Origin of the sequence: Gluconacetobacter dulcium (assembly GCF_014174165.1) — a bacterium.
Taxonomy (GTDB): domain Bacteria; phylum Pseudomonadota; class Alphaproteobacteria; order Acetobacterales; family Acetobacteraceae; genus Gluconacetobacter; species Gluconacetobacter dulcium.
In genome coordinates, this window is record NZ_JABEQN010000011.1 from 56,244 (window position 1) to 113,914 (window position 57,671).

Below are 57,671 nucleotides of genomic sequence, written 5' to 3' on the forward strand. Positions count from 1 at the left end.
TATCTCGAGGAAAGCTTCGTCTTCCGCGTCCTGACCAGCGAGGCGACCGTGGCGATCAGGGCCGCGGACGCAAAGGCCGTTTCAACACCCTGAGCGGGAACGTCCCGCACCCGCGCCGCGTTCAATTCCCCTGACGGGCGGATTCGAAAAACCGCTTCGTCAGCGCGTCGCTTTTCAATCATGCGAGCAGGATCAAATATGTCTCACGATCGCGTTCCCCACGCCGCCAGCTCCCTGCGGGACCTCGGGCGCAAGGCGATGCACTCGCCGAAGCTTCTGACCAGGGAAGAGGTCATGCGCATCGCCGAACACGTCCTCAAAGGCGGCGAGCATGCGAGCGACCTGGAAAAGGAAATCGCCAGAAAGGCGACCCATAATCCCGAAGGAATGGAAGCGGACGAACTGGTCGTCCTCGGGAAAAAGACCCTCGAAGACAAATAAGGGCAACCCGCCTGAAAGGGCATCGGGCGGCCGGGCCTGATGGCCCGGCCGCCCCGTGCGTCAGGCGACGATCGCCTTGCGCAGGTTGGTGTCCAGCACCGCCAGGAAATCCTGGGTCGTCAGCCATTTCGCATCCGGCCCGATCAGCAGGGCCAGGTCCTTGGTCATCTGTCCCGCCTCGACCGTCTCGACGCAGACGCGCTCCAGCGTCTCGGCGAAATGGGTCACGTCGGGCGTGTCGTCGAACCGGCCGCGATAGGCCAGGCCGCGCGTCCACGCGAAGATCGAGGCGATCGGATTCGTGCTGGTCGGCCGGCCCTTCTGGTGCTCGCGATAATGGCGCGTCACCGTGCCATGCGCGGCCTCGGATTCCACCACGTCGCCGGTCGGGTTCAGCAGGACCGAGGTCATCAGCCCCAGGCTGCCGAAGCCCTGCGCCACGATGTCGCTCTCCACGTCGCCGTCATAGTTCTTGCACGCCCACACATAGCCGCCGCTCCATTTCAGGGCGGAGGCCACCATGTCGTCGATCAGGCGATGCTCGTAGGTCAGCCCCAGCTTCTCGAACTCGGCCTTGAACTCGGCGTCGTAGACTTCCTGAAACACATCCTTGAACATGCCGTCATAGGCTTTCAGGATCGTGTTCTTGGTCGAGAGATAGACCGGCAGCTTGCGGTCGCGGCCATAGGTCAGCGACGCGCGGGCAAAACCCTCGATCGACGCACGGGTATTGTGCATGCCCAGCGCCACGCCGGGGCCTTTGAAATCATGCACGTCGAGGGTCACGGGCGCGCTGCCGTCGGCGGGCGTGTAGGTCAGCGTCACCTTGCCGGCACCGGGGATCTTGGTCTCGGCGGCGCGATAGATGTCGCCATAGGCATGGCGGCCGATCACGATCGGCTGCGTCCAGTGCGGCACCAGGCGCGGCACGTTGGAGCAGATGATCGGCTCGCGGAAGATCGTGCCGTCGAGGATGTTGCGGATCGTGCCGTTGGGCGAACGCCACATCTTCTTCAGCCCGAACTCGGTCACGCGGGCTTCGTCGGGGGTGATGGTCGCGCATTTCACGCCGACCCGGTATTTCTTGATCGCCTCGGCGGCCTCGACGGTCACCTTGTCGTCGGTGGCGTCACGATGCTCAATTCCCAGATCGTAATATTTCAGGTCGATATCGAGGTACGGGAGAATCAGCTTCTCCTTGATGAAGCTCCAGATGATCCGCGTCATCTCATCGCCGTCGAGTTCGACAACCGGTTCTTTCACCTTGATCTTGGCCATACGGCATGTCCTCTTGGTTCTGCTTGCCTACGAGGGCGAAACATTTCATGGGAGCCGGAGAAACCTGACGGTCCCCGGCCTGCCCCCGCCCTGTCCTGGCCGCGCGATGCGCCAGCCGCGAAATCCGGGCTCAATCTCATACCGGCCTGCAAGCAGGCTGCCTAGCAGTCCTCGCAACTCTGTTATGACGATCGCGACATTCTACTTGCGAATGATTATCATTTGAATATAATAGGCCGCACACCTTGCCCGATGGAGTCCCGGATGCAGCGTCATCTCTCGACCGGTTCCACCCTGATCTCCTCCCTCCTGGCCTATGACCGGAACGGCCCCTCCTCCTCCCCCCGCCGCGACCGCGCGGGCAACCCGCCCGACCACCCCGCCCCCGCCCGCCTTCCCTCCCTCCCGCCCCGGCCGAACCCCTCGCGCACCCCCCTGGGATCACGATCGGGTCATCCCCTCGGCGCACTGATCCAGATCATAGCGCAGGGCCATGCCGACATGATGGAGTAGGCGCGCAATCCCGACCAACGCGCCGGAGGCCGCGACCATGCATGCGATGAGACTGGATGCCCCACACGCCGCACTCCAGTGGGTGGAACTGCCGGACCGCCAGCCCGGCCCCGGCGAAATCCGGGTCCGGGTCGGCGCCTGCGGCGTCTGCCGCACCGACCTGCATGTCGTGGACGGCGACCTGCCCTTCCCCGGCCATCCCGTCATCCCGGGCCACGAGATCGTGGGCCGGATCGACGCGCTGGGCGAGGGGGTGCAGGGCCTGCATCCGGGGCAGCGGGTCGGCATCCCCTGGCTGGGCCATACCTGCGGCACCTGCCGCTACTGCCACAGCGGCCACGAAAATCTCTGCGACCACCCGCTCTTCACCGGCTACACGCGCGACGGCGGCTATGCCACGGCCGCCATCGCCGATGCCCGATACGCCTTCCCGCTGGGCGAGGACGGCGACGATGTCGATCTGGCCCCCCTGCTCTGCGCGGGCCTGATCGGCTGGCGGTCGCTGGTCATGGCGGGCGAGGACGCCCGGACGCTGGGCCTCTACGGCTTCGGCGCCGCAGCCCACATCATCGCCCAGGTCGCGATCTGGCAGGGGCGCCGGGTGTACGGCTTCACCCGGCCGGGCGACAGCAAGACGCAGGATTTCGCACGCGGCCTCGGCGCGGTCTGGGCCGGCGGATCGGACGAACAGCCGCCCGAACCGCTGGACGCCGCCATCATCTTCGCGCCGGTGGGCGCGCTGGTCCCCGCCGCCCTGCGCGCGGTGCGCAAGGGCGGCCGCGTGGTCTGCGCCGGCATCCATATGAGCGAGATCCCGGCCTTCTCCTACGATCTGCTCTGGGAGGAACGGCAACTGGTCTCGGTCGCCAACCTGACGCGACAGGACGGCCTCGATTTCCTGTCCCTGGCCCCCAGGATCGGCATCCGCACCAGCACGACGCGCTATCCCCTGCGCGAGGCCAACCGCGCGCTCGCCGACCTGCGCGCCGGACGGTTCGAGGGCGCGGCGGTCCTGGTGCCCTGACTCCGGCGCCGGAAGCCCTGCCCTGCGCGGCGATCGTGCTTTCGTACTGGTATTTTCGGCGGCTATTCTTTATGGAGCGCGATCCCGCCACCGTGCCCTCGCCTGTCTCGCGCCACGTCGCGACGTGGCCCCTTCTGTCCGGATGATCCGCCTCATGCCTTTTCCCGAAACCCATCCCGCCCTTCGGCGCGCCCTCGACGCGCGCGGCTATGACGAGCCCACACCGGTCCAGCAGGCCGTGCTGGATGTCGCGGCGGACGGCAAGGATCTGCTGGTGTCGGCCCAGACCGGATCGGGCAAGACGGTCGCCTTCGGGCTGGCCATGGCCGACACGCTGCTGGGCGGGGCGGAACGGTTCGGACCGGCCGGCGCGCCCCTGGCCGTCATCGTCGCCCCCACGCGCGAGCTGGCCATGCAGGTGCAGCGCGAGCTGACGTGGCTGTACGCACCGGCGGGCGGTCGCATCGTCTCGTGCATCGGCGGCATGGACGCGCGGCGCGAGGCCCGGGCGCTGGAACTCGGCGCCCATATCGTCGTCGGCACGCCGGGCCGCCTGTGCGACCACCAGCGCCGCGGCCGTCTGGTCCTGTCCGACCTGCGCGTCGTGGTGCTCGACGAAGCCGACGAAATGCTCGATCTCGGCTTCCGCGAGGAACTGGAGCAGTTGCTGGACGCGATGCCCGCCACGCGCCGCACGCTGCTGTTCTCGGCCACCATCGCCAAGGAAATCGCCTCGCTGGCCCGGCGCTACCAGCGCGACGCGCTGCGCATCGACACGCTGTCGGGCGCCCGCCAGCACGCCGACATCAGCTATCGCGCCGTGCTGACCGACCCGCGCGAGATCATCCCGGCGGTGGTCAACATCCTGCGCTATACCGACAGCCCCACCTCCATGGTGTTCTGCGCCACCCGCGAGCTGGTGCGTCACATGCAGGGCGCGCTGCTGGAGCGCGGCTTCGCCTCGGTCGCCCTGTCGGGCGAACTGGGCCAGAACGAGCGCACCCGCGCCATCGACAGCCTGCGCACCGGCCAGGCCAGCGTCTGCGTCGCGACCGACGTGGCGGCGCGCGGCATCGACATCCCGGCACTCGCCCTGGTGGTGCATGCCAGCCTGCCGACCGACAGCGCCACCCTGCTGCACCGTTCGGGCCGCACCGGCCGCGCCGGCCGCAAGGGCGTCTGCGCCCTGGTCGTACCGGTTTCGATGCGCCGCCGCGCCGAACGCCTGCTGGCCATGGCCAAGGTCACGGCGGAATGGACCGCCGTCCCCACCGCCGACGCCATCCGCGCCCAGGATTTCGAACGCCTGCTGACCGACCAGAGCCTGACCGAAGCCGCCGCCCCCGGCGACGAGGAGCAGGTCGCCCGCCTGGCCGCCGACCGCACCCCCGAACAGTTGGCTACCGCCCTGCTGCAAATGTACCGCGCCCGCCTGCCGGACCCGGAGGACATCCGCCCCCTGCGCGTCGATGCCCCCCGCCCGGCGCGTGACGGCGAACCCGCCGCCCGCCGCGAGCGCCCCGCCCGCGACGAACAGGCCCCGCGCGGCGACGGCGTATGGTTCTCCATGAGTGTCGGCCGCCAGGACAAGGCCGACCCGAAATGGCTGGTGCCGCTGATCTGCCGCCTGGGCGGCGTGCGCAAGAACGAGATCGGCTCGATCCGCATCGCCGGCGACCATACGCTGTTCGAAATCGCCACGACATCGGCCGAGCGTTTCAGCGCCTGCGTCGCCGCCACGGATTCCGACGAAGTCCAGATCAGCGCGGCACAGGCTCCGGCCGGTGGTGGCGGTGGTGGTCGGGGCGGCGATCGCGGCCCCGGTGGCGCCCCGCGCGGACGCGGTCCGCGTAGCGCCCCCCCGTCAGGCGCTCCCCGCCGTCGCCCGGCGGCAGGGCCGTCATCGCGCAAGCGCGGCGCCTAAAGCCGCCCGGAACCGTCCACTGCCCGGATACCTCTTCCGGGCAGAACCACGGTCGGCGGCCCTACGCCACCGAGTCCACGGCCTCCGGCGCGAAGACCGCAACACGGGAGGCCGAGGCCGCCGCCGGCTTCGTCGTCGGCGGAACACGGTCGAAAATTTCGCGCAGAGTGAAACGGGAGACCGTCTCCTCCATGCGCTGCGTCTCACGCACTAGGCTCAACGAAGCGGCGGTGACTTCCTCGCCCATCGCGGCGTTCTGCTGGGTCGAAGCGTCGATCTCCCGCACGTTATCCGCGATATGCCGGACTTCGCTGGCCTGCGTCCGCATGGACGCGACGATCGCCCCGAGATGCCGGGTGATATCGTCCATGACAGCCGATACCCGCCCCAGCGACCCGTCGGCCTCGCCGACCAGGCCGACACCCTGATCGATAGACAGCACCGCTTCGCGGATCTTCTGACGAATGTCGCGGGCCTGCTCGGTCGATCGGGTCGCCAGATTGCGGATTTCCGTCGCCACCACGGCGAAACCCCGCCCGGACTCGCCCGCCCGCGCCGCCTCGACGCCCGCATTCAGCGACAACAGATTGGTTTGCAACGCGATATCGTCGATCACTCCGATGATCGTCTCGATCTCACGGGACGATGTTTTGATGACCGCCATCGTTTCCGTGGCCTTGACCATCGCCCGGAGCGTCGCATCCATCGACATCCCGACCGTCTCGACCAGTTTCCCGGCCTCGGAGGCCGACTGCGCGGCATCGCGGGTCCCGTCGGAGAACGTCGCGATGCCGGTCGACATGCTGCCGACATCCCGGGCCTGCCCCTCGGTACGCCCGGCAAGATCACCAACGGCTGACGAAATCTCCGCCGAGGCCGCGGCAACGGCCTGGATGCTCTGTTTCACCTCGTGGAATGCCGTCGCCAATTGCGCGATGGATGCGTTGAAGACCTGCGTCAGGCGCGCATAATCGGGCGCGACCTCCCTCTCGATCCGCGCCAGCAGATTGCCCCTGGCAACCTGCGACAGAGCCCTGTCGAGTTCGGCAATGAATGCCGCCATTTCGGCTTCCTGCCGGCGGATCTGCTCCATGCTGGCTTCCAGATCGGCGCTCAGCCTGATCTGCTCCGCATGGGCAGCTTCCGCCTGCTGCTCGCGCCGCTCCGCTTCAGCACGGCGATGGTCGGCATCCCGCGAAAGGGCCTCGGATCGCTGGAACGCCCCACGTAGCGAGGCCGCCAGCCAGACCAGCGCCACCGTCTCCACGATCAGGATCGCCGCATGCAGAACAAGGCGGAAACTGTCGCAGCCGCCAGGATAAAGCAGGTCGGGGCGATAGAAATTGAGGCCGATATGCTGCACCGCCACCATCAGGGCGGCAATCACGATGGCGGAGCAATCACAGGTCGCCGCAACGAACACCAGCGCGGCAAAGTAGCCCATATGCACATCGACCTGGAGCTTGTTGCCTGCCAGCAGCGCAATGATGGCCGAAATGTTCGAGACGATCCCAAGACTGGCCGCCGACGAGATCCAGGAAGACCCGGCACCGCCAAACATCATGGACAGTGCCAGGGCATTCAAGCCGATACTGGCCACAAACCAGGCATATCCGCCGAAACCATAAAAACACATTCCCCCCACGACCAGGGCAAGAACGGCATCAAGGACCAGAAGAAAACAGAGAGCCCTTCTGGTTATGGTTTCGAACGACATGTCATGACCACTCTCCGTCACTGGAAATGGCGCACTCCCACCACTCCGACGGCATGGACGACGGGATTAAAGGGGCCGGAACAGCCCCGATGGCCAACTTCATCACAACATGAAAATGCGCGCGGGCCAATTCCCGCGCGCATTTCCCGACAGGCTTTTACAGGCCGCCCGTCAGCACGCTGGCAGCATCGGCACGGGTCTTCTGGCTCAGCGCATTCAGGCTGTTCTGTTCGGCGGTGCCGGCGGCACGCACGCGGTCCATCTGGGTCTGCGGCATGTTACGCACCGCATTGACCGTATTGCGGCCGCTCTGCACGCGCTGCTGCACACCCTGGGTCACTCCATCGCGATAGGCCCGGCCACGGCCGGCAAGGCAGTCCTCGCGCTGGGCCAGGCGACCGGCGACATCCCACCCCGGCGCCTTGGACTGCTTGCCGGACTGGGCGCAGGCATCGTCCGCCGCGCGGGCAACCGGCATGGCGATGGAGAGCCCGGCCAGAACGGTTATCGGCATGGCGAAAGCAAGCAGGCAATTCCGGATCGTCATTGATCGATTCTCATGTTCTGTGACAACAGCGCACGGAACCATGCCGTGATGGCGGGAATAGGTCCATCGTATGGCAGAACCGGGTCTGCCGCATAGGTCGGTTCCACCCCCGGCATTCCGGCGTTTTTCAGGCCGTCGCGCCCCCCGATTTGATCCCGGACCTTTTCCCTATATGTTCATAAAACGAATAAATAATAACAATTATGGAAAAAACGACATAAATATCATCGCGGATTTCGGGTGATCGTGATGCAGCCGGTTGGCGCTCTGCCGCAATGCAAGGGACTGATGGAAATCGTGGCCGCCACCACTCCGCACCATCGCGGCATGGTCTCCACCTTCGCCTTCGTCTCGCGCATGCTACCCACCGCGATATCGGCCGTGCTGACAGGCCCGATGTTTCGCCTCTCCGGCGGCGGCCGCGCGACATGAATCCGATCCCCCTCGACGGCGCCGGGCATGCGGGCCACGATGCGCCCTCTGTCCGCGTCCGGGAGCCCAAGGAGCTGTCGTCCATGTCCACCTTTTCGTGTCCCGCCCAATGAGCCTGGAGTCCGTCCGCGCCTTCCTGGCCGAGTACGCGCCCGAGCTGGATATCATCGAACTGGACCAGCCGACCGCGACCGTGGCCGAGGCTGCCGCCGCACACGGCACCCATCCGGCCCAGATCGCCAAGACCATCTCGCTGCGACTGGGCGAGCAGGTAGTGCTGGTGGTCGCGGCCGGCACCGCCCGGCTCGACAATCGCAAGACCAAGGAAGTCTTCGGCCACAAGCCCCGGATGCTCGACCGCGCGGAGGTCGAGTCCCTGACCGGTCACCCGGTGGGCGGCGTCTGCCCGTTCGGCCTGGCCGATCCGCTGCCGGTCTATTGCGACGTATCGCTCCGCGCGTTCGAGACGGTGCTTCCCGCCGCCGGCGCGATCAACAGCGCCGTACGCCTGTCTCCCGACCGCCTGGCCGAACTGACCCATGCCGTCTGGGTCGATATCTGCCAGGCACGCACCTAAAGCATCATCCGACCGGATGGACTCATCTGGTCGGATAAAGATGCTCGATAAAACAATAATCTAGAGCCATATCGGTGAACCAGTGTGAACGGATATCGCTCAAGAACATTTCCACCGAAGGCCGGTTCGATGGAAATGCTCCGATCCGCTCTAGCGGATCGTCACCGACGGCGGCGGTGGCAGCGCCACCGTCGGTGCGGGCTGAAGCTGCACTGCCGGCGCTGGCGGCGCGGCCCCGACTGGCGGAGCCGTCTTGACCACCGCCACGGGAATGGCGGTATAGCGCGGCTTCGACGGCGGTTTGGGATGCCGCGACAGGGTCAGGAACAGCACGCCATAGGCCACAGCCAGCACGACCAGCACCCCAAGCTTGAGCTTTTTCGGGTTCGGCAGCCTGGGCAGAATGGATGAGGGAGCGGAGCGCAGGCGCATGGCGGGGATGATATTCCTGAACTGGCGGGTGCGTCGGCGCGCAACTGGTGAAGAGAGATCATACACCAGACAGACGTACTCTGCACGGGCAGCGGAAAGCCCGGAAGACGGTCTCCATGGCGCGAAACCGCCTGTCCAGAGTAACCCTGACGAGAACGCCGGACATCACGATGCGATTTGCAGCGATCGGGGGATCCTCCCCGCAGGCATTTTCCGGGTAAAAAATCGAATGAGGAAAGGATATTGTAAACCCTCACCCGAGATAAGCGTCTCTGACCTCACACGGCATGACCAGCATGCCGGGCGACAGAGAGGCCTGTCATCGATGCCCTACGGCGACGGTATCCGACAGACCCGAAGGCGCTCAACCGTCCGAATCATCCTATCGTCTCGCCATATTCCGGGAGCCACGCCGACGTGCCGCGCCGCCTTATCCATTTCATTCACGCATGCCCCGCCCTGCTGCTCCTGATCAGCCACCCAGGCTGGGCCGCCGAACAGCCGCAGACAGCCGACCTGTTGCTCGAAGCGCCCTATCGCCGGGCCTATGTCGTCATGCAGCGCCTTCCGGACTGGGTCAGTCGCGGGCAGGCGACCTCGACGCCCATAGCACGGCTCGTGACCAGCGGCCGCAGCTACCTGCTGGGGCATCTGTGCAAGCCCCACGATTGCGATAACAACCAGCTCGATATCGTTTTCGCCGCAGACGGCCACGCCGCCTGGGGATTGCTGCATACCCGGCCGAACGAACGGCAGCCTTTCCTGCAAAGCTGGCTCGGCAATCCCGATCAGGAAATGCAGGCCCTGCTGCTGCGGAACCATGCCGCCCTCAACCCGCCCACACCCTGAACGCATCGTTCGGCGCAGAGAGACGCTGCGCCGGGCACCCTTTCGTCCTCCGGCACTTCCTGCCATAGTCCCGCCGATTCCGCGCCGCCGCTGCCCGACCCGGCCCGGCGTTCCCCGGGGAAAGCACGGGATCGCCGTCGAGAAGCGCGCGTCGCGTCCCCGGGGCCTCGCACCAGTGGAATACCCAGTGTGACGATTACCCATCCTGGCCGGCTTGCAGTCCTGTTCCTGTCCGGCACCCTCGCCGTCTCCCCCGCCTTCGCGCAGACCGACGACGATGAGGCAGCCGCTCCTCCCCCCGCGGTGCAGTTGCAGAAGATCGTGGCAGTGCTGCAGAGTGATCCAAATTCCACGAGCCAGTCATGCGTCGATGCCCTGACCGAACTGCACAAGACGCAGGACACGCTGGAAGCCGAACAGAAGCGGACCAATGACCCCGATATGGCAGTCGCTCGGGACGTACTGGAAACCGATTTCGAAACCGCGGTCGAATCCTGCGCTGCCGACGCCACCGCCTTATGTGACAAGCACGGCAGCGATCCCAAGGTAGCCCGGGCCTGCACGACCCTAGTCCAGCCCGGCCCTGCCCCGAAATAAGCGGCAGGGGCAGAGAATACCGGCGCGCCCTGCCAAATCGTTCAGCCGCGCCGTTCACCGCCGCGTAGGGCGTCGAGCCGCTCCAGCCCGTCCGCGCTGCCCAGCACGGCAGCCTTTTCTGTCCGGCGCAGCCGCTTGACCGCACTGTCCGGATCGGGGCTTTCCGACAGTTTCAGTAACCCGACCAGCAGGTCGGGATTGATCGGGTCGCCCGGCCGGCGTGGCGGCGGCAGCATCGCGCGGTGCGCGGCCATCAGTCCGGGATCAGCCAGCAGAAGATGGATTGCCTCGCCACCCTCGGCCTCCGGCCGGGCGGCGTTGGCGGCAGCGGCACGGCGCAGGATATCCGGCGGCGACGTTTCCTCGGGAATCAGCAACAGTCCGGCCCGCAGCAGGGCCTGGCCGGCATCACGGCTGCTGGTTGCCGCTGCCAGCGGAATGGCGAAAACCAACCCCAGCAGCACCGGCGTCATCCACAGAAACAGCGGGATCGACACACTCCACGCACAGGCGCCCAGGACCAGGCCAAACAGCATGTAAATCCAGTAGGCCCGCACCGTATCCATGAACGGCACCCCGCCATCGTCGCGGCGCTGCGCGTTCCAGCCCGAATCACGTCCCAGCAGGATCGACAGCACGCCCGAGGTCTGGATCAGCATCGCTACCGGCGCGACTAGCCCGCCGATCAGCGTTTCAACCAGCACCGACAGCGCCGCCCGCACCGCTCCGCCGCAGCCCCGACGAGTGGCCGGATCGAACAGCAGCGCGACATAGGCCAGCAGCTTGGGTGCCAGCAGGATCCCCATGGTGCCGATGAACACATATTTCGCCTGTTCCGGATCAACGTGCGGCCAGTTCGGATAAAGGGATTTGGTATCGCCGAAATATTCCGGCTTCTCGAAGCGCGACTGCAACGAGATCAAAATGCCCGCGAGCAGGAACAACAGCCACAGCGGCGACGTAACATAGGAGCCGATGCCCATGAGCATGTGCAGCCGGCTGACCCAATTCAGGCCCCGTGTCCCCACCACCTTGGCATGTTGCAGATTGCCCTGGCACCAGCGGCGGTCGCGGATCGCGATGTCGGTCAGCGACGGCGGGCTTTCTTCGTACGATCCGGGCAGGCCCGGCACCATGTGAATGGCCCAGCCGCCCCGGCGCATCAGCGCGGCCTCGACGAAATCATGGCTGAGGATATGTCCACCGAACGGCTTGCGCCCCGGCAGATGGGGCAGGCCCGCCTGTTCGGCGAAGGCACGGGTGCGGATCACCGCGTTATGCCCCCAGTAATTGCCCTCCGAACCATGCCACCAGGCAATGCCGTGGGCGATCAGCGGACCATAGACCCGGCCCGCGAATTGCTGCATGCGCGCGAACAGCGTGGTGCCGTTGACGATTTCCGGCAGGGTCTGGATCAGGCCCACACCCGGATTGCGCTCCATGGCAGCCACGATGCGCACCACCGTCCCGCCCGCCATCAGGCTGTCGGCGTCCAGCGTGACCATCTGGGCATAGGCCCCGCCGAAACGACGTACCCATTCGGCAATGTTGCCCGCTTTGCGCTCGGTGTTCAGTGGCCGCCGGCGATAGAAGATGCGCCCGTCTCCACCCGTCGCTGCCCGCAGAGCCAGGAACGCAGCCTCTTCCTCGACCCACACATCCGGATTGGTGGTGTCGGAAAGAATAAAGAAATCAAACGAGTCCAGCCGGCCAGTCGCCGCCATGCTGTCATACATGGCGCGCAGGCCGGCCATCACCCGTCCCGGACTTTCGTTATATGTCGGCATCAGCAGGGCGGTGCGGGTCGAAAGCGCCGGCAATTCCCCGTCGCATGCAATCCCCAGCCCCAGACCACCATGACGCAATAGCGAGACGAAACCGCCCACGGCGGAAGTGAAGGCCAGCGCAATCCACTGGAACAGCAGCACGAACAGGACGAGCACGACCACGCCCAGCACCGAGTACCCCACCGAGTTCAGCACCCGGTTCATCGCGTAGGCGCCATAGATCGTCAGCAGGGTGGCCGAACCGATCACCGCCAGCCGCCGCAGTGCCATCAGCGCAGGCTCGGTAACCGGCACGCGCGGCCGGCCATGCGTCAGGGGAGGTTCGGACAGCGATTGCGTCGCCATCTCCAGCGGAGCTTCGTCCGGCAGGGCCCGAAACGCGCCACCATCGCCTGTCCCCGGCCGGGAGCCGTCTCCCATGCCCATCTCTGCGCGCAGCCCTAGGGTGTCCATCGGTAGGTCCATTGTTCGGAGACCGGCCCGGCATCATTGGCCAGGACGCAAGTCAGTTCGGCGATCCTGGCGTTGCCCGGCGCGAATTCGAATGTCGTGCGCCACCCCTGGATGGCCGGATCGGGTTCGACCACGACGTTGCGGATCGTCCCGGCCGAACTGCTGGGCACCAGATGGAATTTGGCATCCGGCGGCAAATTCTCGAATGGCGTGCCGCTGAAATCGATCGCAAAGAACCGCGCGGCCGGATCATCGGTCACCGCACCGACACGGGTGGCGGCAATCCGCGCCAGCTTGGTCGGCCAGGGCGTATCCCAACCCCAGTACATGCGATAGGTAAAGGCATATTCCTGCCCCGCCGCCAGCCCACCGCTGGGGCGCCAGAACGAAACGATGTTGTCGTTCACCTCGTTGGGCGTCGGGATTTCCACCAGATCGACCGCACCTGGCCCCCAGTCGCCAATCGGCTCGATCCACAGCGACGGACGCTTTTCGTAATTGAGCGCCAGATCCTCGAAATCGGCGAAAGCCCGCTTGCGCTGCATCAGCCCGAAGCCGCGCATCGAATTGTCCGAGAACGCCGAGAATTGCAGGTCACGCGGATTGCGCAGCGGCCGCCACAATTGCTGGCCGCTACCGGTCCAGATCGAAAGTGCTTCGCTGTCATGCGCGGCAGGGCGCCAGTCATCGACATGATTGCGGTCGTTGGCATCGAAATAGAACATGCCCGTCAGCGGCGCGATGCCCGGTTCGTCGATCTTCGTGCGCGGATACACATAGGACTGCACATCGAAAACAGTCATGTCGCCCGGGCGGATGGTAAAGCTGAAAGCCCCCGCGACCGACGGGCTGTCCAGCAGCGCATGCACCACCACGGAATCGACCCCTGGCTGTGGCTTTTCCAGCCAGAAGGCGCGGAACAGCGCGAATTCTTCACCTTTCGGATTGCCCGTGCCATCGGCGAAACCACGGGCCGAGAGGCCGTAATTCTGCCCCTTGGCCACCGCGCGGAAATAAGACGCACCCAGAAAGACGCAGAATTCCTCCATTACGCCCGGCGTGTTGATCGCATAGCGCAGACGCAGCCCGGCAAAACCCACATTGTCCGGCACCTTCAGCTTCGGGTCGCCATAGGTGAACAGATCGGGATTATAGGGCACCGGCGCCGATTTGCCGTCCACAACCTCATAGATCTCAATACGGGGACGGTAGAGAAAACCGCGTGGGAAGAATTCCACGTCGAAGGCCAGGTTCTGGCCGTGCCAGAGCGCCTGGTCCTCGCGATAGGCGATCGAGCGGTACTGATCGAAATTCATCGAATCAATCGCTGCAGGCAGGGTCTGCTCGGGCGCACGATAGGGCCGGCGCGACAATTGCTGGGCGATCCGGCGCACCGTGCCTGCCTCGAAGGCGCCGGTCGGTGAGGGCGCACCAGGTGCGTCGGCATGGGCGGCGCGGGCGCCTGCCCCCAGCATCGACAGCAGGGAGACACCCGCTCCGGTCTTCACGAGATCGCGTCTTAACATCCTTGCTCCCCGAACGCCGCGCATGGCAACGCCATCCGTCCATGATCTGCCACCGGCGCCAGAGCGCCAGCGGGTTGCGTTGCAGCGCCGCTGACGTCGGCGCCTCCAAAGCCATACAGGCAATCTCTTAATTATGACAAAGGCCTGTGGCCACATTGCGGCGCGTTGTGACAATTCCCAAACATGAAATGATCAACGCAACGGCACATGGCCCTCATCGCGGTGCGAGACGCGTAGCCAGTTCGCGCAACGCCGGCAGGGCCGCCTGTGCTGCCCGCTCCTCGATCTCGCGATACAGACGCAGGATCTCGATCCCGGCCGGCGACAACTCGGCACCACCGCCCCCACCCGGTCGGGTCGCCACCACCGGCTCCGCGAAGGCGGCATTCATCGCCTCGACCAGCAGCCACGCGCGTCGATAGGACATCCCCATCGCCCGCGCAGCGCCGGAAATCGAACCGCTGGCACCGATGGCTTCCAGCAAGCGGATCTTGCCATGACCCAGCAGCGGCGCGTCATGCGCGTCGATCCGCACCGTCAGACGCGCATCCTCCATCCCACACCGTCTCCCGCTCCCGATAGCGCCAGCACTGTCCGCCTGCGCGCCGCATGCTATGCTGGAGTTGTCGCCCGCCTGTCGAGAGCGTTTTTGCCGCCCATGCCGACTGCCACATCCATACCAGGCTCCCGCCAGCCAAGCTGGCGCACCATGCATCCGATCGATCTGCCCGCCGTGCTGGATATCGCGGCGCGCGTGCATCCCGCCTATCCCGAAGGCGAATCAGTCTTCGCCGAACGGCTCGCCCTATGCCCCGTCGGTTGCCTGGTCCTCGACCGAGGCGCGGGGCTCGAAGGCTATGTCATCAGCCATCCCTGGTGCGCCGCCGCCCCGCCGGCATTGGATTGCGCACTGGGCGCGCTGCCAGCACGGCCGGATTGCTGGTATCTGCACGATATCGCACTGTTGACCGACGCCAGGGGTCAGGGCGCCCCTGCCACCGCGCTGGCGATCCTGGCCGAACGCGCGGCATCGGCCGGCCTGTCGCGCATTGCACTCATCGCGACCGGCAGTGCCGGAGCTTACTGGCTGCGTGTCGGATTCACCCCGATCGACGAGCCGGAGGCCACCGCCATTCTCGCCAGCTACGACCCGAAAGCACGGCTGATGACCCGTGCCGTGCAACCGGGCTAACACGTCAGCAAGGCGGCGCCGTCAGGCTGGCAAACCACCGCATTCCGTCAGCGCGGCCCGCACGCCGATTGCGCGAATAGCCTCGCGGGCGGCGACGATGGCATCGGTCAACGCAACGCTCCGCACGTCGCGCCAACCATCGAAGGCTGGCAGGGCCAGCGCCGCGCGCAGGTCTTCGGCATCGGCCAGTTCCAGTTGTGCGGCATCCAGCGTCGGTTCCGCAGGCGTATATTGCTCGCCCGTTTCATCCATACCGCGCAACGCTTCCAGATAGGCCGCGATGCCGAAGGCGATACGCCGCAGATCGCCACCATCGGACAGCACGCGCCGCACCGTTTCGGTCCAGAAAACCTGAATCTTGGACGATCCATCGCCTCCGATCCGCAGCAACTGGTCCGCCATCGCCGGATTGGAAAAACGCCGCAATATGCTGCGCCGGTAATCCTGCGGGTCCAGGCCAGCCGGCGAATCAAGACGCGGAATCACATCCAGTTCCAGATAGGCATTGACGAACCGCGCCAGATCCCGGTCGCGCAATGCCTCATCCACCTGGCGATAGCCCAGCAAGATGCCAGGGAAGGCCAGCAGGATATGCGACGCATTCAGCATCCGTACTTTTACGTGCTCATAGCCGGTCACATCGGCCACGAACTGAACGCCCGCCTTCTCCAGCCCCGGCCGGCCGGCGCAGAACCGGTCTTCCACCACCCATTGGGTGAAATCCTCGGCCACCAGCGGCAGCGCATCGTCCAGACCGCTGGCGGCATTCAACGTGCGGGCAATCGCGTCGTCCACCGACGGCGTGATGCGATCGACCATGCCGTTGGGGAAGGTGACATGGGCCTCGATCCACGCCGCCAGATCCGGATCGCGCGCCTGGGCGAACCCCAGGAACGCCGTCCGCGCCACATCGCCATTATGGCGCAGGTTATCACAGGAAAGCACGGTGAACGGTCCGCTCCCGGCGGCGCGACGACGGGCCAGAGCTTCGACAACAAAGCCGAAAATGGTCGTCGGCAGGGCATCAGCGGCCAGATCAGCCCGCACCGCAGCGTTATGCAGGCGAAACGCCCCTGTCGTCTCGTCGATGTTGTAGCCGCCTTCGGTGATCGTCATGCTGACAATACGCACCGCTGGATCGGCCAACAGGTCCAGCACGGCTGTCGGATCGGCCGGGGCCAGCAGATAGGCATGCAGGGCACCGATGACCCGCACTGCCCGCGCACCGTCCGGAGCGGCCTCGGTCAGGGAGTAAAGGCAGTCCTGCTCCGTGAACTGGCTGGCCTTGCGTTCGGACCGCGCCCCCGCCGTCAGCCCGACACCGGCGATCCCCCAATCCTGCTGCCCCGCCAGCGCCAGGCAGCGATCGACATAGAAGGCTTCGTGAGCCCGGAAGAAATTGCCGACCCCAAAATGCACAATACCGGTCCGGATGGTGGCCGGATCATAGCCGGGGGCGGACACACCCGCCGGAAGAGTCTTCAGGATCGTCCGGTTCAGCATGGGATCTACCCTCCGCTTTTCTTCGTCTCTGCATATGGATGCGCCGCACCGTCAGACCAGACCGCCTCCACCGCGCGCTCCAGATCTTCATGCAGCATCCCCAGAGTGAACTGCATGGGCGCGCTCCAGGAGGGACCCGGCGGGTGCAGCACTGCCAATACGGTCGCCGCGTCCTCGCGCGAAATCCTTCGGCGGCCACGCGCCGCGCGCGCGCAACGGCGCGAAAGCTGCGACAGCACGCGCGCCAGCGCCCGCCGTTCGGCATCCAGGGCCGCATCCACGCTCGGCAACTCCCCCGCCTCGGTCGCCGCACGGGCGGCGAAGACCGCACTGCCGCGCAGGCGCCGCAGCAGGCCGGGCAGAACATCCAGCAGCGGATCGGCCTTGCGGCACAGGATGCGCAACCCCTCCACCCTGGCCTCGGCTACCGCGCCGTAGATTTCCTGCAAATGGGTGCGGCATGCCTCGTCGATCGTCTCGATCGTATCGTGATCCAGTTCGCCACGCAGCGCGCGGTCCAGCAGATCCGCGATATCGGCGATCAGCCGGCCGGACGCAGTCAGCACGTCTCCTCGCGCGGCATCGTGCAGCACGAACATCGTCACCACGAGCGAGGTCACGACACCGATCAGGATCGAGGCGATCCTGTCCAGCGGTCGCAGGAACGGGTCACCGCTGATCGGAAACAGCAACACGATCATCAGCGTCACGGCGGCGAAGCGCAGGTTCGGTCGCGCCGCCGCCAGCAGCGCCAGCGGCGTCAGCGCCAGCCAGAACGCAACCCAGTCCGGCAGTATCCCCGTCTGGACCATCAGGATAGCCAGCAGCCCCGCCCCGGCCCCGACCAGCGTGCCCACGATCTGGTCCCGCCCGGTGGTCAGGGTCTGGGTAATCCGGCTTTGCGTGACGATGACCGAGGTAATCACCGACCAGACGGGTTCATGCAGATGCACCACCCGCGCCAGAAGGTCCGACAGCAGAACCGACACCAGCAGGCGCGCCGCCTGGCGGATTTCCGCACCCCTGGGTTCCAGCACCCGGCGGATCGCCGTCCAGCGCGCAGGCGGCGGCGCAACCGGACCGTCCGCAACATTCAGAGCATCACGGTCCATGATGGGCTACGAACGTTATTTCGCGTCATCCGCCAACGGCAGGGGTACCCAGCGCAGGCCGTCGGCATTCTGAACCAGGAACAGAATCGACCGCCGATGCTTGGCCCGCGCCGCATCGACCGACCGCCGCAGATCGGCAGGGGTCGCGACTTCGGCCTGCTGAACCTGGGTGATCACGTCGCCGGCCCGCAGGCCGCGATCCGCCGCCGCTCCATCCGGCGCCACACTGGTCACGACCACGCCCTTCTGCCCTTCGGCCAGGTTGAATTTCTGCCGGGCCACGTCGTCGATCGCCCCCACGGTCAGGCCCAGGCCCTGAAGCTGGACGCTGCCCTGCGCCTTGGCATCGGGCTTGGGGGCCGGCACCTCCTTGGGGTCCTCGGGCAGCGCGCCGACCGTGACCGAGGCCGTCACTGCCTGGCCATGCCGCCAGACCCCCAGCTTCACCACCTGTCCGGGGGCCGTGTCGGCCATCAGGCGCGGCAGGGCGCGGCCGTCGATCTCCTTGCCGTTCAGGGTCTGGATCACATCACCGACCTGCAATTTCGCCGCGGCGGCCGGTCCCTTGGCTTCGACACCGGCGATCAGCGCGCCATGAGCGGCCTTCAGCCCCAGCCCGTCGGCGATGTCCTGCGTCACGTCCTGAATTCGCACGCCGATCCAACCGCGCGAGACCTTGCCGGTGCGGCGCAACTGATCGATGATTCCCCGCGCCTCGGCCGAGGGGATCGAAAATCCGATACCAATCGACCCGCCGGACGGCGAATAGATTGCGGTATTGATCCCGATCACCTGCCCCTGCATGTCAAACAGCGGACCGCCCGAATTCCCTTTGTTGATCGGCGCATCCGTCTGGATGAAATCGTCGTATGGCCCCTGCTCGATATTGCGGCCGCGCGAGGAGATGATGCCCGCCGTCACCGTACCGGACAAACCGAACGGGTTGCCGATCGCCAGCACCCAATCCCCAACCCGCGCATGGTCGCTGTCACCAAAGACCACGGCGGGTAGCGGGTGGGAGGTCTCCACCTTCAGCACCGCAAGATCGGTCCTGTCATCGTGCCCAATCAGCTTGGCCTTGAGAACGGTATTGTCCTGGAGCGTCACCGTGATCTGGTCCGCGTGGCGGATAACATGATTGTTGGTGACCACGATCCCAGACGCATCGATGATGAAGCCCGACCCCAGGGCCTGCATCTTGCGCGGCGCAGCCTCCGGACCGTTCTGGTGGCTCATGAAATCGTGGAAAAATTTCTCGAAGGGCGACCCTTCGGGGAAATTCGGGATCTGCGGCGCATCCTCGCCGTCACCATCCGCCTCCCCATCGTCATCCCCAGGCTTGACCGTCTCGGTGGTCGAGACGTTGACCACTGCCGGCAGCAACCGTGCCGCCAGATCGGCAAAACTGTCGGGGGTCCCCCGACCCGGCCCAGGCAGGCGGATCGATGGCGCGGCATCGGCCTGCGGCGGTGCCGGCGGGGGCGGCACCATGGCAGGCTCGGCCCAGGCGGCGCCCGCCGCGGTCAGGGACAGGGAAACCGCCAGCCCGACGGCGGCGAACGGGCGAGGGAAAACCGGAACAGGCAAAGACATCGGGTACAGCGCTTCCAGCAGTCAGGTCGTCGTGACCAGACTATCCTAGAGCATGATCGCGCCCGAATCGGAAGGGCTGACCCGCGCCCCGCGCGGGACGATCAATGGTTGGGGAGAAATGCACCCGCCGGAGCCCCCGTCAGTTCCACCAGCCAGCGCGCGACAGCCTCGCCCAGCAGCAGGTAGCCCCGGTCGCCCATATGCAGCCCGTCGGGTGACAATTCGTCACGGTCCATACCCAGCTCGGCACACCAGGATTTCATGCGGGCATAACGGCCGAAGACCGGAATCCCCAGGTCCGAGCCGATGCGATGCACCGCCGGGACAAAAGGCGGGAAGGCCGCGCATTCCTCAAGCATACGGCAATATTGCGGGTCGATCAGCGCCAGGTCGGACCCCGTCGCGCGGGTGGCCAGCAGATCCCGGCGTGTCAGATCCTCGTAGGTTTCCAGCTTCACGCCCTGCCAGGCATCGTTGCTGCCGGTCTGCCACATCACGAGGTCCGCGTCGTCGGCCAGCACGCCGGGCAGGCGATCGTGCATTTCCTGCGCGCCGTTGCCGCCGATCCCGCGATTGATCACCGTCAACCCGCCCGTCACGAAGGGCGCCAGGGTGCGTTCGAAGACGGCGGCGAAGCCATGTTCCGGACTGCTGGCACCGATCCCCTCGGTGGTCGAGGACCCGAACAGGGTCACGCGCACCGGCCGGCCGCGCCGCAGCCGGTCGGTCAGGCGCGGCAGGATGGGAGAGGGCGGACGTTCGATCGCATCATTCATCAACGGGCTCTTTCCATTACGCTCCCCGCAGGAGCCGGGTTACCGCGTCCCTCCGCTGCCGCAGGAGGCGCCGCCTGACGCTGTTTCTGCCTGATGCGCGCCCGATCGAGAACCGTCGCGAGTTCCCACAGGATCGTGAATCCAATCACATTCACCGCGATCTGCAACATCCAGCCCGAACCGAAGGAGGTAAAGATCAGCCGCGCATACAGGTCGATCACCGTCCCCGCCGAGAAGACTTCCAGCGAATGGCGCCCGAAGAGCGCCATCACCCGCCCTATCCGTCCCTCCGCAGCACCACGCACGCCATGCGAGGACTGAACCAGATAGAAGATTGCCAGCACGTCCAGCAGCCGCAGCGGGGCGAGTACGCTCTTGTCCGGCGCGGTGATGGCGAAGGGCCGCAGATCGGGCAGACCCCATTGCTGCCAGGGAAAGGCCTCGAGCGCGGAGACGGCCAGATAGAGGCCACAGACCCAGCGCAGCCAGCCCCGGCGCGGCAGGCTGCCGTCATGCCGCCCGGCCACCACGGCGGCGCAGGCCCCCAGCGTGAACAGGAACTGCCAGGCCAGCGGATCGAAATACCAGCCATCCGGGTCCAGCCAGTTGGGGAAATTGATCGAGGGGTCGAGGTTAATGAGCAGCCACAGGCTGGCACTCAGCGCCAGCGTCAGCCACAGACTGACCCGCATCATCAGATAGATCAGCGGGAAAACCCCGAGCAGAACCATATAAAGCGGCAGGATATTCAGATTGCTGGGCAGCGCGTCGAGAAACAGGACCCGCCAGAAGGAGCTCAGCCCGTGGGCCAGTTCGGGCTCCAGGAAATCGACCGGCACCGGCCAGAATGCGCGCCAGTATCGGATGGTGGCCGTGGTCACTACCACCATGACGGCCTGGAAGACGTACAACCGCACGCAGCGCCGCCACACCCGGCCCACACCGGCCCGTAACCCGACGCGCTCGAAATTCCGGCCATAGGCCAACCAGGAAGCATAGCCCGCCAGCAGCACGAAGATCTCTGCGGCGTCGGCAAAGCCGACATTGCGCAACGTAAAGCGATTCAGCACGTTCTGCGGAATATGATCGACGAACATCATCAACAGCGCGACCCCGCGTAGCGCGTCGATCCGGTGATCACGCCGGCTGCCCGGCGGCCTTGGCGGCACCGTGGCCCCTTGTCCTGATCCGGACGAGACCTGCGGACCAGGCGCAGATGCAGTCATATCAGCCGGCTCTCCTGCCCGCCGCGAACATGCGGCATCTTCGACAAATGGCGCAGAACCGCTCGCCACTCCAGTCCCGTTGCGATTTCTTACATATGCCCCGAAGACGCGGGCACGACCATTCCGATTTGCGCGCAGACGGTTTTCGCCTATGTCCGGGCAACGACGCGACCACGCTCCGCGCGGCCGCCACGGAAGGATAGACCATGACGGAACCCACGCCGGCGCGGATCGCCGACATCCTGCGCCAGGTCCGCGACGCGGACGGATCCACGATCCTGGACCATGCGGCCCTGGACACGACGATGCTGCGCGACGGCACATTGCATGTCGCCCTGGCCACCGACCGGGCGGCGGCCGGACGCATCCAGTCCCTGCTGCCGGCGGCCGAACAGGCATTGCTGGCACTGCCCGGCGTGGTCGCCGCCAGCGTCATCCTGACCGCCCATCGCCCGGCAGCCGCTCCCGCCCCGGCGCCGGCCGGTGGCCACCGGCCGCTGAATCTCGGCACCCCCGGCGGCCGGCCCGCGCAGGGGCCGATCCTGCCGGACGTGCGCACCGTGATCGCCGTCGCCTCGGGCAAGGGCGGGGTCGGCAAATCGACGACCGCCGTAAACCTGGCCGTCGGGCTGGGGATGGAGGGCCTGCGCGTCGGCCTGCTTGATGCCGACATCCATGGCCCTTCCCTGCCGCGCATGATGGGCCTGCACCAGCCGCCCCAGGTTCGCGACGGCCGCATGACGCCGCTGGAGGCGTGGGGCATCCGCGCCATGTCCATCGGCCTGCTGGTGGACGAACGCCAGGCCATGATCTGGCGTGGCCCGATGGTGATGGGTGCGCTGGGTCAGCTTCTGGGTGACGTGGAATGGGGCGCGCTGGACGTGCTGGTGGTGGACATGCCCCCCGGTACCGGCGACGCCCAATTGACCCTGGCCCAAAAGGTCTCACTGGCCGGCGCGGTGATCGTCTCCACCCCGCAGGACATCGCGCTGCTGGATGCACGGCGCGGGATCGCGATGTTCGAGAAGATGAATGTCCCCGTACTGGGGATGGTCGAGAACATGTCCTATTTCTGCTGCCCGAACTGCGGCCACCGCACCGACCTGTTCGGCCACGGAGGTGCCAGGGCCGAAGCCGAGGCGCTGGGCGTGCCCTTCCTGGGTGAAATCCCGCTGCTGGCCGATATCCGCGCCAGCGCGGACGCCGGTGCCCCCATCGTGATCTCGACGCCCGACAGCCCCGCCGGCCTGGCCTATCGTGCCCTGGCCCATACGGTGGCGGCTACCGTCAGGCGGGTGAAATAACGAGCGGGATCGCCAGCGGCACGAACCTCAAAGCTTCCTGTCGCGCTTGACGCGGTCCCAGGCGGCGTTGATCCGGGCGATCCGCCCGGCCGCCGCTTCAACCGCCGCCTCATCGGCACCACGGGCCGTCATGGCGTCGGGGTGATGTTCTCGCACCAGGACACGCCAAGCCGCGCGCACTTCGCCGTCCGTCGCATTGCGTGCCACGCCGAGCACGGCATAGGCGTCGATCTCGCTGACATCGGGCCGCGCGCCGCCGGACTCCGCGCGGTCCCATGCGCCAGCACTCAGGCCGAAGGCCTGATGCACGCGCCGCAGGAAGCGGATTTCTGCCGGATGCAGTGTCTCGCCATGGCCCAGATCGGCGCGTGCGATGACGAACAGAACGGCCAGCGCCTCTTCCAGCATTTCAGGCTTGTCATGGAAAGCGCGGCCCAATTCGGTGGCGAAGGCTTCGAAATCGTCGACCCGCTGCCGCGCCTGGTCGAACAGGCGGCCCACGTCGCTCGCATTCTCGGCGGGAATCTGGAACCGGCGCTTGAAGGCGTCGATTTCGGCCCGGTTCACCGGCCCGTCGCATTTGGCGACCTTGGCGCACAGCACCACCATCACCAGCCCGTAAAGCTGGTCACGCTTGCCCATGACCGAGGCCAGCTTGGCCGCGACGAAGGTTGCCGCCCCATTGGGGTCGGCATTCACCCGTGGAGCCCAGCGGTCGGTCCAGCCGCCGACGGGCGTTTCCAGAATCGACCCGTTATCGGCCGCGTGGCCAAGGGCCGCGCCCACCACGGCGCCCATGGGCCCGCCGACCGCGAACCCCGCCACACCACCGAATAATTTACCCCAGATCGCCATTTTTCCCGCCCAGATGTCCGGACCGATTCCGGTCTAGCACGCGGTCGGCTCCGCCCCCAAATCAGCGCGTACCTGCTGGGCGTGCAACGCTGCGACCCGCAGGGCGGACGCCAGTGGCCGCGCCGGGTCGCGTGCGGCATCGATCGCGGCAATCAGCGCGGGCAGACCCATGGCGCGCGCGCGCGCCATGCCCTCCAACGCTGCCCAGAATTCGGATTCCAGCGCCACGCTGGTCCGATGTCCGGACAGGATCAGACTGCGCTTGACCAGACCGCCGCTCATCGGGACAACCGCCCGACCGCCCAACGCGCGGTTTCGGCCACCACCACATTCGCGTCCTCACACAAATCCTGCGCCACCGGCATCAGGGCCGCCTGCCCCGAATTGCCGACAGCCACCAGCACATTGCGCACGAACCGGTCACGGCCGATCCGCTTGACGGGAGAGCCCGAGAACAGGGCGCGGAATCCCGCGTCGTCCAGCCGCGCCAGGTCCGCCAGGCGCGGCGTCGTCAGATCCTCGCGTGCGCGCAACTTCATATGACGCGACTCCGTGGCAAAACGATTCCACGGACAGACGGCCAGACAATCGTCGCAGCCATAGATCCGATTGCCCATTGCCTCACGGAATGGCTCCGGAATCGGTCCGGGGTTCTCGATCGTCAGATAGGAGATGCAGCGTCGCGCATCCAACTGGTACGGCGCGGGAAAGGCATCGGTCGGGCAGGCATCCAGGCAGCGGCGGCACGACCCGCACCGCCCGCCGGATTCGTCGGATGCCGGCAGGTCCAGGCTGGTGTAGATCTCGCCGAGGAACAGCCAGCTTCCATGTCGGCGCGAGACCAGATTGGTATGCTTGCCCTGCCAGCCGAGCCCCGCCTGCTCGGCCAGGGGTTTTTCCATCACCGGCGCCGTATCGACGAAGACCTTGACCTCGGGCGTGACGCCCGCGCGCGCGCCCTGGGCCACCACGAACTGGGCCAGATGCTTGAGCATGCCCTTGACCACATCGTGATAATCGCGATGGCGGGCATAGATCGAGATATTCCCCCGGTCCGCCAGACGTGTCGTTGCCAGCGCGTCGCCCGCGGGGGCGTAGGACAGGCCCAGCGCGATCACGCTCCTGGCCTCGGGCCACAGGGCACGCGGATCACCGCGCTGCTCCACCCGATCGGCCAGCCAGCCCATCGCGCCATGATGGCCGGCCGCCAGAAAATCGGCCAGATGTTGCCGGGCATCGTCCCCCAGCGCAGCCGCGCAGAAGCCCACCGCGTCGAAGCCCAGCGCCAGCGCCTTGTCGCGAATGGCATCGCGCAACGCGACGGCCCGGCCGGGCGGCAGGCCGCTTTCCATCACGGAACCGGCGGAATATCGGGCGGTGGCATCTCGTCCGGGGACCAATCCGCCATCGCCCATTGCGCGCGCAGCCATGCCGCGTGCGCCTCCAGCGTGCCCTCGATGATCGCTGCCCGGATGCCGCGCATAAGCCGCTGGTAATAGGACAGATTATGCCAGGTCAGCAGCATCGGCCCCAGGATCTCGTTCGCGCGGAACAGGTGATGCAGATAGGCACGGCTATGGCGCGTGCAGGCCAGGCAGTCGCAATGCGGCGAGATCGGGCGGGAATCCACCGCGTGCCGCGCGTTGCGCAGGTTCAGTGTGCCACGCTCGGTATAAGCCCGCGCCGTGCGCCCCGCGCGGGTTGGCATGACGCAGTCGAACATGTCCACGCCGCGCTCGACGCTGCCCAGCAGGTCGTCAGGCGTGCCCACGCCCATCAGGTAGCGCGGGCTGTCCCACGGGATCAGCGGCGTGGTGGCGTCCAGGGTCGAGAACATCAGTTCCTGCCCTTCGCCCACCGCCAGGCCGCCGATGGCGTACCCCTCGAAACCGATGCCAGTCAGGGCGCGCACGCTCTCCGCCCGCAACTCAGGTTCGGTGCCGCCCTGGATGATGCCGTATTGGGCGTAACCGGGGCGCTGCACGAAGGCCTCGCGGCAGCGCGCGGCCCAGCGCATCGACATCCGCATGGACTGCGCGATGATTTCGGGCGCGGCCGGCAGGGCCGGGCATTCGTCGAAACACATGGTGATGGTGGCATCCAGCGCGTGCTGGATGTCGGTCGAACGCTCCGGCGTCAGCCGGTGCTTGGAGCCATCAATGTGCGAGCTGAACGTTACCCCGTCCTGGTCCAGCTTGCGCAACGGGCCGAGCGACATGACCTGGAAGCCGCCGGAATCGGTCAGGATCGGCCCCGGCCAGTCCATGAAACGATGCAGGCCCCCCAGGGCGCGCACCCGTTCCGCCCCCGGCCGCAGCATCAGGTGATAGGTGTTGCCCAGCACGATGCCGGCGCCGGTCGAGCGCACCGCATCCATCGTCATCGCCTTGACGGTGCCGACGGTGCCCACGGGCATGAAGGTCGGGGTCGGTACCACGCCATGGGCGGTGTGCAGGTGCCCGGCCCGCGCGCGGCCGGAGCGGGCCTGCTCGACCCAGCGGAATGACGTGCTCATGCTCCTGTTTCTCCCGGTGTCGGCGCGCGATGCAGCAGGCATGCGTCGCCGTAGGAGTAGAAGCGGTACCCCGTGCCGATGGCATGGGCATAAGCGTCGCGCATCCTGTCATATCCGGCAAAGGCGCAGACCAGCATGAACAGGGTCGAGCGCGGCAGGTGGAAATTGGTCATCAGCAGGTCCACGGCCCGAAAACGGTAGCCGGGGCGGATGAAGATCGCGGTGTCGCCGTCGAAGGGCCGGATCGTGCCGTCGGGGTCGGCCGCACTTTCCAGCAGGCGCAGCGACGTGGTGCCGACCGCCACGATCCGGCCGCCCGCGCGGCGGGTGCGGTTGAGCCGCTCGGCCGTCTCCTCGGTGATCACGCCGCGTTCGGCATGCATGCGGTGGCCGGCGATGCTGTCGCCGCGCACCGGCAGGAAAGTGCCGGCCCCGACATGCAGGGTCAGCGTGCAGCGCTCCACCCCCGCCGCGTCCAGCGCCGCCAGAAGCTGGGGGGTGAAATGGAGGCCCGCGGTGGGTGCGGCTACGGCGCCGCGATGGGCGGCGAAGATGGTGGCGTAGTCCTGCCGGTCCTGTTCGGTGGGTCCCTGGGGGCGGTCGATGTAGGGGGGGAGTGCGAGTACGCCCGCCTTCTGAAGAAAGACGTCGAACGCCGCCCCCTCGGTATCGAAGCGCAGGATCACCCCGCCTTCGTCGTCACGCGACACGATGGCTGCCGTGTTGGACGTGCCGGGAAACGTCAGCACGTCGCCGGCGCGCAGGCGACGGGCGTTGCGGGCCAGCGCGTGCCAGGTGCCGTCGGGCAGGATCCGATCCAGCGTGATGCCGATTTTCGCCTCGCCGCGTCGGGCGTCGAGTTGGGCGGGGATGACGGCCGTGTCGTTGGCCACCAGCAGGTCGCCCGGCCGCAGCAGCGACGGCAGGGCGCGCACCACCCGGTCGTGAAACGGGCCGGTCGGCATGACGTCCAGCAGGCGTGCGGCGTCGCGCGGGCGCGCCGGGTGCTCGGCGACCAGCGTGTGGGGCAGGTCGAAATCGAAATCGGAGACTTGATCACTCATCGGATGCCCCGTTTACGGAATCCGGCGCCGCGTGGCCAGCATGATGCGACGGTTGGACAGCGGCGGCGGCGGCGGTCAGAATGGCGTCCTCGCAATGCAAACCGGAGCCTGACCCATGTCCTATGCCGCGCTTGACGCCGCCCGCGTCGCCCGTGCCTGCAAATCGGCGCTGACCGTTCTGGAAAGCAGCGATGAAACGTCCGAAGCCCATGTGCGCAAGACGCTGATGGTCCAGCGTATTGCCGCCCTGGCCGAAGCGGCCTCGGAATCCCCGGCCGGCGGTGCCGTCGTGACCCTGACGTCGGAAGAGTTCTGGCTGGTCAGCAAGAACTGGTAAGCGAAGGACAGACCCACATGACATTCACCCTGACCAGCCGGGCCTTCAAGGACGGTGAGCGCCTGCCGGATGCCCAGGTCTTTGACGGCATGGGCTATCGCGGCGGCAATATCTCGCCGCCGCTGGCCTGGAGCGGCGCGCCCGAGGGCACGCGCAGCTTCGCCATCACGATGTACGACCCCGATGCGCCCACCGGCTCGGGCTGGTGGCATTGGGTGGCCGTGAACATTCCGGCGACCGTCACCACCCTGGCCGCCGGTGCCGGATCGGGCGATGCGGACTTGCCCGAAGGCGCGTTCATGACCCGCACCGATTTCGGCGGCAACGTCTATGGCGGCGCGGCCCCCCCGCCCGGCCCGGCGCACCGCTACATCTTTACCGTCCACGCGCTGGATACCGAGACGCTGAGCGTGCCCAGCGATGCCTCGGGCGCCATGGTCGGCTTCTTCCTGCACAGCCATTCCCTCGGCTCGGCCAGCCTGACGGCCCTGTTCGGCAAGGACGCCTGACCGGAACCGACCCCGGAAAAGACTTTCCCCGTATGCCCCCAGAGGGTATACGGGCCGGTGAAGCCGCGTTTTCGCGTCGGAGCACAGGAGCCCTGGATGGTCAGGACACATGCCCGGATTTCGACAGGTCTTCTGGTCTGCCTGCTGATGCAGGTGTGGCTGCTGGTCGGCTTCGTTCCTGCCCATGCGGACGCGCCCCCGGTGATGCACCATCACGGGGCCACCATGGTGACGCACCATTGCACCGACATGAACCACAGTGACAAATGCTGCCATGTCCATGCCGCGTCGGCCGATCTGTCGCCTCCGGTGACGATTCTGCCGGCGGAGCTGCAACCGGAAATGCGCAGGCAGCCCTTTGTGGCGTACAGTCTGGCCGTCCCCCCCAGCACTGACGGGATGCCGTCTTTCAGGCCACCGAAAATCCGCGCTGTCTGAACGCCTGACGGGCGTCCTGCGTCCTGCCATCTGCCGGTGGCCTGTTCTGACACTGTTTTAGCGGATCCTTAGCTATGTCCATACCGTCCCGCATGGCGGGCGGCCTGACACGTCGCCGTTTTGTCGCGCGCGTGGGGGCTGGCGGTCTTCTGGCCGCCCTCCCGCGCCCGTCGCAGGCGCAGGCCACGCCGCCCGGCGTGCCGCCGGCCGCCGCTTCGGCGACCTGGAATTTGAATGTCGGCCGCGCGCATATCGAAATCGACCGCAAAAGCCTGAACGCGCCCTGTATCGGGGGCAGCGTTCCCGGTCCCATCCTGCGCTGGCGGCAGGGCGACATTGTTACGATCAACGTGACCAACGGATTGGAGAACGCAGACACCTCCATCCACTGGCATGGCATCCGTCTGCCCGCGGCCATGGATGGCGTGCCGGGCCTGAGCTTTGCCGGCATCCGGCCCGGCGAGACCTTTACCTATCGCTTTCGCGTCCATCAGAGCGGGACATACTGGTATCACAGCCATTCCGGCATGCAGGAAGTGCAGGGGCTGTACGGCGCCGTCGTGATCGACCCGCGCGAGCCGGACCCGGAACCCTGTGACCGGGACTATGTGATCCTGCTGTCGGAATGGACCGACGTGGCGCCGTCGGACATCGTCAGAAACCTGAAGATGCAGGATGATTACTACACTTTCCGCCAGCGTACCGCCGCATCCTTTCCGGCTGACGCGCGCCGGGCGGGTGGCGCGATCGCCGCGCTGAAGGACAGGCTGGCATGGTCGCGGATGCGGATGGCCGCCACCGATATCTCGGATGTCAGCGGGATCATCTACACCTATCTGCTCAACGGCCATGCGCCCGACATGAACTGGAACGGCCTGTTCCGGCCCGGCGAGCGGATTCGCCTGCGCTTCATCAACGCCGCGTCCATGACGTTCTTCGATATCCGCATTCCCGGACTGGAGATGCTGGTGGTGCAGGCTGACGGCAACGACGTGGACCCTGTGCCCGTGGACGAGTTTCGGATCGGCGTGGCCGAGACCTATGACGTGATCGTCCGGCCGACGGAGGACCGGGCCTACACGATCTTCGCGCAGAGCGAGGACCGCACCGGTTTTGCCCGCGGCACGCTGGCGCCGCGGGTGGGCATGGCCGGCGTGATCCCGCCGATGGACCCCCGCCCCGTGCGCACGATGATCGACATGGGCATGGGAAACATGGGCATGGGCGACATGAAACCCGGCGAGAGCATGAAGGACATGGATATGTCCGGCATGGCGGGCTCCGGCGGCATGAGCGACATGGGCAGTATGGGCGGCATGGATATGGCGCACGGGGCTATGCCCGGCATGGGCGACATGCCCATGGCCAAGCCGGCGATGGAGGTGGATGACCCCGGACCGCCGCCGCTCAATGTCGAGAACCAGAATGTCGCCATGATGCCGGTGGACCGGCTGGGCAGCCCCGGAGACGGGCTGGAGGAGAACGGCCGGCGGGTCCTGACCTACAAGCAACTGAGAGCCACCCGGCCGGGCGCCGATCCGCGCCCGCCCACGCGGGAGATCATCCTGCATCTGACCGGGAACATGGAGCGCTATATCTGGGGCTTCAACGGCCGGAAATTCTCGGAATCGGGGCCGATCCGGCTGAAACTGGGCGAGCGGGTGCGCTTTACGCTGATCAACGACACGATGATGGAGCACCCGATCCATCTGCACGGATTATGGAGCGAACTGGAAAACGGCCAGGGGGATTATCGCCCTTACAAACACACGATCATTTCCCAGCCGGGGTCGCGCCTGAGCTACCTCGTGACCGCCGATGTGCCGGGCATGTGGGCCTATCACTGCCACCTCATCTACCATATGGATCTTGGCATGTTCCGCACGGTGATCGTGGCATGAAGGGCGCGCTGCTGGTGACGGCGCTTATGCCGTTTCTGCTCACGGGGCCGGCATGGGCGCAGGGTTCGGGCACGCAGTATGTCGCCGCCGATGCGCCCTCCGCGACGCCGGTCGCCTATCTGGGCGACATGCCGCCCGTCATGGACCATGAACGCTATTTCCACGGTATTCTCGACCAGTTCGAGGGACGGTATGCGGCGGGCGGCTCCGCCTTTCGCTGGGATGGCGAAGCCTGGTACGGCACGGACTACAACCGGATCTGGCTCAAATCCGAAGGGACGGTCCAGAACGGCAAGCTGGGCGATGGGGACCACGAAATTCTCTACAGCCGCGCGATCTCGACCTATTTCAATCTTCAGGGCGGTGTGCGGGCGGACCTCGATGACGGGCCGACCCGGACGTGGGGCGCATTCGGCATACAGGGGCTCGCGCTCTATCAGTTCGAGGTGCAGGCCACGGCCTATGTCAGCGACCGGGGGCGTTTCGCCAGCCGGGTGGAAGGGTCCTACGATTTCCTGCTGACCAACCGGCTGATCCTTCAGCCGCAGGCCGAGTTCAATCTGTACACCAAGGCCGATGCGGCGCGGCAGGTGGGCGCCGGGTTGTCGGATGTGGATGCCGGGCTGCGCCTGCGGTACGAAATCTGGCGGAAATTCGCGCCTTATGTGGCCGTGACCTATGCGGGGCATCTGACCCAGGGCCGCCGGATCGTCCGCGATCAGGGCGGGGAGACCGGCGCGCTTCGCTTTACCTTCGGCATTCGAAGCTGGTTCTGAATATTCCTAAAAGAAACAAGGATATTTCCATGCGTTCCATTCTCTCCGCCCTGATGGCCGCGCTCTTCGCCGGTACGGCCCATGCCGCGCCGATGCGGATGGCACCCGGCATGGCCATGGATTCGATGAAAAACGCGTCTGCGACGCGGGCGCCGGACCCGTTGGCCGGGATGTCGATGGAACAGCAGATGGCGCTCTGTTCCAGCCTTGAAAGCCAGGAACGGCAGGGCAAGACCCTGTCAGCGGCCATGAAGCAGCGGAGTGCCGCCTGCCATGGCATGACAATGGGGGCATCGGCGCAGGCTGCGCCGCCGGCGACCCAGGAACGCTGAGAACGCCGGGCGCGTGCTAACGCAGCATGCGCCTGACGACGTCGAGCAGTTCGTCGATGGCCTCTTCGCCGCCATCCTCCCTCACCGCCTTGCGCACGCACCCGCTGGCATGGGTGGACAGAAGCTGGATGGCGACGCCATCCAGCGCCGATTTGACAGCGGAAATCTGCATGAGGATATCCACGCAATACCGGTCGTTCTCAACCATGCTCAGCACGCCGCCGATCTGCCCCTCGATCCGGCGCAGGCGGTTGATCAGGGCCTTTTTCTGCGGCTGACGAACGCGCTTGCCCGTATCATCCGCCACCACCACACACTCGGTGCAGGTGTCGGCGGCGGTCGGCTTTCGACGCTGTGTTGCCATGCCTGTGCTGCCTCCTGCCGGCGTTTGCAATCGTTCCCTTGAATATACCGGGGTGGGGTATAATATCCAGCGCGTAGTACCGGGGAGAGAAACAGTGTCCGTGACGGTCAGTTTTCCGGTTGGCGGCATGAGCTGCGCGGCCTGCGCCGCCCGTATCGAGAAAGTGCTGAACCGGCAGGATGGCGTGACGGCGACGGTGAATTTCGCCACCGAGCGCGCGCAGGTCGTTCTGGACAACCCTGCCACGCCGATCGAGCCCGTTGTCGAGGCCGTGCGCAAGGCCGGGTTCGATGTCGCGGAACGCAGTATCGACCTCTCGCTCTCCGGCATGAGTTGCGCGGCCTGCGCGGCCCGCATCGAGAAAATCCTCAACACGCTGCCCATGACGCGGGCGACCGTGAATTTCGCCACCGAACGCGCGCATATCGTGTTCGTACCCGGAATCGTGGAGCCCCAGACCTTCATCGCCCGCATCGAGAAGGCCGGGTTCGGCGCGAAGCGGCTGGATGACGGCGTGCGTGAGGACCCGCAGGCCGAACGCGCGAAGACATGGATCGCCGAGCGGAACCTCTTTATCCTGACGGCGGTCCTTTCCCTGCCCTTCTTCGTGCAGATGGCGGGGATGCTCGCCGGGCATAGGGCGATGATGCCCGGCTGGCTGCAATTGGCGTTTGCGACGCCGGTGCAGGTTTTCTGTGCGTGGCATCTGTATCGGCGGGCGTGGAATGCGCTGCGCGGGGGCTCGGCCAACATGGATGTGCTGGTGGTGCTGGGCACCGGCATCGCCTACGGGTTCAGCGCCGTGGTGGTGCTGTTCCAGCTTCATCAGCCCGTCTATTTCGAGGCCAGCGCGTCCATCCTCACGCTGATCTCGCTCGGAAAACTGATGGAGACCAGGGCGAAGAACCGGGCCAGCGCCGGGATCGCGCGCCTGCTTCAGCTTCAGCCGCCGGTTGCGCATGTCGAACGCGGCGGCGATGTGATCGACCGGCCGGTGGCCGATATCCGGGTGGGAGATATTGTCGTCATTCGCCCCGGCGAGAGCGTGCCTGTGGATGCGACGGTGATCGAGGGCGCGTCGGACATCGACGAATCCATGCTGACGGGTGAGAGCATGCCCGTGCTCAAGAAACCCGATGACCGGGTCTTCGGCGGCACCCTGAATGCCAACGGCGTGCTGCGGGCCAGGGCGACCGGCGTGGGCGCGGATACCGCGCTGGCGCACATCGTGCGGATGGTCGAACAAGCGCAGGGGTCCAAGGCCAGCGTGCAGCGGCTGGCCGACCGGGTTGCGAATATTTTCGTCCCGACCGTGGTGGCGCTTGCGATCGTCACGTTTTTCGCCGGCTGGGGGGTGACGGGGGACGCCATATGGGCCTTGGTTTCGGCGGTTTCGGTGCTTGTGATTGCCTGCCCCTGTTCGCTCGGGCTGGCCACGCCGACCGCCATCATGGTCGGTACGGGGCTGGGCGCGCGTTCGGGCATTCTGTTCCGCAATGCGGACGCGCTGGAACAGGCGGAAAAGCTGACGACCATGATCGTGGACAAGACCGGCACGCTGACGCTGGGCCGGCCGACCGTCAGCGACCTGTACCCCGCGCCGGGAAGCCGTGAGACCGAATTGCTGAACGTGGCCTACGCGCTGGAGCGGGATTCGGAGCATCCGCTGGCGCGCGCGATCGTGGACCATGCGCAGGCCGCCCATAGCGCCGAACGGGCTGTCGTGGATTTTCAGGCGGTTGCGGGGCTGGGGGTGACGGCCATGCTGGACGGCGCCGTTGCCCGCCTGGGGTCGCCCCGGTTTCTGGCGGAGGCCGGGCTGGCCGTGGACGAGGCCCTGGTCGGGCGGCTGGAAAGCGCGGGCAAGACCGTTATCGGCGTGGCGCTTGCCGCGCGGGTGCTGGGATATATCGCCCTGGCGGACCGGCTGCGGCCGGACGCGGTTGCGACCGTGGCCGCCCTGAAGCAGGCCGGACTCCGGGTTGTGATGCTGACCGGGGACAATCAGCGCGCGGCGGCGATGGTGGCGAAGCAGGTCGGCGTGGACGATTATCTGGCCGGCGTGCTGCCCGGCCACAAGGCGGAGGCCGTGGAGCGATATCGCGCGCAGGGCGGTGTGGTCGGCATGGTGGGCGATGGCATCAACGATGCGCCGGCGCTGGCGGCGGCCGATGTGGGCTTCGCGATCGGTGGCGGTTCGGCCATTGCGCTGGAAACGGCGGATGTGGTGCTGATGAACAGCGAATTGACCAGCGTGCTGGATGCGATTTCACTCTCGCGCGCCACGCTGTCCAAGATCCGGCAGAATCTGTTTTTCGCTTTTATCTACAATATTCTGGGGTTGCCGCTGGCCGCGCTGGGCATGCTCAACCCGATCGTGGCCGGAGCGGCGATGGCCATGAGTTCCGTCTCGGTGGTCAGCAATTCCCTGCTGCTCAACCGCTGGAAGCCGTTGGGCAGGCCCCGCGATGATCGGCAGGGGGCGGCGTGAGAGCCGCCGCCCCCCCGGCCGGTCCATGCATCGGCCTTATGCGTCGGTCTGGGTCGGGAACCGCCCTTCGAACGCCAGGTCGGACAGCGGCCGGCGGCCCGATGGCGTTTCACGCGCGCGCAGCCCTTCGGGCAGGATGTCGGCCGGTCCCTTGCGGCCGATGACGATGGCCGCGTTCAGCGCGTAATCGTCCGGCAGTTCCAGGCCCGCTCGGGCGACTTCCTTGTCGAACCCGCTGACCGGGTGCGTCGCCCAGCCCGCGCGGGCGGCCTGAAGCTGCACCAGCATCGCCGCCGCACCGGCATCGAAGGCATGGGTGGGGGCGGGCACGGGCTCGGCCTGCCCCGCCGCGCTGGTCACCATGTGCGAGGCGACATAGACCAGCGCCGAGGCATGCTGCGCCCAGGAATGGTTGAACGGGATCAGCCAGGACAGGAACCGCTCCCAATCGGGTGTGTCCCGCCGGGCATAGAGAAAGCGCCAGGGCTGGGAATTATAGGCGGATGGCGCCCAGCGGCCGGCATCGAGAAGGGCCAGCAGGTCTGCTTCGGCAATCGGAGCGGCGGCAAAGGCGCGCGGGGACCAGCGGTCGAGGATCAGCGGCTCGACGGGTGTTTCGGACACGCGCCCGGAGGGTTCGGGCCTGGAAGATTCAGCCATGGTGATCAACCTCTTTTACAACATGCATCACAAAGCGGATGTCGTCATCGTCATGGACGACGGAGCGGGCGCGGTCCGGCCATGAGGTCGTGACATTGCGGCCCGCTGACATATCATCACGCCCTATCGTTTGATCAGACTTTAGTCATGGTGTCATGTGGATATTATTAATACGAACATATATCGTGATTATATCGCTTCCTGTGATCCTGGCTGGGTCAAATCGCTCTGGCATTATGGTCACCGCCGCGCCATGCGGCGCCGAGGCGCAGATTGTCGGCCATCGTTTCGGCGACCAGCAGGTGCCGGCACGGGATGAAAGAGAAAAAATTCTTTCGTAATCATGATTCTTTACACGCTCATGCGCCGGCCCGCCGCCCGTGGCCGGCGGGCGCCCCATGCCGCCATCCTGGCCACCAGAAGATAGACGGCTGGCGTGGTGAACATGGTCTGGGCCTGGCTGACGACGAGACCGCCGATCAGCGCGATGCCCAGCGGCTGGCGCAGTTCCATCCCGTACCCCCCTGTCAGCACCAGCGGCAGCGCGCCGAGGGCGGCGGCGCAACTGGTCATGACGATCGGCCGCAGGCGCAGCAGGCACGCCTGCTGGATCGCCTCCTGTGCGGTCAGGCCCTGCGCGCGTTCGGCATGGATGGCGAAATCGACCAGCAGGATGGCGTTCTTGAGCGAGATCCCGGTCAGCAGCAGCATGGCGATGGCCGCCATGCCCGAGAAGGGCAGGCCGAACAGGCCCAGCGCGACGACCGCGCCGACCCCGGCCGAGGGGATGGTGGAGAGGATGGTCAGGGGATGCAGCACGTTTTCGTAGAGCATGCCCAGCGTGAGATAGACGGCGAGGATCGCGCTGCCGATCAGGATCTCGGTATCGTGGGTGTTCCGGCCGAGGTCGCCCTCGTCGCTCTGCAATTCGCCGCCGACCGCATCGGGCAGGTGCAGCGCCAGCCGCTCGGCGTCGATGATCGCCGCGACCTGCGACTGGCTGACGCCCGGCGCCAGTTCCAGCGCCAGCGACGCCGAACTGGCGTAGCCCAGATGGGTCACGGCCACCGGGTCGAGGCTAGGCGTGATGCGGGCGACCACCGGGAGCGGCACCAGGGTTTCCGCCCCCGTGGCCACCGCCGAGCCGGTCGAGGCATTGGCGCCGCCGGCCAGGCTGTTGGCGATCCGGTTGCGAAAAGCCGTGCTGGCGGCGGCCGATGTGGCCACGCGCACGGTGTTCGAAGCCGAACGGCCCGAGGCCGAGCCGCCGGAGGGGCTGATCCAGAATTGGTGCAGGATGGCCGGGTCGCGCAGGAAGCGGTCCTGGACCGTCAGCACCACGTTATACTGGCCCTGCGGCGTATAGACGACCGAAGCCGTGGTCTGGCCCAGCGCATCGGACAATGTGTGGCCGATCACCTGCGGCGTGACACCCACGCGGGCGGCGGTGTCGCGGTCGATGGCCAGCGTGATCCCCTGCCCCGGCGGGTCGATATCGGGATCGACCGTGGTGAATTCGGGATGGTGGCGCAGGGCCTGCGCCAGCCGACGGGCGGCGGGGCCCAGAAGCCGGTCGTCGTCGCTGCGCAGGATGTAGCTGAGGCCGCTGCTGTTCGACCCCACGCGCATCATCAGGTTGCCCGGCGCCTGCGCATGGTATTCGGCGTGAATATCCCGCCCCATGCGGGCCGCCGCGCGGGCGGCGATGACCGGCGCGGGGTCGCGCCCGGTCGAACGGTCGCGGAGCGTGGCGAAGACCATGCCGTGGCTGCTGCCTTCGTCGGTATCGAGATAGGCGACGACATGCGCAACGCCCGGATCGGCCAGCAGGACGCGGCTGAACCGCTCCAGCCGGGCCTTGGTCTGGGCCATGGAACTGCCGGTGGCGCGCGAGCCGCCGGAGACGATCCCGATATCCTGACGCGGGAACACGATCTTGGGCATGCGGACGAACAGCGCCACACCCAGCACCAGCATCAGCGGGAGCAGCAGCGCGCCACGGCCCGGATGCGCCACGCAGAAGGCCAATGTCCGGCGATACAGGCTGCCCCGCTGCTTTTCATGTTCCAGCAGGGCGGCGGCATCCGCGTGATGGAACCCGCGCGCACCGATGCCGCGTGCCTCGGCCAGCCGCATGCAGAGCGCCGTCAGGCAGGGTGTCGCCATGCAGGACAGGACCAGCGACACGATCACCGCGATGCCGACCGTACCGGCGAATTCCCGGAACAGCCGCCCCGTGAGCCCCGAGGCCAGCCCGATCGGCAGGAACACCGCCAGCACCGACACGGTGATCGACAGCAGGGTGAACAGCACCTCGCCTGCGCCCGCGATCGCGGCATCCTCCGGCGACAGGCCGCGCGCGCGATGGCGCATGATGTTTTCGATCACCACGATGGCGTCGTCGACCACAAGGCCGGTCACCACCGTGAGGGCCATGAGCGAGAGATTGTCCAGCCCGAAGCCCGCCAGCTTCATCGGCCCGAGGCTTGCGACCAGGCAGCAGGGCACGACGATCGCGGCCGCGATGGAGGCCGTCCATGACCGCAGGAATGCCCACACCACACCCAGCGCCAGCAGGCAGGCCAGCAGCAGCGTCAGCATCGTATGATGCAGCGAAGAACGGATGACGGCCGAGCCGTCGCGCGCCACCGCGATATCGGCGCCGGGCGGCATCAACATGCGCAGGCGCGGCAGGCGCGCCCGCACCGCATCGACGATGCCCACGAGGTTGGCGCCCGGCTGAGCCCGGACCATGAGCGTCAGCGCCGGCTTGCCGTCGAAGAACGCGGCGGCGTTTACATCCTGCATGCCGTCGGTGACGGTGGCCATCTCGGCCAGCCTGACCGGGTGGCCATTCTTGTAGGCGATGACCAGGTCGCGATAGGCCGCCGCGTGTTCCGCCTGGTCGTTCACCGCGAGCTGGTAGCGGCGCTCTCCCAGGTCGATCACCCCTTTGGGCGTGTGGGCGTTGGCGGAGGCCAGGGCCGCGCGCAGATCCTCGAACCCGATCCCGTATTTGAAGAAGGCGAGCGGGTTCATGGCCACGCGGACCGCCGGATCGGAACTGCCGACCAGCGTGACGTCCCCGACCCCCTGGACCTGTAAAAGCATCGGGCGGAGCGTGGTATTGACCAGATTATGAAGCTGGGACATCGGCTGCATGCCCGGCGTCACGGCCAGGATCAGCACCGGCGTCGCATTGGGATTGGCGCGATGATATTGCGGGTCCGACCCCGGTGTGGTCGGCAGGTCCATGCGCGCGGCCCGCAGCGCCGCCTCGACATCGCGCGCGGCGCCGTTGAGGTCTCGCCCCAATGCGAAGCCCAGCGAAATCTGCGTGCGTCCGCGCGACGATGTGGAAACCATCTGCGTCACGCCGTCGATATTGCCCAGACGCCGTTCCAGCGGGGCGGCCATGGTGCGGGCCATGACCTCGGGCGAGCCGCCGGCCTGGGACGCGGTGACCGAGATGACCGGCAGATCGACATCGGGCAGGTCGGACACCGGCAGGCGCGGCAGCGCCAGCAGACCGGACAGGACCGCCGACACCAGCAGCAGCAGGGTCGCCACCGGGTGACGGACGAACCAGACAATGACTTTCAACGCCCGACACCCATCCCGCCCAGGCGGCCGCTCTTTCCATGACGCGCGGCAGGGGGGATTTTCCTCCGGCCAGACCGAGCGGTTCCGAAAAATTCAGAGTCTGTTTGCACCATGTCGATGCGCGGCCCCGATGCCCGCGCGCACCGCAGCATGGACAATGCGCGCCGGATCGCCGGAGCGCGATTGTCCGGGCAGCCTGCCAGACAGCCTATGAGAGTCCGACCGGCACCACCGTAACCGATGCCCCCTGCACCGCCAGCCCGCGCTCGGCGGCGATGCGGTGCAGCAGGCTTGCGATTTCCGTCACGTCGCATGGAATTTTCCGGCCGGTTCCGGCCTCGACAAAGGTGATCAGGGGGGCAACCCTGCGCTCGGAGGGCACCCGGTAGCGCCAGACCCGGTCCGGCCCGACCTCGCGCCGCAGCACGTCATGCTCCACCAGCAGGTTCAGGTTGCGCTGGATCGAGCCCTGGGTCGGGGCGTGCCCCGTCATCATCGCCGCGATGGTCTTCCAGATCCCGACCGCGGTGGCGCCTGGCCCGGCTTCGAGCACGCCATGCAGCAGCACGCGGCGCAGGTCGGTCATCTTCAGCCCGGCTTCGCGGCAGCATTGCTCCAGCCGGCGGACCTGTTCGCGGCCGGCACCCATGCCGGGGCGGATCTGATGGATATCGGGGGGAGAGCGACGATGTTCGGGGAAGGCAAGCATGCGGGCGATCCTCTCACGATCTGCGGGAACATCAGTTCGGGGAAACATCAGTTCGGGTGGATGTAGAATTCGACGGGCACGGTCAGCGTGATCGGGTCGCCCTTCACCTCGTCGGGCGGGACCGGCAGCGGTTCGGCACGCCGCACCAGCGCCAGGGTTTCCTGATCCAGCAGGCTGTGCCCGGAGCTGGTTTCGATCGTGGCCGACAGCACATGGCCCTTGCGGTCCATCGCGAAATGCAAATAAGCCGTGCCTTCCTGCCGGTCGGCCTGGGCTTCCGCCGGGTAGCGCTTGAATTTTTCCAACTGCGCCAGCAGCGCCCCCTGCCATGTGACCGGATCGTGCGCGGCATGCGACGACGAGGCGCCCGGCGCGGGGGCCGCCTGATCCGGCGCCGGCGGGGCCTCCGACGAGGGAGGGGCCGTGGTGGCCTCGGCCGGCGGGGTCTTGTCCGGGATCGGCTTCTTCTGCAACAGCGTCGGCTTGGTCTTCTTTTTGATGATCTTGCGCTTTTCCTCCTTCGGCACCACGAGCGGCGGGTTGGGCGCGGGCGATGGCGGGGCGGTGATCCTGGGCGGTGGCTCGGGTTGCGGATCGGGCACCGAGACGGTCTGCTGCGGGCCGACCGGGGCGTCGGTCGGCGGCGTGGGGGTGGAAACCGGTTCGGGCGCAAGGTCGATGGCGATCGCGGCGGGGGGTGGCTCGGGCACCGGCATCACCGGGGGTGGCAGGTGCATGACCCACAACACCACGCCACCCGTCACGGCCAGCACGGTGACGAAGGATGCCCCCCAGCGCACGACCTCGCGCCGCCGTTCGCGGCGAAGCTGCCCGGTCCGCCAGTCGGCGAAAGACAGGAGCGTACCGCCGTCAGCCGTTTGCGCCATGTCCGCCGTATCGCTCACGGCGTGGCTCCGGGCGCGGGGACGGCGGCGGGGACCGTGGCCGCAGGGGCCGTACCGGCCGCGCCGCCTTCTTCCTGGCCCTGGAGATTGACCAGCGCGACCTTGAGGTACCCCGCCGCCCGCAGTTTATCCATCACGCCCATCAGGGTGCCGTAATCGACCGTCCTGTCGGCGCGCAGGAAGATCCGCTCGTCCTTGTTGCCCTTGGTCGCCGTTGCCAGCGCCGCCGGCATGGCATCCGCCGCGATATCGTCCTCGCCCAGTGCCAGGCCGTGATCGGCCTTGACGGTCAGGAACACCGGGTCGTCCGGGCGCGGGGCCGGCTTTTCGGTCGAGGACGGGAGATCCACCGGCACGTTGACCGTGGTCAGCGGGGCGGTGACCATGAAGATCACCAGCAGCACCAGCATCACGTCGATGAACGGCGTGACGTTGATCTCGCTCGCCTCGTGCGGGTTTTCATCGGCGTGGCGGATATGGATCATCGCGCCTCACTCCCCGGCGATGCGGGCGCCGAAATGCACCACCTGCCCGCTGGCGGTGAGCATCTGCATGCGGCCGAGGTCACGCGAAACCAGGCGCATGACCAGTGCCGTCAGGTCGGCCACCTGGGCGCGGCAGGTGGCGGACTGACGGGCGAGATGGTTGTAGATCACCACCGCCGGAATCGCCGCGACCAGACCCAGCGCGGTGGCCAGCAGGGCCTCGGCGATACCGGGGGCGACGACGGCGAGGCTGGTCGCCTTGCTGGCGGCAATGCCGGTAAAGGAGGTCATGATACCCCACACGGTGCCGAACAGGCCGATGAAGGGCGAGGTGGCGCCAATGGTGGCCAGCAGGCCGGTGCCGCGCATCAGCCTGCGGCCCTCGGCGGCTTCCAGCCGCTCCAGATGCAGCACGATCCGCTCCTTCAGCCCGTCATGGTCGTCGGGGATGTCGTGCGAACGCTGGCGTTCGGTCTCGGCGGCCATGACCAGCGTGTGGGCGATACAGTTTTCGCGGGTGCCCTGCTCGCCGAGATCGAGCGTGCCCGCCGTCTCCAGCGTCTTTTCCGCCTTCGTCAGCGCCATGCGGGTGCGGAACAGTTCGACCGATTTGGCGATGAAGATGGTCCAGGTCAGCAGCGATGCCACCGCCAGCAGGGTCATCACGCAGCGGACCACCGGCCCGGCATTGAGGAACATCTCCCACGGGGAGAACGGCAGGTCGGTCATGAGCGACCTCCTTTGTCAGACGGCCGGCTCCATGCCCGCACCAGGCAGATCACCGTCACGATGAGGGGAAGGGAGAGTGCGGCCCACGACAGGGCCAGCCAGATGCCGTGCTGCCCCAGCAGGGCCGACAGCAGGCCGAAGACGGTCAGCAGCCCCAGCGCGATCGGCCACGGCCAGACCGCGACCGCCGGCCGGCGGCCGGAGAGGGCCTGCGCGGGCGGGAAGGCGTTCATCGCGCGCCCTCCGCCAGCGCGGAAACGGGGGCCTGGTCTCCGTCATCCAGATCGTAGCCCAGGGCGCGCAGGCGGGCATCGGTGGCGACCTTGCGCTTGCCGGCCCACAGCACCAGCCCGCTGACCAGGACGACGATCACCATCACATCCAGCAGCGCCCACAGGATGCGTAGCGGCATGCCGCCATAATCGCCGAAATGCAGCGGACGCGAGATTTCGAGAAAACGCAGATACCAGGGCATGGGATAGGCTCCCGTCAGGTTCCCGGTCCGGGCATCGACCAGGACCGGCGTGAACAGGCGCGCCCGTAGCGGCGTGGCCCCGCGCGTCCACAGGACATAATGGACCGGACTGCCAAAGGGGGCGCCCGGAAAGGCAAGACTCGTAACCGCGTTGCCGGGGACGGCCCGGCGCGCCGTATCGAAGGCCGCCTGCACCGGGGACAGATGGTCCTGCGCCGGCACCGGCAGGTGGGCATAGGGCTTGAGGATCTGCCGGACATCGGTCACGCGCCACAGGCCGAAGAGCGGGGTCTGGAGTTCGTTGACCAGCCCGGTGAAGCCGACCACCAGCGCCCAGACCAGGGTCGCCGCGCCCAGCAGGTTATGCAGGTCGAGCCAGGCCAGGCGCGCGGCACGATCGCGCCGGACGCTGCCGAAGGGCAGCCGCTTCATGAAACGGCCGTACAGCACGGTTCCGGAGACCAGCGAGGCCACGAACACGCCGCCCATCGCACCCATGAACAGGGCGCCCGGCAGGCCGGCGAACAGGTTCATATGCAGCCGGGTGCAGGTGCCGAGGATGGCGGCCGTCCAGGTACGCGGCGCCTTCGGCGCGTCGACCGGCGGGGATTGTTTCAGCACCTTCGCCGTGCGGGCATCGAATTTGATCCAGTGACCGGAATGGCGGTCGGGAAACTTATCGTCGTCCTTCAGGGCCTGCCATGACGGGGCCATGGAGACGAGAACGGCGGGCTCATCGTCATCTGGCGCGACATTGGTGACGATCTGCTCCGGATAGAGCGCGCGCGCCTTGCCCACGATCTCGTCGAGGCTGGCATTGGGCGTTCCCGGTGGCAGGACTTCGTATGGCGGGTCGTCGTCGCCGACGAAGGCGTCCCAGATCTGTTCGGAGAACAGCATCGGCAGACCGGTCACGCACACGATCAGCAGGAACAGCGTGCAGGCCAGGCTCGTCCATTTATGGACGACGAACCAGCGGCGCAGCGTGGCGGTCGTCATGCTTCAGGCCCTGCCCCTGGATGGCGCCGAAGATGCGTCTACGAATGAGTCGCAATTCAAGAATCCACGCATAGCCACGTCTTGCATCCTCATTTCACGCCGCAGGGGAGCCCTCGCCGAGGGCCGGCTCATCGGCCCCCGTCGAACCGCAACCGGGGCCTCTATTGTCTAAGACGATTCAAACCGGCTTTTTTGTAACGGAAATTCGGAAAAAATCCGGGGCAGGCCCGATAGCTGCGCTGCGCGAGGCGCCGGAAGCACGGAATTCCGGCCCTTACGGCGTGAACTCACGAATCCGTCAGAAATGCGCATGGCACATTCGGCGCATGCGGGACGGCTGCGGCCGGCCGCCTGCCAGCGATAGGACAGGTCGCCGTAAACCTCATCCTCGGCGGACGGGAAGACCGGGGACGACCCGTTCGGGACCCTTGGGCCTGCGTGCCCGATGCTCCGGAACGGGGAAGACCTGCCGGCGGCTCCTTGGGGGTCTTGTCCCGGTCGCCTGTCGTTCATAGCTCAACAGTTACGAGAGATGCTCAGACATCGGAGACCCATATGAAAATCGGCATTATCGGCGCCGGCCACATTGGCAGTGCCCTGACCAGGCGCCTGACGGCGCTGGGACATACCGTTCTGGTGGCCAACTCCCGCAATCCGGCGACCCTGAGCGACCTCGCGGCCGAAACAGGGGCGACCGCGGTCACGCCGCAGGAGGCGGTAAAGGACGTCGATCTGATCGTGCTGACGATCCCGGAGAAGAACGTTCCCCATTTGCCCCACGATCTGTTCGCGGACGTGCCGCCAGCCTTGCCGGTCGTCGATACCGGGAACTACTACCCCCAGCAACGGGACGGCCGGATTGCGGCGATCGAGGACGGCCTGCCGGAAAGCCGCTGGGTCGAGCAGACAATCGGCCATCCGGTCATCAAGGTGTTCAACAACATATACTCCGTCCATTTGCAGGAAAACGGCAAACCGCAGGGAGCACACGGGCGCATTGCCCTGCCGGTCGCGGGTGACGACCCCGCCGCGAAGGCGATCGTGCTGGATCTGGTGAATGATCTCGGCTTCGATCCGGTCGATGTCGGCGGACTGGACGAATCCTGGCGGCAGCAGCCCGGCACACCGGTCTATGCGGCCGATCTGGACATGGCGGGCGTGAAAAAGGCACTGTCCGACGCCCGGCCCGAACGGGCTGCCCAATGGAAGGCCACATGACGCGGATGCCCGAGCCGATCCGGCGGGTCGAGACGATCGCCAGTTACCACGCCCATGTCTATTTCGAAGGGCCGGACGAACGGGCAGCCGCCGAATGCCTGCGCGCGGCCATCGCCGATCGCTTTGTCGTGCGCCTCGGCCGCTGGCATGAGGTGCCGGTCGGGCCGCACACCCTGCCCATGTATCAGGTCGCGTTCGACACCACGCTCTTCGCGACGCTCGTGCCCTGGCTGATGCTCAACCATCAGGGGCTCAGCATCCTGATCCATCCGAACACACGCTTCCCGCGCCGGGACCACATGCGCGACGGGGCGTGGCTGGGCCAGCGCCGCGCGTTGCTGGCCGAGCGCGTGCCCGAGAGCGCGCCCGAGGCCGATGGCGCCGGCCTTCCGAATACCCGGCCGGGCAGTCCGGGAAGCGCTGATTGAGGCGTCCGACCGCCCCGATGGGCCGTCGATGAGGCAGCCTGTTCCCCTGCCCTCCTCCGCCGCGCCAGACCACCGATAACCGCCTCCCTCGCCTCGCAGGGCTGCATCCTGTAACAAGGCCCCCTTGGCATCGGTGGTGGATCAGATATGGACTGGCGCGGATGAAGCTCGATTTCACGACTCTGAACAGCATGCGCCAGCATAATGCCGCCTGGCGCCTGTTATGCTCGGACCATGCGCCGCTTATTCTCAGCTTTCTGCATCAGACGTTCATCCGCCCCAATGTGCGCAGCCTGGAAGCCGAGAGCATGGCGGAAGCGCTGGAAGACGTGCTGTATGCGCTCCGCCAGCAACTGGACGAGACCGCGTTTCCCAGAACGGCGCGGGAGTATCTGGAAGACTGGGCTTCGCCCGACAAAGGCTGGCTGAGAAAATTCTACCAACATGGCACGGACAATGCCGTGTTCGACATGACCCCGGCCACCGAGAAAGTCCTTTCATGGCTGGAGCAACTGGCCGAACGCAGCTTTGTGGGCACGGAATCGCGCCTGCGGACCCTGTTCGACCTGCTGCGCCAGATGAATGAGGGCTCTCAGAGCGACCCGGACCAGCGCCTGGCGGACCTGCGCCGGCGTCGCGACGAGATCGACGCGGAAATTGCCCGTATCCAGAGCGGCGACCTCAGCCTGATGGATGATACCGGCATCAAGGAACGGTTCTCACAATTCACACGCATGGCGCGCGACCTTCTCGCCGACTTTCGTGAGGTGGAATATAATTTTCGCCGTCTGGACCGCGCCGTGCGAGAGCGCGTCGCCTTGTGGGACGGCACCAAGGGCGCCCTGCTGGATGAAATCCTGGCCCAGCACGACCTGATCAATGAGTCCGACCAGGGGCGCAGTTTTCAGGCCTTCTGGAACTTCCTCATGTCCAATCGCCGGCAGGAAGAACTGTCGCAGCATCTGGAACGCATTCTCTCCCTGCCGGTTATTGCGAACCTGCACCCGGACCCGCGACTACGCCGCATTCATTACGACTGGCTGGAGGCCGGCGAACACACGCAACGCACGGTCGCGCAATTGTCTCACCGCCTGCGTCAGTTTCTCGATGATCAGAGCCGGCAGGAAAGCAGACGCATCACGGAGATTCTGTGTAATATCGAGGCGCACGCGCTCGCCATGCGTCCCTACCTGTCTGACGGCCCGCCCGACGAGGCCCTGATCGGGCTTGACGCCATGTCGGCCTCCCCTGACCTGCTCATGGAGCGGCCACTTTATACGCCCCCTCTTCCCACGATCCTGACCATCGACCCGCTTCCCGACGATGAAACGGACGACGCCGACCCGACGGCCCTGTACGAACAGGTTATGGTGGATCGGACGCGCCTGGCCGAAAATATTCAGCAGGCTCTGGCGGAAGCCCCGCAGGTGAGCCTGGCAGCCCTGCTGCGCCGTTATCCTCTGGAACAGGGGTTGTCCGAACTGGTGGCCTATCTTCAACTCAGCAGTGAGCGCTTCGCGAGCCTCATTGATGAAAAGACAAACGACCATGTAAGCTGGGATATCATGACCGCTGACGGATCCATCATAACGCGCGACGCCACCCTTCAACGCGTGATTTTCGTGAGATCGGCATGAGCCAGACGGTCGACGCCCCGGATGACGGGCAGGCTCCGGCTCAATCCCCCGCGTCTCTCTCCACACTCGCCATCGCCCTGCTGAAGGGCGTGATCTACCGGGAGGACGATGAAGGGCAATGGGGACACCTGCTCCATCTGCAAAATCAGGTGCGGGATTATGTGTCCGTGCTGGGGCTGGTCCTGATGATCGACCCCGCCGAAGGCTATGCCTATCTGCGCAGCGTACCCGAGACGGAGGAGGATGAGGGCGCATCGCGCATGCCCCGCCTGATCGCGCGGCGCCCGCTCTCCTTTCATGTCAGTCTGCTTTTAGCCCTGCTCCGCCAGCAATTAGTGCGGTTTGATGCCATAGGCGGTGAAACACGGCTTATCCTCAGCCGGAACGATATCGCCTCCATGCTCCAGACCTTCCTGCCGGAGAGCAGCAACGAAGTCCGGCAGCTTGGGCAGATCGAAACCTACATCCGTCGTGTGTCGGAACTCGGCTTTCTGCGCCCCATGGCGCCGGACAGTGCTGACGCAGCCAGCACGGCGCCGCGCTATGAGGTGCGCCGTATCCTCAAGGCCTATATTGATGCCGACTGGCTGGCCACGCTGGACGAACGGCTGGAAGCCTATCTGGCACATGCCCGCAGCCTGGAGCAGGCCGACAGGCCCCCGGCGGCCGCGCCCGCCACGTCCGAGCAGGCCGCCGAGCCCGACGCCCAGCTTTTTCCAGACTATGCCGATGCAGGACTGATCGACCGTGAGTGATACCCAGCAAGCCCCGCTAGACTTTGCCGTGGATGATCGTCTGGCCGGGTTCCGCCTGCATCGTCTGGAAGTGCTGAACTGGGGCACGTTTGACAAGCGTGTCTGGCGCTTTGACCTCAACGGACGGAACGCGCTGCTTACAGGGAATATCGGCTCCGGCAAATCCACCCTGGTGGATGCCATCACGACCCTGCTCGTGCCCGCACAGCGCATTGTCTATAACAAGGCCGCCGGGGCGGAAACGCGGGAACGCTCGCTCCGCTCATACGTCACCGGCCATTATAAGTCCGAACGCAACGACGCAACAGGCTCCACCAAGTCTGTCAGCCTGCGCGATACGCAGAGCTATACGATTATTCTTGGTGTTTTCAAAAACGAAGGCTACCTGCAAACCGTAACGCTGGCACAGGTTTTCTGGACCAAGAAGCAGCAGGTTCAGCCGGCACGGTTTTTCGTATCCGTAGAAAAAGAACTCTCCATTCAGGAGCATTTTACCGGATTCGGCACCGATATCCTGCAACTGCGCAAGAATCTGCGCGCGCTCGGGGCGGAAGTCGAAGACAGCTTCAACCGGTATGCCGCATGGTTCCGCCGCCGCTTCGGGATTGAGAACGAGCAGGCGCTGGATCTGTTCCTGCAAACCGTCTCCATGAAATCCGTCGATAACATCACGGATTTCGTACGGGAAAACATGCTGGCACGGTTCGATGCCACGGACCGTATCCATGCCCTGATTTCTCATTTTGAAGACCTGAACGACTCCCATGAGGCTGTTCTGAAGGCCCAGAAACAGATCAGCCTGCTGACGCCCCTGGCCGAAGACCTTGCCACCCACAAGGACAGTGAAGCCCGCAGCGACACACTCAAGACGTTCAGGCAGGCTCTGCCGGGTTATTTTGCCAGCCGGAAAGCCACGCTGCTCGAACAGCAGATCGCCAACGAGCAGGAGGTGTCCACAACCAACCAGCAACAATTGGCGGAACAGGATGCTACCCGCATAACCTGCCGGCAAAAGCTGGACGAGATCAGGCAAGCTATCTACGCCAATGGCGGCGACAGGCTGGAGCAACTGGCCTCCGCCATCCAGCAGGCGGAAAAGACCTGCGAGGAGCGTCGCAGGAATGCCGCGCACTACGCCACGCTTGTGGAACAGCTCAACGTCAGACCGGCCGATTCCTCCGAAGGGTTTCAAGAGCTTGCGCTTTACCTTAAAAAGCAGAAAGGCGAGTGGAAGAAGCAGGACGCGTGGCTTGCGAAAGACCTGACCGAGCAAAGCATTCTTTTCCACGAGGAAAAGAACCAGCACGCCGAAATCGTCACCGAACTGGACAGCCTGCGGAAACGTCAGAGCAATATTGACGAACGGCAGATCCGTATGCGTGCCATGCTCTGTGATGCCTTGGACGTTTCCGCCGAGGAGTTACCTTTCGCCGGAGAACTCATCCGCGTACGCGACGATGCACGAGAGTGGGAAGGTGCGGCCGAGCGTCTGCTGCATGGCTTTGCGCTGTCCCTGCTCGTGCCAGATCATCTGTATGCACAGGTGGTGGACTGGGTTGATCGCACGCACCTGAAAGGCCGCCTGGTCTATTACCACATCCAGCAACATCGCTCGGGCGCGCATGCCGCGCGCCAGCCCAATACGCTGGCCCGGAAACTGGAAGTCCATCCGGACTCACCCATACGGCTGTGGGTGGAAAACGAGCTGGCTCACCGCTTCAGTTTTACATGCTGTGAAACGCAGGATCATTTTCGCCATTCCAGCAAGGCCGTAACCCGGTCCGGACAGGTGAAGGAGCCGGGCGGGCGACATGAGAAGGACGACCGCCACCGGATCGATGACCGAAGCCGTTATGTTCTGGGGTGGAACAATGCCATCAAGATTGCGGCCCTGGAAGAGAAACAGCGCGAACAGGAAGCGCTGATACAGAAACATGCCGGTGAGATCGCGCAGGCCGAAAACACCCGCAAGATGCTTCAGGAACGGTTTGAGACCCTGACCAGGCTGGAACGCTATCCCGATTATACCCAACTGGACTGGCATGGTGCTGCGCAGACAGCAGCCCAGCTCACGGCAGAGCGGGAGGCGCTGACAGCGACATCCGATGTTCTGCGTGAACTCAAGCAGCAACAGGACCAGGCGGAACAGACATCGCGGCAGGCTGAGGCAGATTATATGGTCCTGTTCAAAAAGCAGGCGCGGCTGGACCAGTCCATGGAAACCCTTCAGGCACGCTTGCAACATTGCCGGACAGTGCTGGACGATTATGCGCTCACGCCGCAGCATGAGCAGGAACTCGACCAGCTTCAGCGACAGATGAATGGTGCTGAATTAACCAGCCCCGATGCCTGTGATAGTGCGCAAACGCAGCTTCGTGACCTGCTGGATACACAAATCGACCATCTTCAGCGCACGCTGGATAGCCTGCGTGACAGCATTCTGCGCGACATGCGTGAATTCCGGGCGACTTACCCTGTAGAAGCGCAGGACATCGACTGCAATGTGAAAGCAGGCCCTGAATATTGTGCATTGCTGGCACAGCTCCAGAAAGATGACCTGCCCCGCTTTGTCAGTCGCTTCAAGAACCTCATGACTGTCAACACCATCAACGAAATTGCAAATTTCAACGCACATCTGGCGCAGGAACGGGAGATCATCAAGGAACGGATTTCGGTCATCAACACCTCCCTCACCCAGATTGACTACAATCCGGACCGCTATATCCGCCTGGAAGCGCACCAGACACTGGACCCGGAGATTCGGGATTTTCAGACATCTCTGCGCGCCTGCACGGAAAATTCCGTTTCCGGAGACGATACCGAACAATATTCCGAACGGCGCTTTCATCGGGTTAAAGAGATTATCGAACGATTCCGGGGGCGAGAGGGTCGGGCGGAACAGGACCTTCGCTGGACCAGAAAAGTGACCGATGTACGCAACTGGTTTTCGTTCGCTGCCAGCGAACGCTGGCGTGCGGATGAGACCGAGTTTGACCATTATACAGATTCCGGCGGCAAATCCGGCGGTCAGAAAGAAAAGCTGGCCTATACCATTCTGGCCGCCAGCCTGGCCTATCAATTCGGGCTGGAATGGGGGGAAGTGCGCTCACGCTCATTCCGCTTCGTGGTGATCGACGAGGCTTTTGGCCGTGGGTCTGATGACTCTACCCAATACGGTCTACGGCTGTTCCAGCAACTGAACATGCAGCTTCTTATCATTACACCATTGCAGAAAATCCATATCATCGAACCGTTTGTTTCGAGTGTCGGCTTTGTCGACAATCGCGACGGGAATTACTCGCGCCTGCGCGTACTCAGTATCGAGGAGCATTTTGCCAACAAGGCGTCTCTGCATGACTCAACACCAGAGCGGCCAAGGCATGAGAGCCAGCCTGCGTGACCTGGACCACGCAGGCGGACCTCAGAGCACATCTTGAGCGCTTGTGGAAAAGGGGCATACTGCCAAATGCCCTTATCACCAGGACCAGCCTGTTCCCGTTAGCCTTCCCCCTGCGCACGCCAGGCGCAGCCGATATCACGCATCGCCTGCCTGCCGTCAGAGAGTGGGTGGACACACTCAAATCCATACCGCATGTCAAGCTCATTGCGCACACGGTCAACAACCGGGTACAAGGCGCACAGACACTTCCGCAAACGATCGTTATTGAAACATTGGAAGATGCTCTGGCCCTTCTGGGCAAAGAAGACATGGCCCGACAGATCATGGCTCTGCATGACCTTACGCTGCAACAGGCACCTTTCTTGCAGGACTGGCTCTCTCAAAATGCTCTGACGGCCTATCGTCACGCGGCGGAATGGCAGCGACTGTTAACGCTGACTCTCTGGATGAAGGAAAACCCTGCTCCCAATATCTATCTGAGGCAGGTCGACCTACCGGGAATTCATACCAAATTTATCGAACAACATAAGGCTGTTCTTTCCAATCTTTTTCGGAATACCCTCCCCGCGCAGGCTGTTAATGCGTCATATTCAGGCACTGCCCAGTTTGAATCTTGCTACGGCTTTCGCACCAAACCTTTGCGTGTGCGTTTTCGGGTGTTGGATGCCGCACTGTCTCCGGTCCCCGCCAGTGCGCATCCGGACATCACCCTGGACGCTGAAAGCTTCGCGGCGCTTCCCCTTTCAGGCTGTCGCATTTTCATCGTAGAAAACGAGAATTGCTTTCTTGCATTTCCGCCGCTTGAAAATGCGCTGGTCATCTTCGGCGCGGGATATTGCTGGGGTTCCCTGAAGCGCGCCCACTGGCTGCGAGACTGCTCCGTTTATTATTGGGGAGATATCGACACGCACGGATTCGGCGTTCTTGACCAACTCCGGGACATTTTACCACATACCCGTTCCTTTCTAATGGATGAACAGACTTTTCAGACCTACCGGCAGTTCTGGGATACGGAACCCACTCCCGTTCGGCGGACGCTTTCACGCCTGACACCATCGGAACAGATTATTTTTACCGCCCTTCAGAGCCATCGCTTCGGCCCCAACCTGCGCCTTGAACAGGAACGGATTCATTTCTCCGATCTGCAACAGGTGCTGGATCAACTGACTGGCCCATAGCCCCCTGCCTTGCCCGCGACCTTCGGCCGGTTTCCTGCGGTCTGCTGCCGGATCGGTGGAAACTGACAAGAATATGTTCGCATTATCCGCAAAATAGGGAACGCAGGTCAGCTTTGGAAATAATTGTTTCCCATCTTGCAAATAATTTCCAATTGTAACGAGGGGGTCTGCACGGGTTTCCGTGATTTTTTCTGCTGCTAGATTGTCTCCACCTATTGCGATTGCGAGCGGAGGAACGACCGTGGTTGCCCCACAGAAGACGATCATGCCGTTGCAGGCGATCATGGAGAGCCCTCCCTCCGCGTCGTTCTCCGCCCAGGCTTTCGCGTGTCTCACCCGCTTCATGGGTTTCCGCCTGCCGACGGATATCCATGAATGGACGGCACGCCGCGGTATCCCTCTGCCGATGGGCGGGAAGCGGCGCGAGCGCATGGCGCTGGTCGCCAGGCGCGGCGTCCTGTTCATCCATGTGCCCAAGAATGCCGGCACTTCGATCGCCACCGCGCTGTATGGTCGCACGCTCTCGCACCAATCCATCCGCTATTATCAGAACGTGATGCCGGGCCTGACGCGCGACCTGCCCAGCTTCGCCATCCTGCGCGATCCGGTGCAGCGCTTCCTGTCGGCCTACAGCTACGCCCGTGACGGCGGCACGCGGGATCGCACGGTGGCGCCCGGATTTCGTGATCTCTATATGGGCTTCCGGTCGCTTGACGATGCGTTGGACCATGTCGAGCAGGCCCGCTCGATCTACGCGATGGACCATATCTTCCGCCCGCAATCCTGGTACGTCACCGACCGGGCGGGGCGGCAGGCGGTGCGGCACCTGCTGCGCATCGAGGACGTGGCGCACCTGTCGGCACTGATGCCGGAACTGGGGGCCGTGCGCCTGCCGCGCCTGAACGAGGGCCGGCCGCACGGCCTGGTGCCGACCGAGCGGCAGCGGGCGCGCATCCTGGCGGCCTATCGCCAGGACATCGCATTGTTCGACCGTATCGCCGCCGCCTGACACCGGGCGGCCATCGAGGCCGCTCTCGTTCGCCAGTCCATATGTCCGGTCAGCCTCTCAGGAGGCCCTGGCGGCATGTGCCCCGGCACCGGGCTGAAACGCGTCGGCGACATGGATCAGCCACGAGCGCAGGCGCATCAGGGCCGGGCGTTCCCAGCTATTTTCGGGAATGAACAGCGTATAGGCGCCGATCGCGATACCGTCGAACGGCGCTTCCGGCGACCCGACCCGCACCAGCGTGCCGTTGCGCAGATCATCTTCCAGCAGGAACGGATTGGCCAGTGCCACGCCCTGGCCCTCGCGCGCCGAGGCCAGCACCAGATGAGCATGCCACAGCCGGGCCGCCGGGATCATGGACGGTGCCGCCACCCCCTGCCGGGCAAGCCAGGTCAGCCATTCATGACTGTCTTCCTCGGCCAGCAGCGGTTGCGACAGCAGGTCGCCCACCGTGCGGATCGGCCCCGCGCGACGCAGGAACTCCGGGCTGGCGACCGGAAAGACCGGCGGCCGGGCCAGTTCCGCCTGGCGGATGCCCGGCTGCGGTTCGTGGGGCCGACCGTCCAGTTGGTAGCGGATATCGGCATCGACGCCGTCGGACCAGAACCGGGCGCGCGCATCGGTCGGCCGCAGCAGCAGGTCGATGTCCGGAAATTCGGTGCGGAAGTTGCCCAGCCGGCGTACCAGCCAGTGAAAGGCGAATCCCGGCACGCACCACACGCTCAGTTGCGGCAGGTCGCCGGCGCGCAGGGCCTCCGTCGCGCGGGCGATCTCGTCCAGCGCGCTGGCGATCCGGTCGTGATAGATCCGGCCGGCCTCGGTCAGCCCGCCGCCCGCGCGGTCCAGCAGGGGCACGCCGGCCCATTTTTCCAGGGCGCGCAGATGGCGGCTGACGACGGCATGATCGATCCGCAACCATTCCGCCGCGCGGCGGATGCCGCGCGTACGGCCGAACGCATCGAAGGCACGGAGCGGCCCGAAGGGCGGAAAAGGGCGTCTGTCTGCCATGAAATGCCAGGAATGGAGGAAACGAACGACTGCGGGAAACAGGATAGTGGTGCCTTTTTGTCACCACAATGGCAGCGAAGGCAACTCCCGTGGATTATTTCGGTGGACTAACGTGTGTGTCGCGGGCGCCTCTGTCTAAAAAAAAGCAGACGTGCCTGAACAAGATATCTTGTCAACGGCACCGTCTTTTTTCGAGACTGGCTCCGGGCAGGCGATCAGTATTGGGAACGCGCGACGCGGCGTTGGGGAAAGACGGCACATGCGATCAGGACGGGTTTGGGTGCGAAACGGACAATTCTTGCGTGCGCGACTTCTCGGAACGGCAGTCCTGGGCGGTGTCATCGGCAGCATGGCCGGTGCGCCGGCCTTTGCCCGCACGGCGTCGGAACCCGCTACCGCATCCGCGCCCTCCGCGAAGAAGCCGGCCCATGCCTCCGCCCGCCACGGCGCGGGCCGGGCCGCCCATCCGGCAGCGGCCGCGCATGCGTCCGCCCGTCCCATCGCGGCGCCCCGCGCCGCCGAGGAGGCGGTCAATGTCGTGGCCAGTCACCATACCTCGCATGGCGCGGAAACCAGCGTCACGCGCGCGATGCTGGAATCGCAGGTCGCAGGCACCAACATCCTGAAAGCGGTGGGGCAGTTGCCGGGCGTCAGTTTCAGTTCCAGCGATCCGCTGGGTCTCGATACCTGGGGCACCAGCGTCTATGTGCGCGGCTTCTTCCAGGATTCGATCGGCATGACGCTGGATGGCGTGCCGCTGAACGACCAGACCTATGTCAGCGTCAACGGCATCAATGTCGCCGATGCCTGGATTTCCGACGATATTCAGGGCGTCGAGGTCTCGCAGGGGGCCGGCGGTGTCGATCTGCCAGGCAATTCCAGCCTCGGCGGCACGATGCGCTTCCACACCACGGACCCCAAGGACAAGATGGGGGCCAAGGCTTCGCAGGTATTCGGCAGTTACGGCAGTCTGCGCACCTATGTCCGCGCCGACAGCGGTGCGCTCAACGCCAGCGGCACGAAATTCTACGTCGCCTACCAGCGCTCCGACGAGCGGAAATACGACGCCGCCACACCGGGTTTCATGCAGACGGTCAACGCCAAGTTTGTCCAGCCCATCGGGCACGACAGCCGCATCACCGCGTCGTTCAACTGGAACGACGCCGCGGTCTGGGGCTACGCGGACAAATCGTTGAGCATCCTGCGCAATGCCGGCTGGCGGACGGAATCCTGGGCGCCGGACTACAGGGGCGGCTACAATGCGTCCGAATATACCTACGTCAATTCCGGTCTGGTCAATTATACCGGCCCCGGCACCTATAATGTCGGCGGCACGAACCTGATCTTCCCGGCGGGTACCAGCCCGACGATCCCGGCGTCCTGGGCCTTGACGGACCAGGGTGCGGAAACCGCCTTCTATGATGCGGGGCAGGCGACGCAGGATTATCTGGGTCACATCAACGCCGACCTGGCGCTGACCGATCGTCTGCGCTGGAATACCGTGCTGTACGGCGCCGCGTTCAACGGAAATGCGACCTATGGCGCCCCCACCACGCCGTCGCCGGGTACCGGCGCTCCGCTGTCCGAGGAGGTCTGGCAGCCATCCTACCAGCGTTTCGGCTTCACCAGCGCCTTCATCTGGCAGATCGGCCACCACACCATCAATGTCGGTGGCTGGTACGAGAACAATTCCCAGCGTGCCGACCTGTTCTGGTATAACGAGCCGGTCTACGGCCAGGGCGCCCCGCTTCAGACGGTCGGCCCCTACACGACCTATGGCCCCGCCTTCCAGCAGGGGTACGGTTTCAAGTGGAACACCAACACGTTCCAGTTCCACGTCATGGATAGCTGGCGCCCCGTGGACGGGCTGACGGTGACCTACGGCTTCCGCTCGGTGCTCCAGACGACGGCGGGCGGCGCCTATTACGGCAATGTCGATGCCGGATACGGCACGGGCGTGGGGGCTGATGCCGGCCTGCCCAACGGGTCGATGACGTCGTCCGCCGCGTTCCTGCCGGCCGTCAATCTCGATTATCATTTCGGCCGGGGTCACGAGGTCTATTTCGATTTCGCCGAGAACATGCGCCCCTTCATGGTGGCTCCCTCGGGCGGGTCGGTCTCGCCCTGGGCGGTCTCGTCGCAGGATACGTTCAAGCAGCTTCAGCACAGCCTGCCCAACGAACGCGATTTCAGCTATGTCGCCGGCTACCGCTATACTTCGCGCAAGATCCAGGCGTCGATCGACGGCTATCATTCCGATGCCTACAACCGCCTGATCTCGGCCTCGGTCGGTTCGCTGAACAACCCGGTCACCTCGGTGGTCAATTCGAAGCACGCGGTGATGTGGGGCATGGACGCCTCGCTGACCCTGCAACCTTTCGAAGGGCTGGCGCGCGGCCTCGCCTGGACCAACTCGATCAGCTATAACCATTTCACCTATGCCGATCACGTCAATATCTGCCCGCTGGACGGCGATTGCGACATCAAGGGCACCAAGATGGTGGCCTATCCGTCGGTGATGTACAAGACCAGCCTGTCATATGAGTACAAGGGCGCATCCGCGCATTTCGACGTAAACTATTACGGCAAGCGCTATTTCTCGTATATGAACGACACGCACATCGCGCCATACTGGATGGCCAATCTGGGCGCCAAATACCGCTTCGGCAATCTCAGCGTGCTGAAGAACGTTACCCTGGCGTTCGAGGTCTATAACCTCTTCAACCAGAAATATGTCGCGATGATGGGTGAAAACGGCTTCCCGATCGGCGGCCAGTCCGGCGATGGCGGCGACTACCAGTCGCTGGAGCGTGGCGCGGTGCGGGAATATTTCGGTACGATCAGCGCCGAATACTGATCAAGGCAGCGTGTCCGGGCCATACCGGCCGGACACCTCACGTTCAACAGGGGGCAGGAAAGCCGCGATGGTGGGTTGGAACATGAAGACCGCGTACCGCGCGGCGCTGGCCGCCGTGCTGGCCGCCCCGGCCGGCGCCGCCCAGGCCGCGTCGCCGGTCCTGCAGGCCGAGCAGAGCGATGTCGCGACCCTGCCGCCGGTCGGCGCGCACTGGGTCCTGCCCGCGACCGACCGGGACTCCTACACGCTCTATGACGCCGATGCCGGCAAGATCCTCGGCACCGTGCCGGCCAGCATCCTGGGCAATATCGCGCTCTCGCCCGACCGGCGGACCTTCTACGTCGCCGACACGATCTGGTCGCGCGTCGATCACGGCACGCGGCAGGACCTGATCCAGGAATACGACACCCACACCCTGGCCCTGCGGCGCGAGATCACGCTGCCGCCGCGCGCCCTGGCGGTCTACAAGGGGCAGGATTTCGATGTCAGCCCCGATGGCCGATGGGGCTACGTCTTCGACATGAGCCCGGCGACCTCGGTCACGATCGTCGATCTGGCGAAGGGCGCGGTGGCGCGCACGGTCGATATCCCCGGCTGCGCCCTGGTCTTTCCCTGGAAGCAGGACGGATTTTCCAGCCTGTGCGGCGACGGGTCGCTGACCAATGTGGGCTATGCGGGCGACAAGCCGACCGTGACCCACACGGCCCCGTTCTTCGATGCCAATAACGACCCGATCTTCGAGCAGGGGCTGGTCGATCACGCGACCGGGCGCGCGCTGTTCGTCTCCTATACCGGCAAGGTCTATGACGTGATGCTGGGTGCGAAGCCCCAGATCGCCGCGCCCTGGTCGATCCAGGCGGCCGCCGGCCAGCCCGTGGCCGGCACCGGCGTGCAGGAGCAGGCGTGGCGCCCCGGCGGCAAGCAGCCCTTCGCGTGGAACCGCGCCAGCGGGCACCTGTTCGTGCTGATGCATGTCGGCCCGCACTGGACGCACAAGACCGACGGCACCGAGGTGTGGGAGTTCGATCCCGCCCACCACACGCTGCTCCGGCGCATCGACCTGCCGCAGCCCGCACGCGGCATCGCCGTCAGCGGCGACGCCGCCCCGCTGCTATATGCCACCTCGGCGGACGGCAACATGGCGGTGATCGACGCGCGGACCGGTGCCGTCCGCCGCACGATCGAAGCCCATTCGGAGGCCATGATCCTGGCGCCGGACCTCCTGCCGGGCCAT

Annotated in this window: 53 protein-coding genes and 1 pseudogene (2 of these 54 cut by a window edge); 27 read left to right on the forward strand and 27 right to left on the reverse strand. The window is 65.6% G+C overall.

All coding sequences use genetic code 11. The features are described 5' to 3' along the window. Positions 1–93: the 3' end of a family 1 encapsulin nanocompartment shell protein gene (locus HLH25_RS10315; RefSeq protein WP_182973978.1), read on the forward strand. 732 nt of this gene lie to the left of the window's left edge; only the last 93 of its 825 coding nucleotides appear in the window; the start codon falls outside the window, past its left edge; it ends in the stop codon at positions 91–93. Between the two features lie 105 nt (positions 94–198). Further along, complete coding sequence (locus HLH25_RS10320) at positions 199–441, forward strand: hypothetical protein (RefSeq protein WP_182973979.1); 243 nt, start codon at positions 199–201, stop codon at positions 439–441. Between the two features lie 60 nt (positions 442–501). On the opposite strand, the gene HLH25_RS10325 is transcribed toward HLH25_RS10320, so the two are convergent. After that, the gene (locus HLH25_RS10325; RefSeq protein WP_182973980.1) at positions 502–1,719 is read right to left on the reverse strand and encodes an NADP-dependent isocitrate dehydrogenase; all 1,218 of its coding nucleotides are present in this window, start codon (positions 1,717–1,719) and stop codon (positions 502–504) included. 264 nt (positions 1,720–1,983) lie between these two features. On the opposite strand from HLH25_RS10325, the gene HLH25_RS10330 reads away from it, so the two are divergent. The 3 genes from HLH25_RS10330 to HLH25_RS10340 all read left to right on the forward strand — a co-directional run bounded on the left by HLH25_RS10330 (position 1,984) and on the right by HLH25_RS10340 (position 5,180). Beyond that, positions 1,984–2,232: a hypothetical protein gene (locus tag HLH25_RS10330; RefSeq protein ID WP_182973981.1), complete on the forward strand. Its 249-nt coding sequence runs from the start codon at positions 1,984–1,986 to the stop codon at positions 2,230–2,232. Between the two features lie 37 nt (positions 2,233–2,269). After that, a complete protein-coding gene (locus HLH25_RS10335) occupies positions 2,270–3,256 on the forward strand; it encodes a zinc-dependent alcohol dehydrogenase family protein (protein ID WP_182973982.1) in 987 nt (328 codons plus the stop codon). Positions 3,257–3,410: 154 nt separating this feature from the next. Then, a complete protein-coding gene (locus HLH25_RS10340; protein WP_182973983.1) occupies positions 3,411–5,180 on the forward strand; it encodes a DEAD/DEAH box helicase in 1,770 nt (589 codons plus the stop codon). 61 nt (positions 5,181–5,241) lie between these two features. Here HLH25_RS10340 and HLH25_RS20655 read toward each other — a convergent pair whose 3' ends face one another. Both HLH25_RS20655 and HLH25_RS10350 read right to left on the reverse strand, forming a co-directional pair. Beyond that, positions 5,242–6,780 (reverse strand): methyl-accepting chemotaxis protein, encoded by a 1,539-nt coding sequence (locus HLH25_RS20655; RefSeq protein WP_220791774.1) that lies wholly within the window; start codon positions 6,778–6,780, stop codon positions 5,242–5,244. A gap of 274 nt (positions 6,781–7,054) precedes the next feature. Next, positions 7,055–7,444 carry a hypothetical protein gene (locus tag HLH25_RS10350; RefSeq protein WP_246401961.1) on the reverse strand — a complete coding sequence of 130 codons (390 nt, stop codon included), beginning with the start codon at positions 7,442–7,444 and terminating at the stop codon, positions 7,055–7,057. Positions 7,445–7,702: 258 nt separating this feature from the next. On the opposite strand from HLH25_RS10350, the pseudogene HLH25_RS10355 reads away from it, so the two are divergent. Next, a pseudogene (locus tag HLH25_RS10355) lies at positions 7,703–7,876 on the forward strand (cation:proton antiporter); the annotation flags it as partial. Between the two features lie 109 nt (positions 7,877–7,985). Continuing rightward, positions 7,986–8,453 (forward strand): YbaK/EbsC family protein, encoded by a 468-nt coding sequence (locus HLH25_RS10360; RefSeq protein WP_182973986.1) that lies wholly within the window; start codon positions 7,986–7,988, stop codon positions 8,451–8,453. A gap of 150 nt (positions 8,454–8,603) precedes the next feature. Here HLH25_RS10360 and HLH25_RS20010 read toward each other — a convergent pair whose 3' ends face one another. Beyond that, positions 8,604–8,951: a hypothetical protein gene (locus tag HLH25_RS20010; protein ID WP_182974055.1), complete on the reverse strand. Its 348-nt coding sequence runs from the start codon at positions 8,949–8,951 to the stop codon at positions 8,604–8,606. Between the two features lie 351 nt (positions 8,952–9,302). On the opposite strand from HLH25_RS20010, the gene HLH25_RS10370 reads away from it, so the two are divergent. After that, a complete protein-coding gene (locus HLH25_RS10370; protein ID WP_310889087.1) occupies positions 9,303–9,734 on the forward strand; it encodes an Ivy family c-type lysozyme inhibitor in 432 nt (143 codons plus the stop codon). A gap of 189 nt (positions 9,735–9,923) precedes the next feature. Continuing rightward, on the forward strand, positions 9,924–10,331 hold the full coding sequence (locus tag HLH25_RS10375; RefSeq protein WP_182973987.1) for a hypothetical protein: 408 nt from the start codon (positions 9,924–9,926) through the stop codon (positions 10,329–10,331). A gap of 41 nt (positions 10,332–10,372) precedes the next feature. Here the strand turns inward: HLH25_RS10375 and mdoH are convergent, their stop codons facing one another. The 3 genes from mdoH to HLH25_RS10390 all read right to left on the reverse strand — a co-directional run bounded on the left by mdoH (position 10,373) and on the right by HLH25_RS10390 (position 14,653). After that, a complete protein-coding gene (mdoH, locus tag HLH25_RS10380) occupies positions 10,373–12,538 on the reverse strand; it encodes a glucans biosynthesis glucosyltransferase MdoH (protein WP_182974046.1) in 2,166 nt (721 codons plus the stop codon). 20 nt (positions 12,539–12,558) lie between these two features. Further along, on the reverse strand, positions 12,559–14,097 hold the full coding sequence (locus HLH25_RS10385; RefSeq protein ID WP_182973988.1) for a glucan biosynthesis protein: 1,539 nt from the start codon (positions 14,095–14,097) through the stop codon (positions 12,559–12,561). A gap of 214 nt (positions 14,098–14,311) precedes the next feature. Beyond that, positions 14,312–14,653, reverse strand: coding sequence for a winged helix-turn-helix domain-containing protein (locus HLH25_RS10390; RefSeq protein WP_182973989.1), 342 nt, complete (start codon positions 14,651–14,653; stop codon positions 14,312–14,314). A gap of 102 nt (positions 14,654–14,755) precedes the next feature. Between HLH25_RS10390 and HLH25_RS10395 the strand changes: the two genes are divergently transcribed. After that, entirely contained in the window at positions 14,756–15,289 is a 534-nt protein-coding gene (locus HLH25_RS10395; protein ID WP_246401963.1) for a GNAT family N-acetyltransferase, read from the forward strand. Positions 15,290–15,310: 21 nt separating this feature from the next. Here HLH25_RS10395 and HLH25_RS10400 read toward each other — a convergent pair whose 3' ends face one another. The 5 genes from HLH25_RS10400 to HLH25_RS10420 all read right to left on the reverse strand — a co-directional run bounded on the left by HLH25_RS10400 (position 15,311) and on the right by HLH25_RS10420 (position 21,499). Then, positions 15,311–16,792, reverse strand: a complete 1,482-nt coding sequence (locus tag HLH25_RS10400) for a mannitol dehydrogenase family protein (protein ID WP_182973991.1) — start codon at positions 16,790–16,792, stop codon at positions 15,311–15,313. Positions 16,793–16,797: 5 nt separating this feature from the next. Then, on the reverse strand, positions 16,798–17,904 hold the full coding sequence (locus HLH25_RS10405) for an FUSC family protein (protein WP_182973992.1): 1,107 nt from the start codon (positions 17,902–17,904) through the stop codon (positions 16,798–16,800). A gap of 15 nt (positions 17,905–17,919) precedes the next feature. Continuing rightward, the gene (locus tag HLH25_RS10410) at positions 17,920–19,497 is read right to left on the reverse strand and encodes a DegQ family serine endoprotease (protein WP_182973993.1); all 1,578 of its coding nucleotides are present in this window, start codon (positions 19,495–19,497) and stop codon (positions 17,920–17,922) included. Between the two features lie 101 nt (positions 19,498–19,598). Then, on the reverse strand, positions 19,599–20,273 hold the full coding sequence (locus HLH25_RS10415; RefSeq protein WP_182973994.1) for an SGNH/GDSL hydrolase family protein: 675 nt from the start codon (positions 20,271–20,273) through the stop codon (positions 19,599–19,601). Further along, positions 20,273–21,499: an OpgC family protein gene (locus HLH25_RS10420; protein ID WP_182973995.1), complete on the reverse strand. Its 1,227-nt coding sequence runs from the start codon at positions 21,497–21,499 to the stop codon at positions 20,273–20,275. The genes HLH25_RS10415 and HLH25_RS10420 overlap by 1 nt, the downstream gene beginning before the upstream one ends. A 206-nt stretch (positions 21,500–21,705) precedes the next feature. Between HLH25_RS10420 and HLH25_RS10425 the strand changes: the two genes are divergently transcribed. Next, entirely contained in the window at positions 21,706–22,803 is a 1,098-nt protein-coding gene (locus HLH25_RS10425; protein WP_182973996.1) for an Mrp/NBP35 family ATP-binding protein, read from the forward strand. Positions 22,804–22,830: 27 nt separating this feature from the next. Here HLH25_RS10425 and HLH25_RS10430 read toward each other — a convergent pair whose 3' ends face one another. The 5 genes from HLH25_RS10430 to queA are packed head-to-tail and all read right to left on the reverse strand — an operon-like array spanning position 22,831 to position 27,237. Next, positions 22,831–23,658 carry a TerB family tellurite resistance protein gene (locus tag HLH25_RS10430; protein WP_182973997.1) on the reverse strand — a complete coding sequence of 276 codons (828 nt, stop codon included), beginning with the start codon at positions 23,656–23,658 and terminating at the stop codon, positions 22,831–22,833. Between the two features lie 33 nt (positions 23,659–23,691). After that, positions 23,692–23,940 (reverse strand): ribbon-helix-helix domain-containing protein, encoded by a 249-nt coding sequence (locus tag HLH25_RS10435; protein ID WP_182973998.1) that lies wholly within the window; start codon positions 23,938–23,940, stop codon positions 23,692–23,694. Continuing rightward, positions 23,937–25,010 (reverse strand): tRNA epoxyqueuosine(34) reductase QueG, encoded by a 1,074-nt coding sequence (gene queG, locus HLH25_RS10440; RefSeq protein WP_182974047.1) that lies wholly within the window; start codon positions 25,008–25,010, stop codon positions 23,937–23,939. The genes HLH25_RS10435 and queG overlap by 4 nt, the downstream gene beginning before the upstream one ends. Then, positions 25,010–26,173: a tRNA guanosine(34) transglycosylase Tgt gene (gene tgt / locus HLH25_RS10445; protein WP_182973999.1), complete on the reverse strand. Its 1,164-nt coding sequence runs from the start codon at positions 26,171–26,173 to the stop codon at positions 25,010–25,012. Before tgt ends, queG begins: the two co-directional genes overlap by 1 nt. Then, positions 26,170–27,237 carry a tRNA preQ1(34) S-adenosylmethionine ribosyltransferase-isomerase QueA gene (gene queA / locus HLH25_RS10450; protein WP_182974000.1) on the reverse strand — a complete coding sequence of 356 codons (1,068 nt, stop codon included), beginning with the start codon at positions 27,235–27,237 and terminating at the stop codon, positions 26,170–26,172. The genes tgt and queA overlap by 4 nt, the downstream gene beginning before the upstream one ends. A 115-nt stretch (positions 27,238–27,352) precedes the next feature. Between queA and HLH25_RS10455 the strand changes: the two genes are divergently transcribed. The 6 genes from HLH25_RS10455 (at position 27,353) to HLH25_RS10480 (ending at position 31,530) form a co-directional block, all read left to right on the forward strand. Then, on the forward strand, positions 27,353–27,574 hold the full coding sequence (locus tag HLH25_RS10455) for a hypothetical protein (RefSeq protein WP_114728820.1): 222 nt from the start codon (positions 27,353–27,355) through the stop codon (positions 27,572–27,574). Positions 27,575–27,591: 17 nt separating this feature from the next. Next, complete coding sequence (locus HLH25_RS10460) at positions 27,592–28,083, forward strand: kinase inhibitor (RefSeq protein ID WP_182974001.1); 492 nt, start codon at positions 27,592–27,594, stop codon at positions 28,081–28,083. A gap of 96 nt (positions 28,084–28,179) precedes the next feature. After that, positions 28,180–28,521 carry a hypothetical protein gene (locus HLH25_RS10465; RefSeq protein WP_182974002.1) on the forward strand — a complete coding sequence of 114 codons (342 nt, stop codon included), beginning with the start codon at positions 28,180–28,182 and terminating at the stop codon, positions 28,519–28,521. 74 nt (positions 28,522–28,595) lie between these two features. After that, entirely contained in the window at positions 28,596–30,422 is a 1,827-nt protein-coding gene (locus tag HLH25_RS10470) for a copper resistance system multicopper oxidase (protein ID WP_182974003.1), read from the forward strand. Between the two features lie 26 nt (positions 30,423–30,448). Continuing rightward, entirely contained in the window at positions 30,449–31,198 is a 750-nt protein-coding gene (locus HLH25_RS10475) for a copper resistance protein B (RefSeq protein WP_246402011.1), read from the forward strand. Between the two features lie 29 nt (positions 31,199–31,227). Further along, the gene (locus HLH25_RS10480) at positions 31,228–31,530 is read left to right on the forward strand and encodes a hypothetical protein (protein ID WP_182974005.1); all 303 of its coding nucleotides are present in this window, start codon (positions 31,228–31,230) and stop codon (positions 31,528–31,530) included. A gap of 16 nt (positions 31,531–31,546) precedes the next feature. Here HLH25_RS10480 and HLH25_RS10485 read toward each other — a convergent pair whose 3' ends face one another. Then, complete coding sequence (locus tag HLH25_RS10485) at positions 31,547–31,894, reverse strand: metal-sensitive transcriptional regulator (RefSeq protein WP_182974006.1); 348 nt, start codon at positions 31,892–31,894, stop codon at positions 31,547–31,549. 94 nt (positions 31,895–31,988) lie between these two features. Here HLH25_RS10485 and HLH25_RS10490 point away from each other — a divergent pair, with 94 nt between their 5' ends. Then, a complete protein-coding gene (locus HLH25_RS10490) occupies positions 31,989–34,385 on the forward strand; it encodes a heavy metal translocating P-type ATPase (RefSeq protein WP_310889086.1) in 2,397 nt (798 codons plus the stop codon). Positions 34,386–34,421: 36 nt separating this feature from the next. Here HLH25_RS10490 and HLH25_RS10495 read toward each other — a convergent pair whose 3' ends face one another. The 8 genes from HLH25_RS10495 to HLH25_RS10530 form a co-directional block, all read right to left on the reverse strand. After that, positions 34,422–35,045, reverse strand: coding sequence for a nitroreductase family protein (locus tag HLH25_RS10495; protein WP_182974007.1), 624 nt, complete (start codon positions 35,043–35,045; stop codon positions 34,422–34,424). A gap of 351 nt (positions 35,046–35,396) precedes the next feature. Continuing rightward, positions 35,397–38,648, reverse strand: coding sequence for an efflux RND transporter permease subunit (locus HLH25_RS10500; protein WP_182974008.1), 3,252 nt, complete (start codon positions 38,646–38,648; stop codon positions 35,397–35,399). 208 nt (positions 38,649–38,856) lie between these two features. After that, complete coding sequence (locus HLH25_RS10505) at positions 38,857–39,357, reverse strand: Fur family transcriptional regulator (protein ID WP_182974009.1); 501 nt, start codon at positions 39,355–39,357, stop codon at positions 38,857–38,859. Positions 39,358–39,404: 47 nt separating this feature from the next. Continuing rightward, positions 39,405–40,262, reverse strand: coding sequence for an energy transducer TonB family protein (locus tag HLH25_RS10510; RefSeq protein ID WP_310888963.1), 858 nt, complete (start codon positions 40,260–40,262; stop codon positions 39,405–39,407). Next, entirely contained in the window at positions 40,259–40,747 is a 489-nt protein-coding gene (gene exbD / locus HLH25_RS10515; protein ID WP_182974010.1) for a TonB system transport protein ExbD, read from the reverse strand. Before exbD ends, HLH25_RS10510 begins: the two co-directional genes overlap by 4 nt. A 6-nt stretch (positions 40,748–40,753) precedes the next feature. Then, entirely contained in the window at positions 40,754–41,476 is a 723-nt protein-coding gene (gene exbB, locus HLH25_RS10520) for a tonB-system energizer ExbB (protein WP_182974011.1), read from the reverse strand. Beyond that, positions 41,473–41,709 carry a hypothetical protein gene (locus tag HLH25_RS10525; RefSeq protein WP_182974012.1) on the reverse strand — a complete coding sequence of 79 codons (237 nt, stop codon included), beginning with the start codon at positions 41,707–41,709 and terminating at the stop codon, positions 41,473–41,475. The genes exbB and HLH25_RS10525 overlap by 4 nt, the downstream gene beginning before the upstream one ends. After that, positions 41,706–42,950, reverse strand: coding sequence for a PepSY-associated TM helix domain-containing protein (locus HLH25_RS10530; protein WP_182974013.1), 1,245 nt, complete (start codon positions 42,948–42,950; stop codon positions 41,706–41,708). Before HLH25_RS10530 ends, HLH25_RS10525 begins: the two co-directional genes overlap by 4 nt. A gap of 438 nt (positions 42,951–43,388) precedes the next feature. Here HLH25_RS10530 and HLH25_RS10535 point away from each other — a divergent pair, with 438 nt between their 5' ends. The 7 genes from HLH25_RS10535 (at position 43,389) to HLH25_RS10565 (ending at position 52,575) form a co-directional block, all read left to right on the forward strand. After that, the gene (locus HLH25_RS10535) at positions 43,389–44,168 is read left to right on the forward strand and encodes an NADPH-dependent F420 reductase (protein ID WP_310888962.1); all 780 of its coding nucleotides are present in this window, start codon (positions 43,389–43,391) and stop codon (positions 44,166–44,168) included. Beyond that, positions 44,165–44,596 carry a DOPA 4,5-dioxygenase family protein gene (locus tag HLH25_RS10540; RefSeq protein ID WP_182974015.1) on the forward strand — a complete coding sequence of 144 codons (432 nt, stop codon included), beginning with the start codon at positions 44,165–44,167 and terminating at the stop codon, positions 44,594–44,596. The genes HLH25_RS10535 and HLH25_RS10540 overlap by 4 nt, the downstream gene beginning before the upstream one ends. 161 nt (positions 44,597–44,757) lie before the next feature. Then, complete coding sequence (locus tag HLH25_RS10545) at positions 44,758–46,233, forward strand: DUF3375 domain-containing protein (RefSeq protein WP_182974016.1); 1,476 nt, start codon at positions 44,758–44,760, stop codon at positions 46,231–46,233. Next, positions 46,230–46,988: a DUF4194 domain-containing protein gene (locus HLH25_RS10550; RefSeq protein WP_182974017.1), complete on the forward strand. Its 759-nt coding sequence runs from the start codon at positions 46,230–46,232 to the stop codon at positions 46,986–46,988. Before HLH25_RS10545 ends, HLH25_RS10550 begins: the two co-directional genes overlap by 4 nt. Beyond that, complete coding sequence (locus HLH25_RS10555) at positions 46,981–50,388, forward strand: ATP-binding protein (protein WP_182974018.1); 3,408 nt, start codon at positions 46,981–46,983, stop codon at positions 50,386–50,388. The genes HLH25_RS10550 and HLH25_RS10555 overlap by 8 nt, the downstream gene beginning before the upstream one ends. Next, positions 50,385–51,566 carry a Wadjet anti-phage system protein JetD domain-containing protein gene (locus HLH25_RS10560; protein WP_182974019.1) on the forward strand — a complete coding sequence of 394 codons (1,182 nt, stop codon included), beginning with the start codon at positions 50,385–50,387 and terminating at the stop codon, positions 51,564–51,566. The genes HLH25_RS10555 and HLH25_RS10560 overlap by 4 nt, the downstream gene beginning before the upstream one ends. A 241-nt stretch (positions 51,567–51,807) precedes the next feature. Then, positions 51,808–52,575 (forward strand): sulfotransferase family 2 domain-containing protein, encoded by a 768-nt coding sequence (locus HLH25_RS10565; RefSeq protein WP_310889085.1) that lies wholly within the window; start codon positions 51,808–51,810, stop codon positions 52,573–52,575. 57 nt (positions 52,576–52,632) lie between these two features. Here HLH25_RS10565 and HLH25_RS10570 read toward each other — a convergent pair whose 3' ends face one another. After that, positions 52,633–53,580 (reverse strand): LysR substrate-binding domain-containing protein, encoded by a 948-nt coding sequence (locus tag HLH25_RS10570; protein WP_182974020.1) that lies wholly within the window; start codon positions 53,578–53,580, stop codon positions 52,633–52,635. 298 nt (positions 53,581–53,878) lie between these two features. On the opposite strand from HLH25_RS10570, the gene HLH25_RS10575 reads away from it, so the two are divergent. Both HLH25_RS10575 and HLH25_RS10580 read left to right on the forward strand, forming a co-directional pair. Further along, positions 53,879–56,437, forward strand: a complete 2,559-nt coding sequence (locus tag HLH25_RS10575) for a TonB-dependent receptor (RefSeq protein ID WP_246401974.1) — start codon at positions 53,879–53,881, stop codon at positions 56,435–56,437. 67 nt (positions 56,438–56,504) lie between these two features. Next, positions 56,505–57,671, forward strand: partial view of an amine dehydrogenase large subunit gene (locus HLH25_RS10580; protein ID WP_182974021.1) — the 5' portion only. Its footprint extends 9 nt past the window's final position; only the first 1,167 of its 1,176 coding nucleotides appear in the window; the start codon lies at positions 56,505–56,507; its stop codon lies off the right edge, out of view.

Coding starts and splice junctions, on each gene's coding strand:
- HLH25_RS10530 (WP_182974013.1), bottom strand. CDS start 42,950: ATGACGACCGCCACGCTGCGCCGCTGGTTCGTCGTCCATAAATGGACG.
- HLH25_RS10390 (WP_182973989.1), bottom strand. CDS start 14,653: ATGGAGGATGCGCGTCTGACGGTGCGGATCGACGCGCATGACGCGCCG.
- HLH25_RS10460 (WP_182974001.1), top strand. CDS start 27,592: ATGACATTCACCCTGACCAGCCGGGCCTTCAAGGACGGTGAGCGCCTG.
- queA (WP_182974000.1), bottom strand. CDS start 27,237: ATGAGTGATCAAGTCTCCGATTTCGATTTCGACCTGCCCCACACGCTG.
- HLH25_RS10425 (WP_182973996.1), top strand. CDS start 21,706: ATGACGGAACCCACGCCGGCGCGGATCGCCGACATCCTGCGCCAGGTC.
- HLH25_RS10505 (WP_182974009.1), bottom strand. CDS start 39,357: ATGCTTGCCTTCCCCGAACATCGTCGCTCTCCCCCCGATATCCATCAG.
- exbD (WP_182974010.1), bottom strand. CDS start 40,747: ATGATCCATATCCGCCACGCCGATGAAAACCCGCACGAGGCGAGCGAG.
- HLH25_RS10485 (WP_182974006.1), bottom strand. CDS start 31,894: ATGGCAACACAGCGTCGAAAGCCGACCGCCGCCGACACCTGCACCGAG.
- HLH25_RS10465 (WP_182974002.1), top strand. CDS start 28,180: ATGGTCAGGACACATGCCCGGATTTCGACAGGTCTTCTGGTCTGCCTG.
- queG (WP_182974047.1), bottom strand. CDS start 25,010: ATGGAAAGCGGCCTGCCGCCCGGCCGGGCCGTCGCGTTGCGCGATGCC.
- HLH25_RS10350 (WP_246401961.1), bottom strand. CDS start 7,444: ATGACGATCCGGAATTGCCTGCTTGCTTTCGCCATGCCGATAACCGTT.
- HLH25_RS10335 (WP_182973982.1), top strand. CDS start 2,270: ATGCATGCGATGAGACTGGATGCCCCACACGCCGCACTCCAGTGGGTG.
- HLH25_RS10550 (WP_182974017.1), top strand. CDS start 46,230: ATGAGCCAGACGGTCGACGCCCCGGATGACGGGCAGGCTCCGGCTCAA.
- HLH25_RS10340 (WP_182973983.1), top strand. CDS start 3,411: ATGCCTTTTCCCGAAACCCATCCCGCCCTTCGGCGCGCCCTCGACGCG.
- HLH25_RS10405 (WP_182973992.1), bottom strand. CDS start 17,904: ATGGACCGTGATGCTCTGAATGTTGCGGACGGTCCGGTTGCGCCGCCG.
- HLH25_RS10360 (WP_182973986.1), top strand. CDS start 7,986: ATGAGCCTGGAGTCCGTCCGCGCCTTCCTGGCCGAGTACGCGCCCGAG.
- HLH25_RS10320 (WP_182973979.1), top strand. CDS start 199: ATGTCTCACGATCGCGTTCCCCACGCCGCCAGCTCCCTGCGGGACCTC.
- HLH25_RS10410 (WP_182973993.1), bottom strand. CDS start 19,497: ATGTCTTTGCCTGTTCCGGTTTTCCCTCGCCCGTTCGCCGCCGTCGGG.
- HLH25_RS10475 (WP_246402011.1), top strand. CDS start 30,449: ATGCCGTTTCTGCTCACGGGGCCGGCATGGGCGCAGGGTTCGGGCACG.
- HLH25_RS10395 (WP_246401963.1), top strand. CDS start 14,756: ATGCCGACTGCCACATCCATACCAGGCTCCCGCCAGCCAAGCTGGCGC.
- HLH25_RS10480 (WP_182974005.1), top strand. CDS start 31,228: ATGCGTTCCATTCTCTCCGCCCTGATGGCCGCGCTCTTCGCCGGTACG.
- HLH25_RS10420 (WP_182973995.1), bottom strand. CDS start 21,499: ATGACTGCATCTGCGCCTGGTCCGCAGGTCTCGTCCGGATCAGGACAA.
- HLH25_RS10415 (WP_182973994.1), bottom strand. CDS start 20,273: ATGAATGATGCGATCGAACGTCCGCCCTCTCCCATCCTGCCGCGCCTG.
- HLH25_RS10525 (WP_182974012.1), bottom strand. CDS start 41,709: ATGAACGCCTTCCCGCCCGCGCAGGCCCTCTCCGGCCGCCGGCCGGCG.
- HLH25_RS10435 (WP_182973998.1), bottom strand. CDS start 23,940: ATGAGCGGCGGTCTGGTCAAGCGCAGTCTGATCCTGTCCGGACATCGG.
- HLH25_RS10325 (WP_182973980.1), bottom strand. CDS start 1,719: ATGGCCAAGATCAAGGTGAAAGAACCGGTTGTCGAACTCGACGGCGAT.
- mdoH (WP_182974046.1), bottom strand. CDS start 12,538: ATGGGAGACGGCTCCCGGCCGGGGACAGGCGATGGTGGCGCGTTTCGG.
- HLH25_RS10385 (WP_182973988.1), bottom strand. CDS start 14,097: ATGTTAAGACGCGATCTCGTGAAGACCGGAGCGGGTGTCTCCCTGCTG.
- HLH25_RS10330 (WP_182973981.1), top strand. CDS start 1,984: ATGCAGCGTCATCTCTCGACCGGTTCCACCCTGATCTCCTCCCTCCTG.
- exbB (WP_182974011.1), bottom strand. CDS start 41,476: ATGACCGACCTGCCGTTCTCCCCGTGGGAGATGTTCCTCAATGCCGGG.
- tgt (WP_182973999.1), bottom strand. CDS start 26,173: ATGAGCACGTCATTCCGCTGGGTCGAGCAGGCCCGCTCCGGCCGCGCG.
- HLH25_RS10495 (WP_182974007.1), bottom strand. CDS start 35,045: ATGGCTGAATCTTCCAGGCCCGAACCCTCCGGGCGCGTGTCCGAAACA.
- HLH25_RS10455 (WP_114728820.1), top strand. CDS start 27,353: ATGTCCTATGCCGCGCTTGACGCCGCCCGCGTCGCCCGTGCCTGCAAA.
- HLH25_RS10545 (WP_182974016.1), top strand. CDS start 44,758: ATGAAGCTCGATTTCACGACTCTGAACAGCATGCGCCAGCATAATGCC.
- HLH25_RS10430 (WP_182973997.1), bottom strand. CDS start 23,658: ATGGCGATCTGGGGTAAATTATTCGGTGGTGTGGCGGGGTTCGCGGTC.
- HLH25_RS10470 (WP_182974003.1), top strand. CDS start 28,596: ATGTCCATACCGTCCCGCATGGCGGGCGGCCTGACACGTCGCCGTTTT.
- HLH25_RS10570 (WP_182974020.1), bottom strand. CDS start 53,580: ATGGCAGACAGACGCCCTTTTCCGCCCTTCGGGCCGCTCCGTGCCTTC.
- HLH25_RS10540 (WP_182974015.1), top strand. CDS start 44,165: ATGACGCGGATGCCCGAGCCGATCCGGCGGGTCGAGACGATCGCCAGT.
- HLH25_RS10400 (WP_182973991.1), bottom strand. CDS start 16,792: ATGCTGAACCGGACGATCCTGAAGACTCTTCCGGCGGGTGTGTCCGCC.